Origin of the sequence: Photobacterium sp. GB-210, from assembly GCF_003026075.1 — a bacterium.
Lineage (GTDB): Bacteria > Pseudomonadota > Gammaproteobacteria > Enterobacterales > Vibrionaceae > Photobacterium.
Genome location: NZ_PYNU01000009.1, coordinates 57,672 through 115,342, shown reverse-complemented (window position 1 = coordinate 115,342; position 57,671 = coordinate 57,672). Strand labels below are relative to the sequence as shown.

Below are 57,671 nucleotides of genomic sequence, written 5' to 3'. Positions count from 1 at the left end.
AATTTGGCTTTCGTGGAAAAGGTTGAAAGTTTCCATTAATAACTGATTAAAATCTTGACGATTAAGTGCTTCTTTTTGTTTTGTTTTCCAGCCGCCACCAGTGATGATGAACATATGAGCGCCAGCATTAAATTCAATGTTGTGCTCTTTCATATAAAGCGCTAATAAATAAATAAAGTATGGAGGGCCAATTAAACAAATGCCTTTTCCTTTACGTTGAATAGCCTTTAACGACGTGATGGTTTGTTCAAAATCAATTTCATCTTCGTCTACTGTAAACGTCGTTGGGTATAACAATTCAACTAGGCTCATGACATATTTGAACCAAACATTTTTGGCGCTGAAGCGATCAGGTCCCATATTAACTAGCTCTAGTTGGTGTTCATGGAACTCACCTAGATACTTCATGCCGTAATTTACAGAGCCAAGCAGGCGTTCGATGCTTTGGCGATCACGGGCAATATGGCTTTTTATTCCACTTGTGCCGCTACTGGTGAACCAATTTTCAATATTAGCTTCATCGGCAGTATGTAGCTTAGCGTATTTGAACATCGAAGTAGGGAATACCGGAATATCATCGATTGATGTAATTTTTTCGTCTACACCTTGGGCATTACAATAATAACGGTAATCTTCATTATTTTTATAATGGTAGTGGAATGATTCCATTATAAATTTCTGCTTTAATTTTTCTTGTTCATCATAGGTTAAGTTAAGTGGTGATGATGAGAAAATAATATCATCAAGTTCTGAACTAACAATAATATCGTTAGTATCAACATTTAATAATGTAGTCATATTAAACCTTAATAAAAAAATAATGGCAGTGTAATAAATCACACTGCCATTTATAATGACAATGATTGGCGAAGTCTTAATTTAAATTAACTTAATTAGTTAAGATTGTAATCTTTTCGATAATTGATAACTTGTTTATCAAAATTAATCATTAATGATTTTTTATCCTCTTGAACTTTCATTGATTCAAAACAAAATAAGAAATCGACTTTATTATCTAAACCTTGAGCAATATCAACAACGTGAGATAAGCACGTATCGTAATTTCCTGCCGCATTACTATTGATGATTTCATCAATCGATGCCTCTGCTTGGGTGTAACAGAGGTAATTTTCTAAGTAAATGCTTAGCTCAGCTTTGGCTTGCGTTGGGTTCTCATTCACATTGATAAATAACATTAATCGATGACGAATATCGGTGATATTGATATTAAACTTAGCCGCGGTTGTCTCGTAATGTTTTAATAAATCAATGCGCTTTTTTTGGTTATCATCCCACTTAAACAGAAGTGGCACCCCATATTTAGCTGCTTTTTCAACGGTTTCGTTGCTGGTGGCTAAAATATGAACGTTATTACCAATACTAACAAGTGGAGCTAGTTTCGTTTCATCATGATAACTTTTATCTATGTGGTATTCGCTAAATGCAACAACATCATAGATGGATGTATCTTCATGAATAATACGTAATGTTTCTAACGCATTATTCATGGTTAATGATGGATCTTGCTGTCCTACATGATAAAAATTAAGGAAGAAGACGCCATAATTCCATTTTGTCATTTTATTATCCTGAGACTTATTATTATAGATTTTTCTTGATTTTGTTATTAACCATATTAATAAGGTCGATGACAGCTGCTTTATTTTTCATAGATTCAAAAGATAACAATACATTCTTTGAACCTGTTATTTCTAAAGCATATTTAGTGGAGTCATAATATTCATCTTCTGTACCTACCGCGTGTTGCTTAATTAGCTCTTCAATTTTTTCTTCTTGATCTGCATTTGGGTAAGCTTCTGCAATATAATCGCGGATATAGTCACGCATTTCTTGTTTAGCAATATCGCTATCTGTATTTAGATTAACAAGTAATGGGAATTGGTGATCAATATTAGTAATATCGACATTATTTTCAGCCGCGACAGCTAAATAATGTTGATAGTAATTTTCTTTTTCAGCTAGGGTGTCACTCCAGCGGTAAGTCAGCGGCAGGCCTTTGACCGCAGCCCACTCAACCACGCCCATACTTGTAGCTAAGATATACTGTTTTAGGTTTTCTTTACTAATACAGTGTGGGTTGATAGAGATTTTTGGGAAGTTATAAAAGTCATTATTAGCATGACAGTAGTTAGTAGTAATACCATCATTTAAAATGTCATAACAAGCTTCAAATTGCTGTTGTTGACTATCGCGTTGGCGCTTAAAGAAGTCCATCTCGAAATCATTGACACAATCACTTAATCCTAGAATAAAACGTCCATCAGACATTTGATCAAGCAAGCTTGTTTCTTCTGCAATACGTACCGGATGGTGAGTTGTGATAACTTGATTCAATGAACCAATATGAAGACGTTCGGTTAAACCGAGTAAAAAACTTGCAGCTGTTATAGGAGCACCTACGATACCGTTTTTAGAAAAATGGTGTTCGTTAATGAAAGCGGTATTGAAGTGGTACTCGTCTTTATCGACCAATGCAACAGTGTTGATCATGTTGTCGAGTACGTCTTCAGATGTCATACCTTTAAGCTGAAAGTTTAGAAAGAATAATCCAAAATTCATGTTATTTTCCTTATTTATCATTTAATTCAAGATGTTAAATCTAGTGGTTTATTTCGGATCTTTTAGGTATGGCGCCACTTGTGTCATAAAGCGTTCCATAGAAGCAATGATTTCTTGCTCTGAACCGTTTGCTTCAAAACCAAGGGTAATATTTTTGATCCCTGTTGCATCAATATCGCGTTGCATGATTTCAATACATTTTTCAGGTGTGCCAACAGGGTTAAGGTTATTACTGTAATCAAGACGACGGCGGCTATCGGTATGGCCTTGTAATACAAAGTCACGCCATTGACCTTTGTGGTAGTCATAGCCACGAGTTTGGTTACTGTCTTTAAAGATATTTGTCGCATTTGTGTAAGAGTCATACCAGTTTGATAAGAAGTCACGACATGCACTTTCTGCTTTTTCTTGATCGTCATTAACAGAACAGATGAAGGTCATACTGTGGTCGATATTCTTAATATCGTGACCATGTTCAGTTGCAATTTCATTGTACAGTTCCATCTGTGCTTTTTTCTCGCTGGTCGTGATGATCCAACTTAGCACCATAGGCAAACCACGTTCTGCTAACCAAGTTGTTGTCGCGGCAGATTCGGCTGTCATACAAGTAGGGATTTTGTCTGAGTAGGCTTCTGGATAGACATTTACATCTTGGAATTCAATATTTTTACCATCAGTGTGTAAAACACCTGATTTTGAGCCGTCCATGATCATTTTATGGAAATCTTCAGTGATCGAACGGGAATCTTCCATCGTAACACCGAATACCCGGAAATCTTTATGGTATAAACCACGGACTACGCCAAAGTTAAAACGACCTTTTGACATTTGATCCAGTAGCATTAGATCTTCCATTTGACGGGCAGGGTGAGCTGTTGGAAGTACGATACCCATTGTGCCAACGTTGAGTTTTTTGGTACGACCAAGAATATTGGCACAAGCAACATATAGGTTACCGGTTAGGCCAAATTCAGTGAAATGGTGTTCAAGCGTCCAGAAGGTATCGAAGTTTAATTCTTCTGAAGCAACGCCAAGTCGAACAAAGCGATCCATGACTTCTTTATGAGATTCACCTGGTGGCTGGTATGAGAAACAAATATTGCCAAATTTCATTATATTTTCCTTTTAATGAATAAAATATGTATTGGTTTAAGCGCTAGCGAACATTTCGTTTTCAATTTTATTTTTTAAACGACGTTCATTAACTGTAATAATGGTGAGATCTTCAAAGTTTGGTTCACTAATATCGTCCGCTAAATCGAGTACTTCACTGTCTAAGCCTATTGCGGCTTTGGTTACCGATTGGTAGAAATTACGCAGGACGATCAGGTTCTCACCTAAATCATGTGATGAACCAATTAATGAGTAAATTTTGGTTTTATCTGAGTTGATATTTCCGATTAAGTGTTTCACTTCTTCTTTGCAGACCCAATTATCGCCATTTGAAACAAAGGCAATAAAAGGAATATCTAGATCTTTAGTTTTATTTACTGTTGAATCTAAAGTATCCCAACTATTATCAAAACAGTCAGTCACAAAGACTTTTGAGCCTAAGTTATAACCTTCGAAATTTAAATCTTCAGGGATATCATTAATTTCCATTTGTAGATAATCATAATCAAGTGCTTTCTCAAGTGTGCTTCTTAAATTAACAACACCAACAGCCGTAATGAGGAATGATAATTTAATCTCAGTAGCAACATCATAGGCAATACGAGCAGAAAGACTTGAAGCAATTAGTCCAATTTCATTAATACCACGATCATTTAGCCAATCAATGACTGTTAATAAACTTTGTTTGCCAACAGACATAGAAAACTGATTAATTTCACCACTACTTAAGCCAACATGATTTAATGAATCATAACGAATAACATGAAAACCATTATTTGCTAAATATTCAGCAAGGCCAGCGAAATGGTCCATTCGACGGGCAAAACCAGCTGCAATAACAATCGTATTATTGCGCTTAACCTCTTGATTTTTAGGCAGAGTTTCCCATACACGGATGTGACGATTATCACCTAGGTTAATAACGTGATCAATAGGTGCTGAGGTTTGAGTATTGTTCATAATATTTCTCTTTTATGGTACAAAAACGAGGAATTTATCTTCTTCTAGGTAACGCGTTTGTTCTATTTTGACTGCGACATCTTTAGTGGTATAAGTCGATGGTCTTTCATGTGAAATATATTTAACAAGACGCTGAAGTGGACGCATACCGTCATGTGCGCCACCCACTCGAAATATATTATTCATACCTGATTCAATAATACGTTCCGCACCGTGTGCCGCTAATGTATCTCTATATTTAAATGATGCTTCCCATGGTGTAATTGAAACTGTTTGGGTTACATTATTTTGAAGATAGGGAGTAATCTCCGAAATATCTTTCACGTGATGAATATACGCAGAACGAGATAATGGTTGATTACCGAATGAACCCGCTGGAGATTGCGTTAATAACCAAGACTGCTCGTCACCTTTTTGCACTTTATATTTGGCAAATAAACATTCTCTTTCTGTTAAAGAAAATGCGCCCTTTTCATCGAAAGATTGATCGCCTTTGGGCAGTATGTCTTTATAGATGTTTAATTGCTGAGTTAGCTCTGCAAAAAAAGTATCGATATTGTCACCCATGTAATAGATATCTTGGGTAGAGAAACAAGCTTGTTGATCATAAAAACAGATGTCGTGAGCAACACCAATGGCAGCTGCTTTAATATCTGTTGGGTTATCAACAATCGAAATACTTTTCTTTGGACCAAATTTAAGAATATCAACGTGTGCTGGGGTATGTTTTGTTGCCCATTTGATTGCATCGTTACCCCCCCAAGCCACAACCACATCTGCACAGCTCATGATTTTTTGTGGAATAGTGATATCTTCACTATGTGACCAATACATGACTGACATAGATCGAGTTATTGGGTGGTCGGCATCGGTATCAATAAAACTTGAAGCCAGTGCGGTTGCGGTAAATGGATCAGCAGACGATGTTTTAATGATGCATTCGTTTTTAGTTAGAATAGCGCGCAGGATAGATGTCACACCAGACAGCGGAACGTTACCCGCTAATAAATGGATAGACTTGCCTTTTGGCAGCGCCTTGACATAGCAATCACCTTGGGGGAGCCATTCATCAACGATATGGCGAGAACTGAGATCATTTTCAACAATGTCATACAGCGCACTTTTGCTACATAGGATCATCGAAATCCAGTTCGCTTCTAGTTTTGCCATCTCAGGAGAGTAGCCCATGAATTTGACTAGATCGCGAATATAAGTAAGGCGACGGCTATAGTTTTCACTCTTCCATTTTTGCCCTACAGTATACAAGAAGTTAACTATCTTGTTGATATTTAAGTTATTTTCTATTTTTAGTGAGGTGATCGCCTCAGCATCAATGTCTGTAATGATAGGTACATTGACGGTGTTATTGTTAAGCGTAAGTTCGCGGACTTCATGTTCTGACGTGTCTCGAACTTCGCCTCCAATAATCAATGGGATCTTCTTAATCATGCAATCTCCGTTAACATGCTGTTAAATTCTATTCCTTTTAGGGATGCGTTGATGCCCCTTAGGAACAAAAATAAGGCTAGATGAATAATTATTACCATGTAAGTTGATTTTTATTTGTTTATAAATATTCGAGATTTTGATCACACTATAAAAACAATTATTTTTAACTCTTCATATCCACATCTATTATGTCTAGCTTTTTCGACATTTTTTCCGTCTTTTTTTTGGTCAATAATTGCTCATTTCTTGGTTTTTAATATTTTTACGGAGTGAGTTTAGGTATGTTTATTTGTGTTTTTTTATCGTTGAAATTTTATTTTTTTTTGTTTTTTTTATTTTTACTCCGATATTTATCGAATTAAAATGTATTTCATTTTTTGTTTTTTGATAGGTTTGTATTTGTGGGGATAAATATTGCTACAAGTAAATAAAAAAGCAATATTTTGCCAATAATCACTGCTTTTTATTGCTTTGATTTTTTTTAACTATATGTTTTGTTGGGGTTTATTTTTGCTTAGTGTGCATGTTGTGGGGTTGAGGGGGTTATCATGCTCTGATATTTAAATGTGTAAAAAAAGCGGTGTGATAAATGGGTGATATTGATATTTCCCATTTTAATGTTATTGGTGATTTATAATTAATACAAGTGTGTGAATTATATTTCTATATTTAAATTTTTGTGATGATATTAAAAAAAATCTTGTGCTTTATTTGTATTTTAATCTCAAATTACTAAACTCTTGATGAATCTATTGGCATACATTAAGAAAAAATATAAGAGTCTAGAAAAGGAGACATTGATGTTTAGAGGTATTGTTCAAGGTCGTGGTGTTATTAAATCCATATCAAAAAGTGAAGATAGTCAACGACATGGTATTGTATTCCCTGAGGGTATGCTTGAGCTTGTTGACATAGATACTGTAATGTTAGTAAATGGTTGCTCCTTGACTGTCGTGCGTATTTTAAACGATACGGTGTACTTTGATATTGACCAAGCATTGGGTACGACAACATTTGAGAGTTTAAAGGAAGGTGATCAGGTAAATCTTGAGATCCACCCTAAATTTGGTGAAGTGGTTGGTCGTGGCGGATTAACAGGGAACATTAAAAGCACGGCATTAGTGACTGGGGTAGAAGAGGATGAAGCGGGTTTTTCAGTATTTATTGATATTCCTAAATCGTTATCTGAAAACTTAATGGTACAAGACGACATTGGTATCGATGGCGTTTCTTCGCCGATCACTGATATGTCAAACAGTGTTATTACATTGCATTACCCTCGTGATTTACTAGCCAATACTAACCTTGCGATGTTAAAAAAAGACGTGAAAGTGAACGTTGAAATTTTAAATGAATGGTAGTGATTAAATTCTGCTATTAAATATAAGCGCATTATTTTAATGCGCTTATTTGTTTTATTTTAAAGCAGTTGGCGCAGTATATAAGTACCACATACTTTGTGGTGTACAAAAAAAGGAGGTGGTGTATGGAAAAAAAAATGCCGACATTCCATGTCGAAACGTTAGACGAATCAAAAACATACCATCATCATGATTATCCTCAGATTATTATAGGATTAATGGGGCAAAGTGAACTGTCGATAGAAGATAGTTCACTTTGTCTTTCTTCTGGTATGGGATGCCGAATTAATGCCAATGTTAACCATGGTTTTTGTGGCGGACCTAACAACCAAGTCTTAGTGATGAATTTACCACCATTGATATCAATGACTGATGTGGAACAGTTCAGTAATGGCAATTTCAGCTTAGATGCACGTACTCATCAGCTTATTTCATTGTTAGCGATTGAATTAAAAGAACATGCTCAGGATAGTGTGTTATCACAATCGATCAGTAACACCTTACAGTGCTTAATTAATCGTAGCTTAATGAGCTTTGATGAAAAAAAAGTAACACGTCTAAATATGGCGCTTATTGATAGTTATATCCAGCAGAATATTCAGAAGAAGATCTCAGTGGCTGATCTATCCAGCATTGCTTTTTTAGCACAAAGCCAATTTTATGTCTTATTTAGAAAGCAAATGGGGATAACGCCACATCAATATGTATTGCGAAAACGATTAGAGTTAGCAAAGCAATTGATTGCAGAAACTCAAAAACCGTTATCGGAAGTTGCACAATTATGCGGATTCTCAAGTCAAAGCAGCTTTAGTCAAGCTTTTCGCCGTCTATACGGGACATCTCCCATACGATATCAGTTCTTTATTCAATAAGTTATAAGTAGCACTTAGCAGTAATATCGCGCTATATGGGTTAACTATATAGCGCTTTTTTATGTGTGAGATCTCGTATTATTCATTGTTGGAGAAAAAATAAAACATCCCGTAGGAATTCATAAGACGAGATAAAATTTTATCCATACTATCTACAGGCAATAACAGATTAATAACATGACAGTGTTGTTTATTATCATCTCACTGAGATGCCATAGAGGAAACCTGATGTTTAAAGCCGTTGATGTACTCCATTCTTCCTTTATAGAGAAGCCGTTAGCTCAATTATGGGCATTAATTTCACCACTGTATGCTGTTGATGAGTCTGAGTGGTTAACACAGTTGCTACCCTTAGCAGAACCTACCGATGAAGAACGTACGTATAGTGCAGCGCAAGCCAGTGAGCTTATTGCTCGTGTCCGTGCCGATAAAAATGCGGTGCAAATGATTGACGCACTGCTATTGGAATATAGCCTAGAGACCAAAGAAGGGATCTTATTAATGTGCTTAGCTGAAGCACTGATGCGTATTCCTGATCCGGCTACTGCTGATGCCCTAATTCGCGATAAATTAAGTGTTGCTGATTGGAAATCTCACCTTAAAAACTCTGATTCATTATTTGTGAATGCCTCAACATGGGGGCTCATGCTAACAGGGAAAGTAGTAACGTTAGATGCAAAACAAGACGGTACACCTACGAATGTAATTAACCGCTTGGTTAATAAAATGTCAGAGCCAATGATCAGACAAGCTATGCACCAAGCGATGAAAATCATGGGACACCAATTTGTTCTAGGGCGAGATATTTCTGAGGCGATGAAAAACGGCAAACCTAAACGAGAGCAAGGGTTTACTTATTCATTCGACATGCTAGGTGAAGCGGCACTCACCGCTCAAGATGCCGAAAAATATTACCAAGACTACCTAACGGCGATTAAAGCGGTAGGCAAGGTCAATAGTGCCATTTCAGCTCAATCGGCTCGTCAATCATCAGATCCTACCGTATCCATTAAGCTATCTGCTTTGCATCCTCGTTACGAAGTCGCCAATGAAGCGCGTGTGTTAGAGGAAATGTACCATTCCGTACTTGAGCTATTAATTTTTGCCCGCGAGCATAACGTTGGGATCACGATAGATGCTGAAGAAGCAGACAGATTAGAATTATCATTAAAGCTATTTGAAAAACTGTATCGCGCAAAAGAAGTAAAAGGTTGGGGGCGTTTCGGTTTAGTTGTACAAGCGTATTCGAAACGTGCTCTACCTGTATTAGCGTGGCTTGCTGCCCTTTCTAAACAACAAGGTGATGTGATTCCACTTCGATTAGTAAAAGGCGCCTATTGGGATAGTGAACTGAAACTTTGTCAGCAAGCAGGCTTCAATGGCTACCCAGTTTTTACTCGTAAAGAAGCGACAGACAGCTCTTATTTAGCCTGTGCGAGATTTCTACTATCTGAGCCTTTAAAAGGGCTGATCTACCCACAATTTGCGACTCATAATGCTCACACGATCAGTGCTATTGTCGCGATGGCGAAGCATTCTTACTTTGAATTCCAACGCCTGCATGGCATGGGAGATGCGCTATATAACCATGTGATGGATATGCATAAAACACAGGTACGTATTTATGCACCAGTGGGAAGCCATAAAGACTTACTGCCATACCTTGTTCGTCGTTTATTAGAAAATGGTGCCAATAGTTCGTTTGTTCATCGCTTGGTTGATGCTAATTGTCCAATTGCCGATCTCACACAACACCCTGTTGATGTGCTTAAGCAACGTAAGACATTGCACAATAGCTTGATCCCATTACCGAAAGATATTTTTGGTTCTGAACGTAAAAACTCATCAAGTATCAATATTGATATTGAATCACAGTGGCAGCCATTTCATCAGGCAGTACGTGCCTTTGATAAGGTGAAGTGGAAAGCCTCGCCTATTTTAAATGGAAAACCAAAGGCTATTTTAGCTGCCGAGCGAGTTTGCGTGACGGCACCTTATGATCGTGAGGAAGTGGTGGGTGAACTGATCTATGCCACACCATCACAAGTGGATACCGCAATGGCATCTGCCCATGACGCTTATGCTGATTGGTCACAACGTTCAGCAAGTGAGCGTGCAAATTACTTATTGCTATTGGCCGATAAACTTGAATTACATCAAGCAGAATTAGTGGCGTTGTGTCACCGTGAAGCAGGTAAAACCATCCACGATGCCATTGATGAAATTCGTGAAGCGGTAGATTTTTGTCGTTATTACGCAGAGCAGGCACAAACTAATTTTGCTAAGCCTAAACGCATCACTAGCTTTGATGGTGTCGATCAAGAGATGACCTATCATGGGCGTGGTGTCTTTGTTTGTATTAGCCCTTGGAATTTCCCGTTGGCCATTTTCTTAGGTCAAGTGTGTGCCGCTTTAGTTGCAGGTAATACCGTCGTGGCGAAACCTGCAGAGCAAACCTCATTAATTGCTTGCCGTGCTATTGAATTACTTCTGCTTACTGGCATTCCACAAGGTGTTATTCAAGTCGTAACGGGATTGGGGCGTGAGATAGGCCATCAGTTGACGTCAGATGAGCGTGTTGCTGGTATCGCCTTTACAGGTTCCACACCCACAGCGCAATTAATTAATCGTACCTTAATGGCACGTGACTGTGCGCCAGTCCCATTCATTGCCGAAACGGGCGGTCAAAATGCAATGATCGTTGATAGTACAGCACTACCGGAACAAGTCGTACGTGATGTATTACGTTCCGCGTTTGCCTCTGCCGGTCAACGTTGCTCAGCATTACGCGTCCTCTTTATTCAGCAAGATATTGCCGAACGTGTGATCACGTTAATCAAAGGGGCGATGGCTGAACTTAAGGTTGGGGATCCGCAATTACATGCTACCGATGTGGGGCCTGTCATTGATCGTGCGGCAAAGCAAAAGCTGCTTACTCATATTGAATCGTTAAAAAACCAAGCACGATTGATTTGCCAAACGCCGCTGTCAGAAAGCTGTGCGAATGGCGATTTTGTTCCGCCGACGGCCATTGAAATTAAACATATTAACCTATTAGAGCAAGAGCACTTTGGCCCAATTCTGCATATTGTGCGTTTTAAGGCGAGCGAGATTGATCAAGTCGTTAATCAAATTAATCAAACAGGATTTGGTTTAACAATGGGAATACATAGTCGAAATGAGCGTACCTATAGTGAAATAGCGTCACGCGCAAAAGTCGGTAATTGTTATATCAATCGCGATCAAGTAGGCGCCGTTGTTGGCGTCCAGCCTTTTGGTGGTCGAGGGTTATCAGGAACAGGACCAAAAGCGGGCGGGCCTCATTATTTGTATCGTTTTATGCAGTCAACGATTGCGCCAATCAATGTTACTCGTCAATGCGAGATGGAAGGAGTAAACGATGAAAAATAATTCACAGTTAATGGCGTTATCTCCGCAATTACAAAAATCACTACAAAGTAGCATTTTTGCGTTTTCGGTATGGAATGATCTGGACTTTGAAACGCGAATCGCTATTCTACGCCGCTGGGCAAAATCGCTAGATAATCAATCTGCGATGATGGTGAATTTTCAGTGTAACAATGCACTGGAAATGGTGGCTGAAATGCAAGTAATGCCAGGGCCAACAGGTGAAAGTAACACGCTTTATTGTGTTGGACGCGGCGTATTTGTTGTCACTGCAAGCGATGACGTCGCTAACCATGTGGTGATTGCTCAAATCGCCACTGCATTGGTGTGTGGTAACAGCGTTATGTTGTGTTTATCGCCTGATCACCCTTTAAATACTGGTGCCATTCTCAGTCAGCTAGAGCCGGCAGGATGTGTCGCCAATGTACTTAGTGTTATTGAGGACATTGAGCTTGAATCGTTAATTCAAAGTGAAGAGGTTGCAGCAGTTGCTTATAGCGGTACTGCTGAACGTGCGTTGAGCTTAGCGCGTCAATTAGCGGCGAGAAGCGGACAGTTAGCGCAATTAGTGGCAGAAACCGATTTTGATCATCTACCTGTCATTGGTAGCCCAAGTTACTGTTTACGCTTTATCACTGAACGTACCAGAACCATCAATATTACAGCCGTCGGCGGTAATGCAACGTTATTAGAGCTTGGTTGTGGAGAAACCGACTGACCAGACCTTGCTTAATATGATAATAGGCCTTTGCCATGAACAAAGGCCACTTAACAGGAAGTACAATTTATGATTGAAAATAACTTCGCGATTACAGCGACCTTTGTAGCGTATCTACTAGGGATGCTAGCGATTGGTTATATCGCCTATAAACGCACATCGAGCTCCAGTGATTACTTTCTTGGTGGGCGTTCATTAGGTCCTTGGCCTTCTGCGATATCTGCAGGAGCATCGGATATGAGTGGTTGGTTATTATTAGGATTACCGGGATATGCATATATCGCTGGTTTTGAGTCATTATGGCTAGCTGGTGGCCTATTACTGGGGACGTGGTTGAACTGGCTGATCTGTGCTAAACGCCTGCGCACTTATAGTATAACAGCAGACAACTCACTGACTTTACCTGAGTTTTTATCACGTCGATTTGATGATAATTCAAAGCTTATCCAAACGATTTCCGCCTTCTTTATTTTGCTCTTTTTCCTTTTCTATACCAGTGCTGGTTTAGTGGCAGGCGGAAAACTGTTTGAAACCGTCTTCGGTTTAGATTACACGCTCGCGCTATTTATCGGTACTTTGTGTGTTGTAACGTATACCTTATTTGGGGGGTTCCTGGCGGTATCTTGGACTGATTTAGTGCAAGGCCTATTGATGTCAGCTGCATTGCTTATTGTGCCGATCGCAGCGATGAATGCCGATCCCGTTCAGTTAATAGAAACGCTTCATAACAAGAACCCTGAATTATTAACGCTCTGGCATGATATTAAAGGCCAGCCATTATCATTTATGGTTATTTTGTCACTATTAGGTTGGGGGCTCGGTTACTTTGGTCAGCCTCATATTCTTGCGCGTTTTAAAGCGACACGTTCAAATAAAGACATTGGTACGGCGCGTCGTATTGCCGTGGTGTGGACGGCTCTGTCGATGATTGGTGCGTTGTTAGTCGGCTTAACGGGTATTGTTTATGTTGATGGCAACCTTGGTGGTGAGTTAGCGGATAGTGAAAAAGTCTTCATGTTGCTAGTGAATGCGATTTTCCATCCCGTGATGGCCGGTATTTTACTAGCGGCAATCTTAGCGGCGATCATGAGTACTGCGGACTCTCAGTTGTTAGTCTCTTCATCGGCATTGGCTGAAGATTTCTATAAACAAGTATTTCGTCCACAAGCGTCAAGCAACGAAATTGTTATGGTTGGGCGTATTGCGGTTATTGCATTATCAATTGTTGCCTTCGTTTTAGCATTAAACCCTGATAGCTCCGTTTTAGGTCTTGTGTCTTATGCTTGGGCGGGGTTTGGTGCGGCATTTGGCCCTGTATTGCTATTAAGTTTGTACTGGAGTGGGATGAACCGTTATGGTGCGATTGCAGGTATCGTGACAGGTGCGGTCACCGTTGTGGTATGGAAGCAACTAACAGGTGGAATGTTTGACTTATATGAGATCATTCCTGGCTTTATTTTTGCCACTGTTGCGGTTGTGGTGGTAAGTAAAGCAACGGGTCGTCCGTCAGAAGCAGTACAACAGCAACATCAGCAATATCAAAAAAATCTGGTTGAATTCGATTAATATTATCTAATATTACGCAAGAAAAATCCCTGTATCAGCTTTGCTATACAGGGATTTTTTTTCGCTGAAAGTGCGCTGGCTATACACGTAATGTTTTAGTCAACGAGTGGATAAACACCGTTTTCATCATGTGTTTCTTTGCCTGTGATTGGCGGATTAAACACACAAGCCATCACCATTTCTTTGTCTTTATAAGCACGTAAATAATGCTCATCGTGTTTATCAAGAATGTATAGTGTACCTGGTTTAATTGGGTAAGTTTCGCCCCCAACAACTTCAATTTCACCTTCACCACTCATGCAGTAAACAGACTCTAAGTGATTTTGATAATGAATATGGGTTTCAGTGTTCTCAAAGATTGTCGTGATGTGAAAAGAAAACCCCATCTTGTCATCTTTAAGCAGCATACGAACACTTTCCCAAGTTTCAGAAGCTACACGGCGTTCACTGTCTCGACATTCATCTAATGTTCTAACAATCATTTTTCGTCCTTAAATTACGATGCTTTTCTAAAGTTTTTAGCAACAACGTGCTCAACCGCATTTTCAAAAATCGCTAAGCCTTGCTCAAGCTCTGCCGTTGTAATGGTGAGTGGGCTAAAGAACTTCACGACTTCATCATTAGGACCCGCGGTTTCAATCACTAATCCATTTTCAAAACAGGTTTTGGTGATTTGGCTAGACAGATCGCCATTATTACACTCAATACCAATCATCATGCCTCGACCCTTTCTTTGCACAAACATATCAGGATGGTCGTGTAGGCATTTATCAATGACGTTAGCAATAATGTTTGAGCATGTTGCAACGTGCTTTTCTAGTTGGTCATCAGCCCAATAGGTTTCGAGTGCTTTCGTTGCTGTAATGAATGCGTGATTGTTGCCACGGAATGTGCCGTTATGCTCACCTGGGTTCCAAATATCGAGCTCTGGTTTGAATAGCACGATTGCCATTGGTAAGCCGTAACCACCAATTGATTTAGATAGGGTAACCATATCTGGTTTAATACCTGACGGCTCAAAGCTAAAGAAGGTACCAGTACGGCCACAGCCTGCTTGAATATCATCAACAATCAATAAAATATCATTTTGTTTACAGACTTTTTCTAATCGTTGTAACCACTGGTTAGACGCAACGTTTAAGCCGCCTTCGCCCTGTACTGTTTCAATCAAGACAGCGGCTGGCTTGTCCATACCTGCTGAATTATCCGCTAGCATAGTTTCAAACAATTTAAGGCCATCAATGTCCGCATAACCTTCAAATGGAATACGAGTAACATTGTTTAAACTTGTCCCTGCACCTTGACGGTGATGTTGATTGCCTGTTGCAGCTAGCGCTCCAGCTGTACAACCATGAAAACCATTGGTGAAAGCCACAATAGAGCTACGTTTTTTCACTTTACGCGCAAGTTTTAGTGCCGCTTCTACAGCGTTAGTACCCGTTGGGCCGGTAAATTGAGTAACGTAATTAAGTTGGCGAGGAGCTAAAATATTGCGTTCTAATGCTTCAAGGAAATTAGCCTTTGCTGTCGAGTGCATATCTAAACCATGAGTGATCCCATCTTGTTCGATATAGTCGAGCAAAGCCTGTTTTAAAGTAGGGTTATTATGGCCGTAGTTCAGTGATCCAGCACCAGCTAGAAAATCTAAGTAACGATCTCCTTGTTCGGTTTCAAGCCAACTCCCTTTTGCTTTAGTAAAAACGACGGGAAAACTGTTTGAGTAAGAACGAACTTTAGATTCCTGCTTCTTAAAAATATCCATGATATGGCCGTTATAATCCTTTCTGTTTAATTTGAATTAAAGGGATGCGATACAACAATTCCGTATCGTGCTTGCCTTTAAAATGTATATTCTTGTCTAAAAATGTACTGACTTCGCCATTGTTACCATTACGTGCATCAAGTTTATTAAATAACGCCCACGAAGCATTATTCTCTTCCGTAATGGTTGTTTCTATAGCGGTAATATTATTTAGAGAGTCTCGACTTAACAGGTTATCTAACATGGTAAAGGCGAGCCCTTTTCCTCGAAATTGAGGAGCAACGGCAACTTGCCATATAAATAAAGTATTTGGCTGATTAGGTTTTGGGTAACCAGAGATAAAACCTGCTATTTCACCACCATCATCTTTTGCTATAACACACGTATTACTAAAGTGAGTTGTTTGAAGAAAATTACAATAAGATGAATTGGTATCGAGAGGGGGACTGTTTGCGATCAACGTAAAAACGTCATCGCCATCATGAGCTGTTGGTGTTGAAAAAGTCCACTTTTGTATCTGGTCTTCACCTGTATCGGAAGTCATTACCGAAGGTGTTGATATGTCCATATTAAGAGTCTATTCCTTTGAGCTCTAAATAATTTAGTGGGTATTATTACCTATCAGGATGATAATTATCTGAATAAAAGTTGAATAATCGTAATTTATTTGAGCAAGATCTCGTTTATTAATGTACATAAATGAAAGTTAAGTGATTAGAGCTCTAAATTGTTTTGGTTGTTAAAGTATTCACGAAGAACCGTTTTAAAGACTTAAAAGTAATATTATGCATCTTGTTTTCTATTATTCTGCTGTAACTAAGCTCGGCATGGTGTGACAGTTTGTGTCGTTATTTACTGATGGGGATATAAATAATAAATAGTGATTATACTTATGATGTTGATATTTATATGTCGCTGTGAGTGCATTTATATTGATATATATATATACCTTCAGGTATTTATTGAATATTTACTATTCTATTTAACGTTTATCGTTCTCTTGAATATACGATCTTTCTGAAATTTCATTTCCCTTAATTATGCTCTTTAATTACTGTCGTTTTCATTTAAAAAGCGCATAGTATTTTCATCATTTCTTGATGGATTAAGGAAACTTATAATGTTAACTATGATTAACTTAGATATTGATAATGCCGTGGCTTTTTCAATTGATGGCAAAGTGACTGAAGATGATATGAAACGTATTTTGTTTGATGCTCAGGCGAAGACAGAATTACACGGTAAAGTTGTTATCTTTGAGCAGATTGACAATTTTGATGGGATTGAATTTTCAGCATTGCTAGAAGAAGTGCGCTATTTGTTTCATGCGGGAATATCACATGTAGCAAAAGTGGCTGTTGTTGCAGAGAAAAAATGGATAGAAAAAATCGTAAAAGTGGAAGATAAGCTGTTTCGTAAAATAGACATTAAATTCTTCCTGCCAGAAGAAAAAGATCAGGCAATTACGTTTTTAAAACAGCAATAATACGATTGAAATTAACCATGCTTGAGAAGTGATAAAATGTTCAAGCATGGTTATTTATAATGGTATAGATACGGTATCGTTAGAGTATCTTAAGTTACATTCGCTTAAAGATAATGGAAGTGTTAATCCCGCCAAACGCAAAGTTGTTGCTCATAATATATTGGCAATCAAGGTTGCGACCTTCGCCACGAATGTAGTCTAAATCACCACATTCAGGATCAACGTTCTCAAGGTTAAGCGTTGGGCTGAACCAGCCGCCATGCATCATTTCTAAACTTAGCCACGCTTCAATCGCACCACAGGCCCCAAGGGTATGGCCTAAATAGCTTTTCAGAGAGCTAATTGGAGTGTTGTTGCCAAAGATACTCGCTGTTGCTTGGCTTTCTGCAATATCACCTTTTTCGGTTGCAGTACCATGTGCTGAAATGTAACTAATTTCACTTGGCGATAAATTTGCCTGTTGCAGTGCCATCTCCATACAAAGCTGCATGGTTTCTTTTTGTGGCTGTGTTACATGGGCGGCATCACAGTTACTCGCAAATCCTACCACTTCGGCATAGATCTTAGCGCCACGTGCAACGGCATGCTCGTATTCTTCTAACACTAATGTGCCAGCACCTTCACCAATTACCAAGCCATCACGATCCGTATCATAAGGTCGTGGTGTTGATTTTGGTTCATCGTTTTTAAGGCTCGTTGCAAACAGGGTATCAAATACCGCCGATTCTGTTGGGCAAAGCTCTTCTGCGCCACCTGCAACCATCACGGTTTGATAACCGTGTTTAATCGCTTCATAGGCGTAACCAATCGCTTGGCTTCCTGAAGTACATGCACTACTTGTGGGAATAACACGGCCACGTAATTCAAAAAATAAGCCGACATTGACAGCTGTTGTATGTGGCATCATTTGAACATAAGTTGTCGCGGTGATAGCACGGGTACTTTTTTCATTTAGCATTACACCAAATGCACTGATTGCAGGCGTACTACCGGTTGATGAGCCATAGGCAATACCCGTTTGACCGTTTGTCAGTACCTCATTGTTCAGTAACCCAGCTTGAGTCAGTGCATTTTCAGTCGCCAGTGTTGATAGTTTAGAAACACGCCCCATTGAACGGATTTTTTTACGGGTGTAATGCTTCGGTAATGTAAAATTTTCAATAGGAGCTGCAAGTTTGGTATTTAAGCCGTCATAAAGCTCATAATCTTGCATATAAATAGTGGCGTTTTCACAAGCACGAAGTTTAGGTTCGATATGTTCCCAATCGTTACCAAAGGCTGTTACACCCGACATACCAGTGACAACAACGCGACGACTCATACTAAACCTCCGTTTACCGAAATCACTTGGCGAGTCACATAGCCTGCAATATCAGACATTAAGTAACTCACCAGTCCTGCTACTTCTTCAGGCTCTCCCATACGACGAAGAGGCACTTGTGGGAGTGCGTGTTCTTTTACGTGCTCATCGACCATACCGGTATCAATCAGGCCGGGCGCGACACAGTTAACTGTAATTTTACGCTTAGCAAGCTCTAGCGCTAATGACTTAGTTGCGCCAATCACCCCCGCTTTTGCGGCACTGTAATTGGTTTGCCCTCGGTTACCGGTGATCCCTGAAACCGATGCTAAGGTTACAATACGGCCGCCTTTACGCTTTTGCACCATAGGCATTACACAAGGGTGTAACACGTTGTAGAAGCTATCAAGGTTCGTGTGGATCACGCCATCCCATTCTTGTTCTGTCATCGCAGGGAAGGCGGTATCTCGGGTGATCCCTGCGTTACTGACGACACCGTAATAAGTACCATGCTCGGCGATATCGGCTTCAAGCTGCTCGCGGCATTGCTGACGATCACTGATATCAAATTGAATAAGGCGACCATGGCCGCCAGCGTCAGTAATTGAGGCTAATGTTGCTTCTGCGCCTGGTTTATCACTCATGTAGTGAACGGCGATAGTGAAACCATCTTTAGCGAGCTGTATAGCAATTGCGCGACCGATCCCCTTACTGGCACCTGTTACGAGTACGTGTTGAGTCATGCGTTTTTCCTATTATTGTTATCTAGTTGCATTTGTTCTAATTGTGATTTTGAGGGAACAAAGGCATTGAGTTGACTGCTTGCGACGATTTGCTGATGACAAATGATTTTGCAGTCAAAAACAGCCATACCGTTATTTTCCATAATTTGTTCGGCATGAATGTCTAAAATTTCGTGTTCTTGAAATGCACTACATTCACTGTGGTAGCGACGGCAACCTAGCAGAAAACCAATGGGGGCATCTTCACCTTTTTTCCATGCGTGGAAACCAGACCAACCTGCGACGGTTTGCGCCATAAACTCGATCCCAACATAAGCGGGGATCGACTGTGTTTCTGAATCAAAGTAGAGGCAATGGCGACTGATCGCGACACGACAATGAATATGTTTTTCGCCCACATCGATCAGATCATCAACAAGGATCATCGGTGCTTCATGGGGTAAAAGTTGATGTAATGGAGGGCAATTAGTCATCGGTACGTCCAATAATAAGGCTGATGTTGTTACCACCAAATGCAAATGAGTTACTTAACATGACAGGTTTAGTGAATGCCGTATCTGCTGGTGCTAATTGGATTGGCAGATCGTCTGCGACAGCACCATCATTAATTTGTGTTGGTAGCGGTAAGTCGTAACGCAGTAAATGCCAGCAAATGGCCGCTTCAACTGCGCTAGCGGCACCTAGCGTGTGTCCTGTTAATGGTTTGGTTGAACTTACAGGGACTTGATTGCCAAAAACGCGTGCAATCGCTTTTGCTTCCATTGCATCATTTAACGGGGTTGCTGTTCCATGGGCGTTGATATAACCAATATCTTCAGGGGTAAGTTTGGCATCTTTAAGGGCTTTTCGCATTGCCATTTCTGCACCAGTACCTTCTGGGTGTGGTGCTGAAATATGGTGAGCATCAGAGCTATCACCGATACCGAGTAACGCAATATGAGGAGCGGGTTGGCGTTCATCAGGCGTGCGAGCTAGCAACATAAAAGCGGCACCTTCACCAATATTTATGCCGTTACGGTTATCACTAAAGGGGTTACATAAGGTGCTAGAGAGTGAATCTAAACCATGAAAACCGTTAAGCGTTAAACGACAGAGAGTATCTGCGCCACCGACAATAACAGCATCCACTACCCCAGCTTTTAACATACGCTTGGCAGATAAAAATACCCGCCCACTAGACGAGCAAGCGGTTGATAAGGTGTAACAAGGACCGGTTAACTGATAATAGTCAGCGATAAATTGCCCTGTATTAGAAGGCTCTTGCTGGTGGTAGTGATAGTCGGTTGGAAAATTTTGGGTGTTTTTTTGGCTGGTTAACGCTTGTTCACCATCGCTGATCCCTGAGGTGGTTGTTCCAACAATGACGGCAATACGATCATGACCATACTGGGTAATTGCGCCATGAATATCAGCTTCAATTTGCTGTAAGGCCGATAAAACTAAACGATTATTTTCCGTATTCTGATGCGGAAAAACGTTGTCATCAATGGTAGGTAATGGTGATGATACTTTACCTATGACAGTCTCAGAGCCGTCATTTAACCAGCCCTGAACTGGTTGCATATCAGGGCTCATTCCCTGACGTAAGCGTTGGTGGATAATGTCGTTACTACAGCCTAACGCTGAGTTAAACCCACACCCTCGAATATAGATTGGCTGTTTGTCGGCTATCTTTTGCATAGTGCTCGTATTCGGTTATTCAATGATGGCTGAGAGTTCGTTATTTTTCCGTCGATTGTAGTGTTTTAATGTCAATCGTATAGTGCTGTTGATGATGGGTGAAGATAATCTCACCTTTTAAAGGATTGGCATTTTTATACTCAATGTCCGCGATTATATCACCTTTACTATCAATTAGTTGTCGATGGTTTGGTGTTTGTTTTAATTGCCAACCTACTTGCTCTAATGGGGCTTGCCAAGCATTGATTGGCCACAGCGTGATCATGATATTAAATAATACTTGTTTGGGATCGGGTAATGTTGCTCCTAGCCCTGGCATCACGTACGTCTCAACTTTCTGATCTTGGTAATCTAAACTTAAAATACGCGTTCCCCACGAGGAAAAACCAGCTAAAGCGACACGTTTAGGATCAACTTGTAATTGGACGGGCAGTTGATGGCTTTTTTTATTCCATGTCGCAGTGATTAATTGGCTCGCCGTTAATGAGTAACCCAGTTGAGCAGGCGTCGGTAAGGTCACAAGCGTATTAGGTGCAATCTCAACTTGGTTTTGTTGCACCATTGGTTTAGTCGCACATCCCACTAACATCAGGCTAGCTATTAATAAAGTAAGCATACTGGTTGTACGTTTTCTTCTGTTTTTCATCGCTCGTTGCCTTACTTATTTGGGTGTTTGTGGTGTTCTTACTCGAGTCATTGCCAGTGGCGCGAGTAGCCAAGCGATAATGATACCTGTTAACACCGTGATACCAAAGCTGTGGATGGCTTGGGTTTCACTCAGTGCTAATAAGCCAAACGATAAGACCGTTGTTAATGCTGACAAGGTGATCGCGAGCAATGTCGTGATCCCTTGTTGGTGTCCTGTGTTAGGTTTTAGTTCAGCAAAAAAGAGGCTGTAATCAATACCGATACCCAAAATTAATATCAAGGCTAATAGGTTGAACAGGTTAAGTGGGGTGCCTGTTAAGCTAGTGATCGCAATGCCTGCTATCCCTGCAATTAATGATGGCGCGATCATTTTTACCCCTTGCTTTATGCCATAACGCCATGCAAGTAACAGATAAATGGCAAAGCTTGCCGCAATCAGTAGCCATGTGACATGTTCTCTATATTGACCAAAGAGCGATGAAATTTCATCGGCTTTATTGAGATAAGTTAACCCATTATCGTGTTGTGCTAACTCTGCTATGGTGTGCTGTTGCTTGATGTCGTGCAGTAAAATGACAGCGCTATATTTACTTACACCTTGCTGATCTTTGAGTGAACCTAACCACATGAAGCGAAGAGGGGCAGAAACAGATGAGGCGAGGAAGTGCGTCATCGTTAACGGTTCAAAGGTTGCTGAAAACGTAACAGGTTTCGCAAGGTTTAAGCGTTGACTTAGTATTGCACCTTGTTCCTGATAAAGCTGTTTGACTAGTGCGAAATTGGCTTTTTGTTGGTCAAGTGTGGGGATATATTGGCCAAGGCTTTGGTAGCTTTTTAATGCTCCTTGTTGAATTAATCCATCCAAGGTGTGATCGGTTGAGGCAATTTTATTAAGCAGCGCTTGTTCACTATCCGCTTTCACTAACAGCATTTGTTGACTACTGCTTACTCCCGTAATCGCCTTAATGGTGGCTTCTTGTTGTTGTAATGATGCTGGAAGTGCTTGTAGCTGGCGAATGTCATCGTTGTAGCTCGCTTTAGTTAAACCATAGAGGGCTAACAGTGCTAATAGGATCGGTGTTACCCAGCGAACACTCGGCTGTTGCCAAATATGTAGCCAGCGACCTAATACGCTAGCAAAGGGAATCGACCGAGGTGGGCTAGGTTTATCGGCAAGGGTTGGATACCAACACACCACAGTGGCGTAGGCGGCAGTTAAACCAATGGCTGAGAATAAAGAGAGTTGCTGCAACCCTGGGAAAGGGGCGACCAACATACTCAAATAACCAATTAGGCTCGTAATTAAACCGAGCGTTATCGCGCTAAAGATATGTTTTAAGCCTTGCTGTGAATTCCAGTGCTTACCTGCGGCTAATCTGTCGGTGAGGTAATGAAAAGCATAATCAATCGATACCCCAATTAAACTTGCGCCAAACACCAAACTAAACAGATGCACTTTGCCAAAAATAGCCACGGTTGTGACAAAGGCGGCAACTAAACCACAGGTGATAGATAACAGGGCAAGGGCTAAAGGCAAGGTGCTGCGATATACCGCGATCAATAACACGATAATGCCCAGTAGTGAGCCTAATCCAATCGTACTGATTTCATCTTCAGCACTTTTTGTCCCGTGGGCGGCATAGAAAATCACGCCAGTTTGCTGAATATCTAATGCGGAACCTGCAAGTGAATACTTACTTTCTATTTGTTTTTCTAAAGCGTGTAACGCGGGAAGTTTATCTTGTAATTCAATGTTATAGGCTGAGCCAGCGAGATTAGCGGTAATTAACGCGTAATGCTTACCTTGATACTCCGTGGTGAGAAAACCTTGTTTGAGACTGAATTTTCCTGCTTTGGCAGTGAGCTCGGTAAGGTATTCACGAAATAATAAGAATGGGTCGTTAGTAAGCTCTGTGCCTGTAATGCCAGAAAACGGGTTATACATGGCATTTAATACGTTTTGTGTTTGTTGCTCGGGATGTTCTCGCAGTCGCGTTTGTTGCTCAGGCGTAAGTAATTGAAAGCGTTTGGGGTAATACAGTTTGGCCCATGCTTGTTGCTGATCTTGACTGACTTTGGCATCAATATGGCTAAAGAGTTTTAGCGAAGGTAGTGCTTGGCTAAAATCGTTGGCAGCTTTAATCATGGTATCGCTGTTTTTACTGCCGACAACAAAGACGACTTTGTCGCTCATGCTGGTGGCGATATGATCAAACGCTTGTTGAGCAATAGGGTCTTGGCGATTTTCAGGGAGCAGTGCCAAGATGTTCGTTTCGATAGGGAGCTGTTTACGCGCGGTGAGTTGGTAGCCAAGTGCGGCTACCAAGATCAACATAATCGCGAGCCATAAGCTGGCTAACTTAGAATTGGAAAACACGTTTTTCTTCTGATGTCAGAGTCGTTGGGGTGGTGGTTTGTTGGCTAAAGGTGATGAGGGTTTTATCTCCTCGAATTTCGTCTAGCTCTAGCTTATTAATAAACTGACCACCTTCAATTGAAATTTGACTAAAGACTTTATTTAACGGGGCTGCTTTAGGCGTAAGCACTAACTGCCATTGTTCATGGGTTTTACTGTCTTTTAAGGTTTTCAGTGATAAATCAAACTGCTCTTTAAGCTGTGAAGTATCGCCTTTAAACAGTGATAAGAATACGTGGCTAAAGTAAAATACCATTGGATTTTTACTGGCAGCCAGCACTTGTGCAGGTTGATTATCAAATTGTTGGCTGAGTTTATCTTGTGTTAGCACTAAAGAAACAGGCATAGGGGCTGTTTGATGCCACCATAATCCCTTTTTGGCTGATAAGAGAAACTGACCGCTAGAGATGAGTGGTTGATCAAACATGGCCATTTCACGTTGTTGGCTAAAATCACCGCGCACTAAAGGCTCTGAAGATAACTTTGTTTGTAATTGTTCTAGCGTTATTGCATGAGCTGAAATGCTGGTCAGTGCTAACATACACATAGTAAAGGATGCTTTTACCACGCGTTTTAAATGGGCACTAAAGCGAGAATGACTACACATTGTTGGCATGATATGCCTCCACTTTGTCGGTAAATATTTTAGGCGAAACAAAACACATTTCACGTTTGTCTATACTAACAGCCACTTGCATGGTGTATCCCTTCGTCATACGTGCGCCAGTTTCACCATCATAAATGACGTAATCAACCCGCAGACGATTTTCCCATTCAGTTAATGTTGCCGTCACCCGAATGGGGTGATCATAGGGAATCGCTTTTACGTATTTCACTCGGGTATCAATGATAGGCCACACATAGCCAGATGCTTCCATTTCACGATAACTGTAGTGCAATTTGTTCATTAACTGATGACGTGCTTCTTCAAAATAGCGAAAGTAGTTACCGTGATAAATAACGCCCATTGGATCGGCATCTTGAAAGTTTGTGGTGAGTGATAGCTCTGCACTAATCAATATCGGTTTACCTACTGTCATTTATTGATTTCCCAACACACATAAAATAAGAAAATATAAGTTATCAAGATGATAGTTTAAAAAACTATACTCACTCTGTATGTAGAGTGAGTATTTGGTTAATTTTTTACACGTGATAGAGGTTAGTAATACAACGCCCAGTGCTGCTGCTGAATCATATCAATGAACAGACGTAAATCATGTTCAAGCGGGCGATCTTCAATCACAGGTTCAAAGTGCTCTAACACGGATTGATTCATCTTTGTTAATGCAGGACTGAGGTGTGAAGCGTTAAGTTCATCATCACGTTTTCTCAGTTCAATGGCTTGGGTTGCTGCCAGTAACGAAGCGGCAGTCACCTGCTCTGTTAACTGTAATACACGTAAACAGTCACGTGATGCAATGGTTCCCATACTGACTTTATCTTGGTTATGACACTCCGTTGAGCGAGAGAAAACACTGGCTGGCATGGTGTGTTTTAATGCTTCTGCGGTCCATGCTGAAATCCCAATTTGCACGGCTTTAAAGCCATGGTTGATCGGCTTACGTTCACCAACGGCACCGGTTAAGTTAAAGGGTAAGCCATTATTAAACTTATAATCCATTAACTGAGCCATTTGACGATCGAGTAGATCGGCAATATTAGCGACGGCTGTTTTTAGCGTATCCATTGCCATCGCAATATGACCGCCATAGAAGTGACCGCCATGCAGAACACGCTCGTTATCACCGTCAATAATTGGGTTATCGTTGGCACTGTTGAGTTCGTTTTCAATCATTTGGCGTAGCCAAGGTAGGCTGTCTTGTAAAACCCCAATAACATGCGGCGCACAACGGAGAGAGTAGCGATCTTGCAAGCGATCACTGTTACGAGGTGGACGTTCAGCTTGCAGATCAGAACGTAACCAACTTGCGATTTGTTGTTGCCCCGGGTGAGGTTTTACCGCAAACAGTGCTTCATCAAAGTGGAAATCATTACCTTGCATGGCGACAGAAACCATCGCGGTGATTTTGGTTGCCATTTGCGCAAGATATTCGGCGCGTTTGTAGGCGAGGCAAGCCAATGCGGTCATCACAGATGTGCCATTCATTAACGCTAACCCTTCTTTAGGGCGTAATTGGATTGGCGAGATGCCAAGCTCTGCAAACACTTCAGCGGTGGGGCGAATTTCACCTTTGTAGATAACATCACGCTCACCAATTAAGGTCGCTGCAACATAAGACAGTGGTGTTAAGTCGCCACTGGCACCCACAGAGCCTTCTTCTGGAATACGTGGCACGATGTCATGATTAATCAGCGTGACTAACTGGTTGAGCAACTCATGACTCACGCCTGAAACGCCTTGTGACAGAGAACATAAACGTGTGGCAAGGACTGCGCGAGCTTGAGGTTGCTGTAGCACTTCACCTAAACCACAACCATGAAAGCGTGTAAGGTGCAGTGGCAATTCGTCAACCAATTTAGGTGGGATCGCCACAGTACAAGAGTCACCATAGCCTGTGGTGACACCATAAATGACGCCTTCATCTTTTAATAAGCGTTCAAGAAATGCCACGCCGCGATCAATTTTTTCATTAAATGCCGTGTCGTTGTTCATTTCTGCATGAGCACCATTGGCAATCGCGCAAACATCTTCAATTGTGAGGCGTTCAGCACCAAACTTAATGGTTTGTTGAGTTGTTGTTGAATTAGTCGTTGTCATTGTTTTTTCCACTAAGCTGCCAAAAATTAAAAAAGTTATACCACTGCAATGGGGCTTTAATTGTGTAAGATTCTAGCCGTGATGCATAGTCTTGAACTGTTTGTTGTAATGCCGTTTCTCGTGTTTTACGAGGTAAGATCAAAGCATCGCTGAAGGGTTCGAAGTAAATATCAAAATGGGGATCTGCTTGGCTGTCATCACGTAAACCAAAGAGTAAATAAACGGGCGCTTTCATTACCGAAGCCAGAATAAACGGGCCTTGTGGGAACGGGGCGGGTTTACCTAAGAAATCGGCCCATACCACACGTTGCTCTTTGGTGACCGACGTTCTATCACCGACAATCACCACCCATTCGCCTTGCTCAATTTTTTGCTGCAACATGATGGCAGTACTTGCGCTGAGCTCATTGACTTGAATAAGGTTCAGATCGGAATCAGGGTTAATGGCTTTTAATACCGCATTAAAGCGCTCTGCGTGTTCGGTAAAGACCAAAGCATTAACTTTTATATCGGGATGACGAGAACTTAACGCACGACAAAGTTCTAGATTGCCAAGGTGAGAGCCTAAAATGATGGCCCCTTGTTTTCGCTTGGCGAGATCATCAAAATGTTCACTACCATGAATGGTTAAGTGTTGCTCTGAGTAATCGCCTTTCCATGCCACAAGTTTGTCGAGCATGGTATGACCAAATGATAATAAATGATCATAGCTGTTGAGTTTTTTCGGCAAGGAAAGCTGATTCTCACTGGCGTAATGTTCAAGTTGCTCTAGATAATCTTCAGATGCTTTGCGAGCCGTTTTCCCTGTTAAGTAGTAATAGCCCATCACAGCTTTTAAGATCAGATTAAATGCTTTTCGCCCGAGCAGAGAATACACCGCAAGTAATGTCTTAATCCCTACAATGGTACCGCGCTCGGCATGGGATGACCAGTGTTGTTGATCGGATGATTTGCGTTTAATTAGTTTAGGAATACGTGGCAACATGCCAAAAAATAGCTTGGTATGCATCCAACTAATTTTGACGTTATCCCACAATGCATCAAAGTGAGAGATGCCATCTTTTGGATAAATAACTTTGGTATCAATAAAACGAATATCGCCGTTATCCCAGTAAAAACGCACCATGATTTCAGTATCAAAATCCATTCTTAAACCAAGCTTGTTGTGATTAATCACATTCATCACGGCATCGATAGGGTATGAGCGAAAACCACACATACTGTCTTTGATAGCAAACGAAAGGGTTTCAATCCAGACCCAAATATGGGTGGCATAACGGCCATAGAGTCGCGATTTAGGGATTGATTCATCGTAAATCGGTTGGCCTGAAATCAGTGAATCAGGATAGTTTTTTGATTCATTGCTCAGCTTAGGTAACGCAGATAAATCGTGCTGACCATCGGCATCAATTTGAATTGCATGGGTAAAGCCAAGTGCTTGTGCCTGTTTTATGCCAGCGATAACTGCCCCCCCTTTACCTTGGTTTTGCGGCAAAGTAACAATGTTGATATTGGGGCGTTTGGCTTGTTCCGATAAAATTTCACGGGTGGCTAATTCACTACCGTCATCAACAATGACAATGGGATAACCATAATTTATCAACCCATTCACAACGGCAGGCACCGTTGCGCCATGGTTATAGCAAGGGATCAGAAAACAGGGCTTAAATTCACACATGTTGACGACCTAGCTTAATTTTACCTGATGAATGTTTATGTAGCGTGTTACTAGTATCGATTGAGGTATAGCTAAAATGCAGTTTTTGCTGATCGTCACGCCATTCAAGTGTGAGCGTAATGGTGCTATCTGGCAAGATTGGCTCTTGGAATTTAATCACATCCATACCGTTAAATAAGGTCGGCATATCAGAAAAGCATTGCTTGGCAAAATGTACTGCCCAGTCAATTTGGCTCACACCGGGTAATAACGGAAAAGTTGGGAAGTGCCCTTGAAAATCAGAGAGTTGGTTGTCAGGGCGCAAGGTGATCTCGGCCTTATAACCATCAATATGTTGAGCGAGTAATGTGGGTGTTCTATTGGTCATCATTATTATGCTTACTATGTCGAGGCGTCATCAGTAAATAACGATTCTAGATCGCTAACTAAACGCTTTCCTTGCGTATTTAAAGGAATGCTATCAACAAGGCGATAGCTGCGCGGAATACCAACCGGCTCAATCCATTGGCGAAGTTGTTGGCGCAGGAGCAACCAAAATTTCCCTTTTCCACGTTGCTGAATGTCTTTTTTTCCTTCATTTGAGAGTGTAATCACTGCGCCTAAAATAAGACGATTATTTTGCTCTAAGGGTAATACTGCGGCTTCTTCAATCCATGGTAACGAACACAGGCGCTGCTCAACATCGGTTAACGAAATACGTTTTTCTTCTATTTTAATAATGCGGTCGGTACGACCTTTTAAAATGAAATGATCGTTATCGATTTGTTCACAATGATCACTGGTTTGATACCACCGTTCTTGATCAATAAACGGCGATAAGATCTTAAGGCATTGCTCTGCATTCAGTGCGATGTCAATGACAGGGAAGCGTTGCCACGGCGTCGAAGCATCATGTTGCTGACGATAAGCAATCCCTCCGGTTTCCGTACTACCAAAGACTTCAAAAGGTAACTGGTTAAATAGTGTTTGGCATTGTTGAGCTGCCGCTAAGGGTAGCGGCCCACCAGAAGAGAAAATGGCGCGATAGTGTTGTGTTTTTTCCTCATTATCAAGGCGTTTTAGCAACGCAGGGCTGCTAATGAGCACACAATCATCACTGGCTTGTGCCATTACCTGCTCTGGGTAGATCAAATCAAAACGACTGAAACTACGATCGCAGCACAGCGGCCATAAAATACGGAACAATAAGCCATAGATATGTTGATGTGAAACGGTACTAACAATCGTGGTTTGCGCTAATTGTTGTCCCCATAGCATTTCTAACTGGGCAATTTCGTTATTTAATAATGCGAGGTTTTTAAGAATGGCTTTAGGTTTTCCGCTAGAGCCAGACGTAAATAGCGTCAGTTGAATATCAGCGAGCGTTAGTGGTTCAAATACAATAGGAACATTGAGTGAGGACTGCCAGCTTATAGTATTCAGCTTAAGGCTAATACACGATGCTGGGCATTGAATATTGTTATCGTGGAGTAAGCCATCAAAATGGTGACTAAGCTCTGCAAGTGCAGCTGGCTGGTGATTACCTGGTAACACCATGTGCTGTTTACTGTGGGCTAATGCCATAAAAGCAACAGCAAAGAAGTAGCTATCTTCACAACATATTGCCCATTGTTGTTGCTCGTAGCTGTTTAGTTTTTCACTCAGCAAAGCAACATCATTGTGAAACTGCTGCCATGATTGATGACTTGATGGATCGACAGACACCGGAGATTGGCGCTCAGACTGCTGCATTAATTGAGATAACGGAATCATTGTTGTCGGCAGTATTAATGGTTTCATGGTAATTCCGGTGTTGAAGGTAGAACAAGTAGAGAGGTGCAATAATTAGAGATTAATTTCTCACTGTGATTTACGCTGAACAAATTGTCGTACAACCCATTCAATCGCAAACAGACTGCCCGCAAGAAGGTAGCTGATCAACCCGTTGTATAACGTCCATATTTGCAGTGGAAGAAAACAGGTCGCAAGTGCGATTGAGCCATTAACAATGAAAAATACGCACCATATTTTAGTGACATTGCGGGTGTAGCGAACGCCACTTGGTGGTAAATCTGGCTCTTGCAGTCGTGCTAGTCGTTCAATGAGACTCTGTTTTTGCCATAAACTGGCACTAAACAGCCCAAACATAAGGATATTGACGATCACTGGGTAATAAAGAAACCAGCCATGTTCACGAAAAATGCTGCCAAGTAAAGCAAGGGTTAATCCCGCGCCACCGCTGAGCCATGCAATATACTTAAGTTCACGAAGTTGAGTCTGTTTCGCCGCGATAATGCGGAGTAAAAACAACACTGCCAGCAACCCAGCAACCACCCCTAACCCCCAACGGCTTAAACCATAGTAAACCGCGAGGGGATAGGCGAGTAACGCTAATGCTGACACGCCTGTCAGCAAACGCATCATCAATTATTCCTTAACAAGCTCGATCACTGCATCGACCACATCATCAACGGTACGGACAGCTTTGAAGTCTTCAGGTTTGATCTTCTGACCGGTCATGTTTTGTAAGTGAACGACTAAATCAACGGCATCAATACTGTCTAAATCAAGTTCAGTGTATAGATTGGTTTGCGGTTGAATGTCATCTGCATCAAGCTCAAACAGCTCCACAAGAACATTTTTCACTTGGTCAAAAACTTGGTTACGATTCGCTTCTGTCATTTTTTTTACGCTATTTTATGAGTTTTTATTATTAGAAATATAGTTTGCTAAGTTAGCAACTGATGCAAAATGTTCACGAGTATTAGTGTCATCTGCATCAATAACAATATTGTATTTTTTCTTAATCGCTAAACCCAATTCCAACGCATCAATAGAATCTAAACCTAGACCATCATTAAATAGCGGGGCATCTGTTTCAATATCATCAATGGTGATGTCTTCAAGGTTTAATGCATCAATGATGAGTGTTTTTAATTCGTTATGTAGTTGTTCCATAGTACCTACTTGTGATTGTTATCATGATGCTGAACAGTGTGTTGAGCAGGAAAAAGAGCATCATCAAGATAACGGTTAAGCTTACGTGCTGCTGTTGTGGCGGAATCACTACTTTCAATAAATGATCCAACCGCTATTTTATCCTTTACTTCGACTAAGAAGAAAGGCTTGCTGTCGGGAACTTGATACCACTTTTTTTCTTTGGTTAAAAAGCTAGGTTCAACCGTGATATGAATAACACGGAGATCCGACGTCGTGCGAACTGCTATCTGTGCAGCCCCACGTTGTAATTTTGATTTTTTTCCCGGCGTAGTACGGGTACCTTCAGGAAAAACTAATAAGACATTACCGCTACCTAATCGTTCACTACAGTCATCGAGCAAACTTTCTGGATCTCTATTGGGAATATAGCCAGCGGCTTTAACAATGCCTTTCATAAATGGATTATGCCAGATAGCCGCTTTCACTAAACAGTCGCACTGAGGAAGTCGAGAAGCGATAAGCACATAATCAATTAAACTGGGGTGATTGGCGACAATAAGGCAATTTCTATCGTTCTCTAATAATTCTGTGTTTTCAAAGCGGTAATCAATCGTGCCGCAAAAACGCATGGTGCGACAGAAAAAATCAAACGATTGTTGAATAATTTTCTGTATTTTAAATTCGCGCTGTTGGGTATTTTTTGCCGTTCTCGTCATTAACGGGAAAATAATAAAAGTTAAGGTGAGTGCGCCAACACCAAATAAACTAAAGCAAAATCCGGTTGCAACAATACGCCAATATTTATTCAGCTGTTGTGGCAGAGTGAGTCTTGATGCTGTCACTTGTTTCGTACCCAATGCCAGTGGTTACGCTGATCTGACAGGCTAAACGCTTCGTTCCCTAAAGCGAGATGTTTAATGACATCTAATGTTTGTGGATATCCCATAGCGACTTCCTTGTTGCTTCTGTCTGTTTCATTCCATTGGAGCGTGTAGCCATTACCTGCAGATAAGATAGCACTGAATGCGTAACCTTGATGAGGTTGGGTTTCAAATTCTTGATATTGTTCAGGTAATGGTTCATCAAAATCGACTAATAAAACCTGATGGTCTGGATTTTCGCTTAGATAACACGCCGCTTCTATGAGTGCTGAGTGAAGCGTGTGCTCTGCTGCAGATAACGATGTCACAGGGATCGGTTGTTTAGTGATGATGGTATAAAGCCCTGCAGCTGTATTGTGAACCGATTGCGAGAAGGCGATGGGAGATGCATCGTCACCATCAATGATTGATTCAACTAAATTAACAGTGCGGTGTAATTCACCATGACGGCTTGAGAAAATAATATAATCAATCTGCTGTTGCTCTGAGAGATGCAAAGCCGTTTGTAACGCCAATTTGGTTAAATTACTCATACGGCGTCGCATCATCGGCGGTATTTTATCAAACACGATAGGCTCTGGTGCTTGAGGCCAGTTTTGGGTTATTGCCCATTGCTGCCACTCAGCGAGAGATGACAAGCCGAGTGAGCGAGCTTCCCACTGGTTGATTGTAAAGTGCACAGAGTTCATGGTTAACCGTTTGCAATAAATATCGTGTTCTAATGAATGTGGCTTATGATAATAAAGTCTACCTGTGATTGAAAAACATATTTGTGTTGTTTATGGCATCTACCATGAAAAATAGTATGTAATGTTTTTAAGGTGTCATGCATTCCAAAATGGAATATCTATCTTGTTTGATGCTATCAATCTAGATGATAATCTTTATTGACGATTAATTAAAACCATGACGAGCGTTAAATGAAAAAGACCCTAGTGAGTATAATGGCGAGTTTGCTGATTGTTGGCTGTACCAGCAAACCTGTGATGAATTTAAACGATGTCTATGTGCCGAGCACTGTCACTGGGCAACAACATTCTATTGATGATGTGCAAAAAGCGATATTAACGGCAGCAGAGCAACGAGGATGGAGCGCTCGCGTAATAAAACCTGGCTTGATTGTGGCAACCCTTTCTGTTCGAACTCATACCGCAACGGTCGACATTTCGTATTCAACATTAAGTTACAGTATTGATTATAAAAATAGTCAAAATTTGGATTATGACGGCACAGATATTCACCGCAATTACAATAACTGGGTGGTGAAATTATCTCGCTCTATCCAACAACAACTTGGTGTAACTATTCAGAACTATTAATAAAATTATCGTAATAAGTGCATAGCGAATGATATTAACTAATGACTGATAATTTGTTTTAAAACAATAAGAGTGAGTAAAGGGTCGATAGAATAAGCGCCAACTGTTTAACTTATGTAGGTGTCGTGTGACCGATTATTCTCTAGATCCTTTCAATGCTCTTGATGCAAAAACAGAAGCGCAAAAACTTGCTTTCGCTCCTATCGTATTTCAAACCGCTAAGTCTCTGCGTGATCTTGGTATCTTAGCCGTATTAGATGAAGTAAAAAAAGATGGGTTGGATGCTGTTGCCATTTCAAAGCGAACAGGGATCAGTGAATATGGTGTAAAAGTGTTATTAGATATGGGGCTAAGCGCACATATTGTCACTTGGCACGCGCCAAAATACCGTTTAGCTAATCTGGGGCATTATTTACTTCACGATGGTATGACTCGAGCAAATATCGATTTTACCGCAGATGTATGTTACGCCGCGATGATGCACCTTTCTCAATCCATTAAAGAAAGCAAACCCGCAGGTCTTGTTGAACTCGGCGATTGGGAAACCATTTATCAAGGGCTATCTCAACTGCCTATAGCCGCCAAAGAAAGTTGGTTTAATTTCGATCATTTCTATTCTGATCGTTCATTTCCGTTGCTACTTGAACGTGTCTTTGCGAAAAAGCCTAAACGTATATTTGATATTGGCGGTAATACGGGGAAGTGGGCACAACAGTGCTGTGCGTATGATCCTGATGTGAACGTTACTATTATCGATTTACCACAACAAATTGAGATGGCACTTACGCAAGCCAAAGAAAAAGGGCTGGCAGATCGTATTTCGGGGGTTGGGACTAACTTACTGGATAAATCTCAAGCATTACCACAAGGAGCGGATGTATGGTGGATGAGCCAGTTTTTAGATTGTTTTTCACCGATGGAAATACTGAGTATTTTACGTCGCGTACGTGAAGCGATGTCGCCTGATGCGGTGGTGTATATTTTAGAGCTTTTCTGGGATGCACAGCGTTACGAAGCGGCGACCTATAGCTTGAATGCGACCTCGTTATATTTCACTTGTTTAGCCAACGGTAATAGCCGTTTCTATCGCAGTGATGATTTTTTAGACATCGTCAAAGAAGCGGGCTTTATTGTGACAGAGCGTGAAGATAATATTGGTTTAGGACATACCTTATTAACGTTATCAGCGGCATAAACAAACCGTATTATTCATTGTAAGCGATCATTTGCGTGGCTTGCGCTCGGTTATTTTGTCTCACGTATTGCTCGGTGCTAACTAACCACTGGGCAATGTTTTGCTGATAACGAGGGTGATCGCCTGTCATGGCTCTCGCGTGGCGACAATTATCGAAAGCCATAAATTGCTTATTGCCCTTGAGTTGTTGATAGAGGTTTTCACCAAATTCAAACGGCACAACGCGATCTTCTTCACAATGTACGACTAAGGCATGACTTTCCGGCACACGATGCAGACTTTGCTCAGCGGCATAATCATCTCGCATAATAATCAGTGCAAACCAATCATAGAGTTTACCAAAAGGGCTTTGGCTTAAAACAAACTGCGCTTCTTTGACATAACTGGTAAAGGGGGAATCGAGAATAATGCCGTCAATTTCAATCGGATTATCAGCCCAAGCCCGTAAAAAGATATTACTGCCAGTGGAAGTCGCGACAACAAATAACGGCTGGTGGTTATATTGATTGATGTAATTGAGGATAGAAATCGCATCAAGGTACGCATCTTTATCTGTGGCCGTCCCTGTTGAGTGGCCAAAGCCTGAATAGTCGAAAGTGATCACGTTAAAACCATAATCTGTCAGCCATGCGACTTTTTCTTGGGTTTGCTCCATTTGCCCGCTGTTACCATGAAAGTGAACCACAGTGCCGCGATGTTCTGATGACGGCATAGAAGAAATATGCGTGGGATGGTAATAGCGATAAGCAATTTTATTGCCAGAGAGCGAATCAAGCCAAAGGACCTCTTTACTTGGCATATCATTATTTGATGGCGAGAAAAATGCTTGGTTGGCACAACCAGATATTACAGGAAGTAATAACAGAGTCAGAAGCAAAAAAGAGTTCATGGGCATCTTCCTGATTTGTCATGACGTATTAACAGTGTGTACGTCTGAAAACGAAAATGTGATCTCTCCTGTGAGAAAATAAAACAATGTCCCTAATTGCTGTTTTTTAAGATAAAGCGATCCCCGTTGTATGGTGTGAATAAATAACTTTGTTAAACTCTGCGCTGATAATGTTTCTAAACAGATTGTTGCTTCTTATCTCACACTCGTCAGGTAAGACATTTACAGTGTTAATAAAAGGAAAAAGATGTTGAACAGTAGACAACGTACCCAAGTTGCGATTATTGGCGCAGGCCCATCAGGCTCTGTTGCAGCAGCGTTACTCAATCAAAATAATATTGATGTTGTTGTCTTAGAGAAAAACACTTTTCCTCGTTTTTCTATCGGCGAAAGCTTGTTACCTGCCTGTATGGAAGTGATTAAAAAAGCCAATATGCTCGATGCCGTAACAGGCGCTAATTTTCAATATAAAAATGGCGCGGCATTTCGCCGTCGAGATACCTACACGGCGTTTGATTTTCGCGATAAATTCACAGCTGGCGCCGGTACGACTTACCAAGTACAGCGTGGTAATTTTGATAAAGTGTTAGCCGATGAAGCAGCCAAGCAAGGGGTTGATATTCGCTATCAACACAGCGTAGAAGCCATTGAATGTGGTGACACTCACTCAGTGATTACGGTACGAGATGAGTTATCAGGGCAAAGCTATGCGCTCGAAGCAGACTTTATTCTAGATGCCAGTGGTTTTGGCCGTGTATTACCGCGTTTACTCGATTTAGAGCAGCCGTCTTGTTTACCTGTACGTCATGCGATTTTTACCCATGTAGTGGATCATATTGAAGACAGCGGTGTTGAGCACGATCGTGAAAAGATTTTAATTTCCGTTCACCCAACGAATGAAGATGTGTGGTTTTGGCTTATTCCATTTAGCAACGGGACTTGCTCATTAGGTGTGGTGGCAGAGCCTGAATTTTTAGCCCAATACGATGCTGATGAAAAAACAGCATTGCAGCAAATTGTGGCGCAAGAGCCAACATTAAATAAGCTGCTTAGCAAAGCTGAATACGCCAATCCTGCAGCGCAAATTGGCGGTTATTCTGCCAATGTAAAACACCTTGCGACGAACAACTATGCGTTATTAGGCAATGCCGGGGAGTTTTTAGACCCTGTATTTTCATCAGGCGTGACCATTGCAATGCAATCGGCAGATTTGGTTGTTAGCGCCTTATTGAAGCAATTAGCAGGCGATGACGTTAATTGGCAGCAAGAATATGCCGATAAATTAATGGTAGGGGTAAATACCTTCCGTACCTATGTCGAAGGTTGGTACTCTGGTGAATTACAAAAAGTGATTTTCTATACCGATCCCGATCCTAAAATAAAACAAATGGTGTGCTCGATACTGGCAGGTTACGCATGGGATCAGAAAAACCCGTTTGTTGCTCAATCTGAACGCCGCTTAAGAACTCTCGCTGAAATTTGTAGTTAAGTCGCCTTGCGCCTTTTTCAAGCCATATTCAATGGCTTGAAATAGTAATATTGGTTTTCATAAATAGCGCAGCAAAAACATGATTTTTGTCTTAATTTAATTAGATAGAAGGCGTATAACTAAGACATAAGCTATTTATAAGGAGAGTTCCGATGTTTCCAGAATACAAAGAGTTAATCGATTCTTTAAAAGGCAAAGAAGTTGCTTTTGATCGTCTATACAATAAACACAGCGAGCTTAACGCTGAAATTGAAAAGATGACAGCGAAAGACGGTTACGACGAAGATGTTATTGATAAGCTTAAAAAAGAAAAACTATTGCTTAAAGATGAAATCTTGGCTTATTTAAAAAGTGTAGAAGCTAAATAATCATTTATTAATCAACAATAAGTGAAAAGAAACAGAAAAGATAAGTGAGAGCTTTTCTTTTCTGTTTTTTATTTGTCTGAATATAGCAACCAATAACGAATGGCTATAGTGAACAGAGTGCGTGACTCATTAGATAATCTGTATTTATCACACTGCGATCATAGCTTCGCCTAACACACTTTTGGACAAAACCTTCTTAGGCTTTCTATTCTATTTAGGCTGATAAGCATTAGAGAAAGTATTGGTAACTTCTTCACAAAGTATCTTTAGGGAACAAAAAGACTGCCACTGTGGACGGTCATTTAACAATAAAGCTATTTATGCGTACTAATAAAGTTAAATCATCAAAAGATATAGCAGTGATATCAATAAGAAATGAATCCTATGATCTTACTCCACCATTTTTTTTTATTAATCGGTATATCATAATCACAATTCTCTGGTAAAACACCAAGATACGGCCTGTCCTTTGACGGGAATAATATATTATATTGTTCCATCCTCATAATACAAAAAGGTGTACTTTGTCCTATATAATTACCATTTTTGTCAAATAATGTTATATATCTTTTACCTTCCAATCCTTGAATTAAAGATAATGGTGTTGTCATTGTTACCGGTGATAAAACTATTTTCCATTTTTTATCTGGACTAATTATTGTATGAGAATGACTATCATCAATGAAGGAAACTGGTGACAACACAGCCCACCAAAATAAAAAAAACGGAACTATTAATATTAAAGTTAATTTTAAATAATTTGCCATTATAATTTTACCGATTTATCCTTATTTAAAGGTTCCATCCATATAATGTCAGAGAAAACAATATAATCACCACCCGAATTATGTTTTTTCTGCCATGACCTAAAATCATCATTTTCAACAGGAACATAATCTGAAAACTCTCTTGCCAATAATCCAAATAGCCCTTGTGTATAAGAACTAATATAGATTGATGCTTTAGCTTTATCTAAAGTTCCCGATTTACTCCATATACCTAGTGGTTCTGATAAACCAAATTTAGTCCATTTACTATCCGATAAAAAATCGTAAGTATCCTTTAAATAAAAACCTATTTTCTCAACGATAAAATACGGTTCATTATCAAATGTTGTTGTGAATCCTGAGACAGCTAGTTTTAAAGTGGCATTACCAATCGCACCATACCAATCATCTATGGTGTCAAGTAAACTGCCAATAGTTCTTATATTAACCTGAGAGGTTGCATCAATTTCTAAGACATCTTCACTTCTTCTTAGAAAAACATTATTTTTACCATCCCAACCGTGCATTCTTAATCTTGCTTTTAATTGATCTTTCACGCATATCATGATTGAAGCCCAAGGTGATTGTACAGCAAAGCATGCATCGCCATAAGAAAAAGCATAGGAAAAACAAAAAATAGACATTGTGGTTTTGTTAATGATGTTACTAGTTTCAAAGTATTCAATCAGGGGCGGAGTTTGCGCATGAAAACCTAAAAGTGACGTTTTACTGACAGATAAAGTTGGCCTAATAAAACTAATCCAAAATCACATTAATACGATATGAATGAGTATTAGGTCTAACTCATAAAGGGGCGTGCGACGTGATGTCGTATGAAGCGCTGTTCACCGCTCAACGAGTGAACCATCTGTATCACCAGATGAACCTAGGAGCCTGAATAAAGTAGCGGCTCTGACAATGTAACGAAGGTTGGTATTTTCCAATCGGGATTGAAGTCGTGAGAGGACGATCCTCCTGATAACCACAACATCGGGTGAGTGCTAGGTAGTCAGCATGATGAACATAAGTGAATCCGCGTAAGGTGCGTTATATTATGAAACAGCGGAAGTGGTTAATACGCTGTAGCCAAAAGGCACGAGAGTCGGAAAGAGATTGCCCCATGCTCTTTCGTGATCGTTGAACTCTCCGCACCATAGCGGGCATCTAAACTGACATTGCGCGACATACGGAACACGGTAAGCCTGTATCACTCCCACTGGGAAAGTCTCTGCGACCGATAGTGATGCAGGTAGAGGATGTTGGAAAAAGCGAAGGCTGCATTGTAACGATGCAGATACAGGTCTCTATCTGGCACGAAAGTGAGCTGACTTCTAACTGGTCTTCCGTTGCAAGATAATTTGAAGAACTTTATTCAAGGAGAAACGCAAATGATGATTTCAAAAGAGATTAGTGCCTCTCCTGACAGTGCTCAATGGCAATCCATCAATTGGAAGGCCGTTGAATCCCATGTTTTAAAGCTTCAGATGCGTATTGCAAAGGCAACACGAGAAGGTAAACACGGCAAAGCGAAAGCGGTGCAGTGGATACTGACTCACTCACGCTCAGCAAAACTTCTTGCTGTTAAGCGGGTATCACAAAATAAAGGCAGTAAAACGCCTGGAATTGACGGCGTTATCTGGAATACAGATACGCGCCGGATGAAAGCAGTCAATCAATTGAGCAGAAAAGATTATAAAGCCAAACCGCTCAAGCGTATCTACATCCCCAAGAAAAACGGCAAGCTTAGACCACTGGGTATCCCCTGTATGGTCGATAGAGCGCAGCAAGCGCTTCATCTTCTTGCACTAGAGCCAGTGTCAGAAACACTTGCCGACCCTAATAGTTACGGATTTAGACCAAACCGTAGTACTGCCGATGCAATCGCTCAGTGCTTCAAATGTCTGGCGCTAAAGAAATCTGCACAATGGGTTCTTGAGGGAGATATCAAAGCTTGTTTCGACAAGATCGGACATCAATGTTTAATGGATAACATTGCCGTCGATAAACGCATGTTGGAACAATGGCTAAAGTCTGGTTTTATGGATAAAGGGCTGTTCTATCGTACTGATGAGGGAACACCTCAAGGAGGGATTATATCCCCAACCTTGATGCTAATGACTCTTGCGGGGCTGGAGCAGCACATAAAGCCTACCGCACTTAAAAAGGGTGCTAGAGCCAACTTTATTGGATACGCCGACGACTTCGTCGTCACCTGTGCTTCAAAGGAAGTGCTGGAGAACGATATCAAACCGTTGATTGCTGATTTCTTAGCAGAAAGAGGCCTAACACTCTCCGAAGAGAAAACGCACATGACTCATATCAGTCGTGGTTTTGATTTTCTAGGTTTTAACCATAGGAAATACAAAGGGAAATTACTCATTAAACCGAGCAAATCCAATACACTACTGTTCTTGACCAACTTGCGCGAACTCATCAAAAAGCACGCAACTATCCCCGTTAACGATTTAATTAAGTTAATAAATCCGAAACTAAGGGGCTGGTCGAATTACTATCGACACTGCGTGGCTAAACAGGTATTCGGATATGTAGGTCACAAGCTATTCCATACGTTATGGCACTGGGCAAAAAGGCGTCATCCAACAAAATCCAGAACTTGGATCGCCCTTAAGTACTTCATCAACCGTCAAGGCCAATGGCAATTTCACGGTTGGCAGAAGATCATGAATATGGACTGTCAGTTCAATCTGTTTCAAATAGCCAAGGTGCCAATAGAGAGACATGTGAAAATCAGGAGCGCTGCTACGCCTTTTGATCCTCAATACCAAGAATACTTGGCAAAGAGAAAATCAAAGAAGCAATGCCGTAACTCTTGGCATGAGCCTGCTCTCGCTGCTTTATAAGTTGCTGGGTGCCAATCGGTGCCTTCGTGAAGGCTTGAGCCTAGTGCGGTGAAAGTTGCACGCTGGGTTCTTAGAGGGACGACACTTGGTAACAGGTGTCGTCTACTCGACAGAAGTGCGCTAGAACAACTAACCACATTTAATGACATCGATATCATTATTCGGATTGGTTAAACAATATAGTAAGACTGTTGATTGTGATGGTTATTTAAAGAAAGGGAGAGGTGAGCAGCGAAGAAGAAATGGCATACCTTACTTATGTATTAGTTAAAGTGCGTATGCCAATCGGGTTACTTACAAAAAGTCTCAATATATAAGGCTTCTACTTTGTCTCTTGCCCATTGAGTTTTGCGTAAAAACTTTAAAGACGACTTAATAGAAGGATCGCTGTAAAAACAGTTAATTTTAATTCTTGCATCTAGCCCTTCCCATCCGTAGTGCTCTTGTAAACGCACAAGGATCTTTTCTAACGTCAAACCGTGTAATGGGTTGTTGATTTGTTCTTGGCTCATGATTGAGTGTTCCTACCATCGCGAAATCTGTCGACGGAGTTTAGCAGAATGCGCTGGTCTGGTTTAAGGTTTTCACTAAAATTAAGCCTATCTCGTTAGCTTATCTCTCACAATTAGCTGCCTATTTAGCAGCTAATCGAACAATAGTGGGGTAACGAGTCTTAAATGAGTTCCCAATGTGAAACCACACGCGGTGCTATTGTTTGGTTTTTACTGGTTAACTGAGACGGACACAGTCCCGTCCAGCGTTTAAACGCGCGTGAAAAAGTACTGAGATCAGAAAAACCTAATTGCTGTGCAATATCAGCTAAGCCTAACTCTGAATTATCTAACAGTGATAACGCCATTTCTAATTTATAGTTCTCTAACACCCCTCGATAACTTGTTGATAAACATGCTAAACGTCTATTTAAGGTACGAAAGCTTATATCCATTAAACTTGCGATATGGTTGCCAGATGCCGCCTCTAAATCAGGTAGGCTTCTAAGCGCACGATAAACTTGATGAATCACATTGTTCTGCTGATAGTTTACGAGCTGATGTTTTAACTGCCATAAGCTGTTTTGATTGATCACCGGGTCAGAATCGGTTAACGGTAAGGATAACGACTTTTTACTAAAGCTAAGGCGGATCAACGGAAAGCTATAGTGGCACTTTATATTCAGTGCAGATGACGCAATCAGGTTATCAAATAACTGTTGTTCTATACGTAAATTGGTCAGCGAGGGTAAATACGCATCACCTTTAAGTGTTTGTGTGCCCCATGTTTGCTTGATGACATTCAATAATAGCGCAAAGTGTAAAGCCAATAACGATAGGCTTTCTGTTGAATGTTTTGCGATCGGTTCATTACTTAATAACCACAGGTTGATGTTGTCACCTTTATTTTCATCTAAATGAAAACGAATAGAGCTATTGAGTAATGCGCTGTAGTTGCACAGCGTATGTAATTGCGTGTAGCGATCAGGGCTCGTCCATAGCGCTAAACTATAGAAGTTAAAGGTTAAGGGATTTACTGACTGGGCTATTTTTGTAATTTGGGTGGATAAAGCATGATACTCAGGCGTGATTGTTGAGAGGTATTGTTTTAGCCATAGACCTTCAAAATGTGTCATGTCAAAGGTGTGATTCTCTTCAATATTGAAGTTTGCAAAAGGAATGACACTTTTCCAACCTGAAGAGATTGTATTTTTTAATGATGAGAGTTGAGATTTGACTTCCATTGTTACTTATATACCTCATAAAAGTTACATCTCAGAAACATACCAGCGTATTAAAAGACAAGATTAAATAGAGGGTACAAATTAATGTCACTAAATGCAGTTATCAGTTAGTTGATAATGTGTCTTTAAAGTAACAGCTATGTGTCTTTGTCTTTATTTTTTTATCAGTAAATATGTATCATCGTTGTTTGGTTTATTTACATTAGCAATATTTGTAGCACATTAATATTGTTTATTTTGTGCTAATTCTACGTATGGAAAAATTGTTAATCTATAATTATAGATCAAACAGTCGATAAATTTTGTCGGATAGCTCTATTTTTATTACGTTTCATTTTTATTATATATAACCTAATTGGTAAATATAATGGCTGAATTTAGCAATTCTTAACGTCTCTATTTTATATATAGCATTGGATGCATATATTGACTTTTATATTTTAATTTCAATGTATTATTTATGTTCTTTTCTTAGGGCATATTATCGCTCGTAGTGATCGATATTTTAAATATAATGTTGTCTATTTTTTATGACTTCATATTGTCATTTACAACGTTGAAAATAGCTTTCAATGAGCGTTTGTTTATATTTATTGAACTTAGAGGTGAACGTTTTTGGGTGCCGTTAAAGGCTTTTATTACCTTTGTTAATCAGCATCTTATTATTTCATTCTGTGATATCGGAATTTTATTAATAACGCTGTACCGATACCTTCTTTTAAAAAATAATTTGGCTATATATACAGTCAACTATTTTTATTCCCTTTTCTTCTTTTTTCGCCACAGAGAGCGTCCTGCCAGTGCTGATTGTTATGTTTTTTCTTCCTTGAACTCGCAGTGAAAGAGCAAGAAGACAAGCTTAAATCGCATGATTTTGCCGTTTTAAAATTGAAATTTATTGCAAAAAAAGACAATAAATAGCAAATAACCGTCAACTTTTATGGTTGATAATAATTATTAATACGCCGTGAGTTTTGTATTTCGCTCATTTTGATTATCGATGTTAATACATAATTATTCGCTTTGCTTACAATATAATCCATTCGGGCTGCAATCATTTACTTACTCAAAAATGAAAAACATTGATTTCATTTTTTTTAATAGCGTTAGTGATAACGATCACGTAAATTTTAATCATCAAGAGGTGGCGTCAAAGTTATTGATTTTAAATGTGTTGCAAGTTGCATTGATATAAATAACACTTTTCTGCTTCGGTATTTAATATTTATTTAACATTTTAGTTGATGAGATATTTGCTCTTGGTGAGGGAGTTTTCTCTTGCGATATTATTCATTCCTTATGTTTGTGTAAATTTAATCACAAGTTGAAATAACCCGTAACAAGTTGAAATGGAGGGGGTTAGCAGGTTATTGCATAAATAAAGAGGATTAGAAATGAATACGAAATCTGGTTCTAGCGATATTTTATCTGCAGCAAAAGTAATAGTGATTGGGCAAATAATATTAGGTTTACTTTTTATTTTTTTTGCTTCTATTACGACTAATTGGTTTGGCGTTAAATCTTCAATTATTGGGGTGGCTATTGCAGTTATTCCTTCATTGTTAGGATTAAGTGCCGCTGCTTTTAAAATAAAAACAAATAAAGACATTAGTATTCGATATTTAGCCAAACTTAATAGTTTTATTAAGTGGGTATATACCGCGGTAATGATTTTAGCTGTTGTTCGTTTTATTCCAGTAAATCATGTAGCTATGTTATTAGCTTATAGCGTGACATTTTTAGGATGCTTTTTAACCCCGATACTTAACAAACCTCAATTTAGGATGACGTAAGGTGGAAGCAGTAACTACCGCTCACGAATATATTGAGCACCACTTAACATTCCTTACTGTAGGCCACGGTTTTTGGAGCCTAAATATAGACTCCATGTTTATGGTATGGGTGTTAGGTTTACTCTTCATCGGTGTCTTTAAATATGTTGTTAGCCACGGAACCTCTGGGGTTCCAGGTCGATTGCAATGTTTTATTGAGATCACTTATGAATTTGTAAACAACCTTGTTAAGGAAATTTTTCAGACGAGAAGCAAGATAGTCGGCCCTTTAGCGTTAACTATCTTCGTGTGGGTTTTCTTAATGAATATGATCGACTTAATTCCGGTCGACTTCGTTCCTGCATTAGCACGAGCACTGGGCTTTGAACATTTCCGTGATTTGCCTTCTGCTGATGTGAACGTACCGATGTCGATGGCGTTAGGTGTGTTTATTTTAATCATTGGTTACACCTTAAAAACTAAGGGACTTGTTGGCTTTATTAAAGAGTTAACAACACAACCATTTGAACACCCATTGTTGTATCCGGTGAACTTCGTTTTGGAGTTGGTGACATTAATTTCAAAACCAATTTCTCTTGGACTTCGACTCTTCGGAAATATGTATGCAGGTGAAATGATTTTTATCCTGATTGCATTAATGCCGTGGTGGATGCAGTGGGCGTTAAGCGTGCCGTGGGCATTGTTCCACATTTTAATTGTGTTCCTTCAAGCCTTCATCTTTATGGTATTAACTGTTGTGTACCTAGCGATGGCAACTGAAGAACATTAATAAATTAAGTTCGATTTAAGTTTTATCTATTAAATAAATTTTTGGAGTCATTCATGGATATTGTAAGTGCAGTTCTTTACGTTGCTGGTGCGCTTCTCATTGGTTTAGGCGCGGCAGGTGCGGCTTCTGGTATCGGTAATCTTGCGGGTAAATACCTTGAAGGTGTTGCACGTCAGCCAGATTTAACCCCTATGTTACGTACTCAGTTTTTTATCATGATGGGTCTTGTGGATGCGGTACCTATGATTGGTGTAGGTATCGGTCTTTACATCATCTTTGCTGTGGCTTAATAGCCAGAACTACCGTTATAAATCATAACGTTATTTAAATAGTGAGGATGGTATGAATTTAAATGCAACCATGCTTGGTCAGGCAATCTCATTCGTGATTTTTGTTTGGCTATGTATGAAATATGTTTGGCCACCGCTATCTGCGTTAATTGACCAACGTCAGCGCGAAATCGCTGAAGGACTGATTCATACCGAAAACGCGTCAAAAGAACTTGAATTAGCAAAAGCTAATGGTGAAAAGCTTCTGGATGATGCGAAGAAAAGTGCAAATGAATTAGTCGAGCAAGGTAATAAGCGTCGCGCTCAAATTATCGAAGAAGCCCAAGCGGAAGGTGAGAAAGAAAAAGCTCGCATTATTGCTCAGGGCAATGCTGAAGTGGAAAGTGATCGTAATCGCCTTCGCCAAGAACTCCGTGCAGAAATGTCTGACATGGTGATTGAAACGGCGCAGAAACTGATTAATCGTAACTTAGACACAGATGCTAACCGCGATCTTGTTAATAAACTCATCAAGGATATGTAAGCGGAGAGCACATTATGTCAGATCCACTAACTATTGCTCAGCCCTATGCCAAAGCAGCGTTTGATTTCGCTCTTGCCAATGATGCATTGGAACAATGGGAGCAAATGTTAATTATCGCAGCAACGGTTGCTAGCCAACCCGTTATTGCTCAGCAAATTGAAGATAGCGAGCAGTTTGGCGAGCATGACTCATCAGCGTTTACTGACATGTTCTTGGGCGTTTGTGAGGGGCTGCTGGATGAACATGGCCAGAACCTGATCAGAGTAATGGCTGAAAATGGACGTCTAAATGTGATTGCGCAAGTTGCTGAATTGTTCCATGAGCTGAAAGAAGATCATGAGCGCATGGTAACAGCGACAGTAACAACAACCGAGCCGTTAACAGATGAGCAGAAAGCGAACCTGATACAGGCGCTGCAAAAGAAATTAAATCGCAGTGTTGAGCTTGATTGTCACATTGATGAGTCGCTAGTTGGCGGAATGCTAATCAAAGCCGGTGAAATGGTGATTGATGGCTCGCTAAAAAGCTCTATCAACCGACTTGCTACAAGCCTTCAGGCGTAATAGGTAATTAGATATGCAACTGAATTCCAACGAAATTAGCGATTTAATTAGACAACGAATCGCCACCTTTAACGTGACCAGTCAGGCACGTAATGAAGGTACTATCGTCTCTGTAAGCGACGGTATTATTGTTATCAATGGTCTTGCTGATGTTATGCAAGGTGAGATGATTGAACTTCCAGACAACCGTTATGCATTGGCACTTAACTTAGAGCGTCACTCTGTAGGTGCGGTAGTGATGGGTCCTTACGCTGATCTTGCTGAAGGCATGAAAGTAACAGGTACCGGTCGTATCCTCCAAGTGCCAGTAGGTAAAGGTTTATTGGGTCGTGTTGTTAACACCCTTGGTCAGCCTATTGATGGTAAAGGCGCGATTGACAACGATGGCTTTGCGCCTGTTGAAATTATCGCACCCGGTGTCATCGATCGTAAATCGGTTGATCAGCCAATCCAGACTGGTTACAAAGCGGTTGACTCTATGGTGCCAATCGGTCGAGGTCAGCGTGAGTTGATCATCGGTGACCGCCAGACAGGTAAAACGGCGATGGCGATTGATGCCATCATTAACCAGAAAGATTCTGGTATTTACTCTGTGTATGTGGCTATTGGTCAAAAAGCATCAACAATTGCTAACGTTGTGCGTAAGTTAGAAGAAAACGGCGCGCTTAAAAATACCATTGTTGTTGTAGCATCTGCGTCTGAAGCGGCCGCCCTTCAATACCTAGCCCCGTATGCGGGTTGTACGATGGGTGAATACTTCCGTGACCGTGGTGAAGATGCTCTGATTGTTTATGATGACCTGTCTAAGCAGGCTGTTGCTTACCGTCAAATCTCACTATTGCTTAAGCGTCCACCGGGCCGTGAAGCCTTCCCTGGTGATGTCTTCTACCTTCACTCACGTCTACTAGAGCGTGCATCACGTGTAAATGCTAACTATGTTGAGCGTTTTACTAACGGTGAAGTGAAAGGCAAAACAGGTTCATTAACCGCGTTACCTATCATCGAAACCCAAGCGGGTGACGTATCCGCATTCGTACCAACCAACGTAATTTCGATTACTGATGGTCAGATCTTCTTGCAGACTAACTTGTTCAACGCAGGTTTACGTCCAGCGGTTGACCCGGGTATTTCGGTCTCTCGTGTTGGTGGTGCCGCGCAGACTAAGATCATCAAGAAACTGTCTGGTGGTATTCGTACCGCACTCGCACAGTACCGTGAATTAGCAGCCTTTGCCCAGTTCTCATCAGATCTTGATGATGCAACACGTAAACAGCTAGACCATGGTGAAAAAGTCACTGAGCTAATGAAGCAAAAGCAGTACGCACCTATGTCTGTCGCTGAGCAAGCACTGGCTATTTTCTCTGCCGAGAAAGGTTATTTGAATAACGTTGAGTTATCTCAAATCGGTGCATTTGAAGAAGCATTAATGGCATTTGCTAAGAGTCAGTCAGCTGAATTACTAGCAAAAATTAATGAGTCTGGTGATTACAACGATGACATCGAAGCAAGCTTGCACCAGCTTCTAAAAACATTCGTTGATACCCAGTCGTACTAAGCGACGAGAACATTTCCGTCCAAGTACGATGCAGTATGAATGTAGATAGGAGCTAACCATGTCAAATGCAAAAGAGATCCGCACTAAGATCGCCAGCGTGCAAAATACGCAAAAGATCACGAGTGCTATGCAGATGGTTGCCGCAAGTAAGATGCGCAAAGTTCAACAGAACATGGAAGCGACCCGACCTTACGCAGAGAACATGCGTAAAGTGATCGGACACGTGACTTCGGGTTCGTTGGAGTACAAGCATCCCTATCTTGAAGAGCGTGAAGTAAAACGTGTCGCTTACATCATTATTTCCTCAGACCGAGGATTATGTGGTGGCTTGAACATTAATTTGTTTAAGAAAGCACTGGCAGATATGCGTCAGTGGAAAGATCAAGGGGTGGAGGTTGATACCACCTTGATCGGTTCAAAAGCGATTTCGTTTTTCCATCGTTTCGGCAACGTGATTGCACAAACATCCGGTATTGGTGATGAACCAAAACTTGAAGATATTTTAGGCCCAGTTAACGCCATGTTGGAGTATTTCGACGAAGGCAAGATTGACCGCTTGTTCCTGGTTTACAACGAGTTTGTAAATACCATGGTGCAAAAGCCGAAGGTGGCACAATTGCTACCTAATCCTCAGCTTGAAGAAGAAGAGTTAGCCGATGCTAATGAATCAAGCCGCTGGGACTATATCTACGAGCCAGATCCAAAACCCATTCTCAACGAACTGATGCTTCGCTATATCGAATCACAGGTCTACCAAGGCACTGTTGAGAGTATCGCTTGTGAACAAGCAGCGCGAATGGTTGCGATGAAAGCAGCAACCGATAATGCGGGCGAGCTGATTAATGATTTACAGCTGGTTTATAACAAAGCCCGTCAAGCTGCTATTACCCAAGAGCTAAGTGAAATTGTCGCTGGGGCACAAGCCGTTTAAATAGAATTTTGAGGACATCAAATGAGTACTGGTAAGATTGTCAAAGTCATCGGCGCTGTCGTTGACGTGGAATTTGACCAAGATAGCGTACCACGTGTATATGATGCGCTTACCCTTAGTGATAGTGAGCATGCTGAATTAGTATTAGAAGTACAGCAGCAAATTGGTAGCGGTGTTGTTCGCTGTATCGCAATGGGTTCATCAGACGGTCTTCGTCGTGGCCTAGAAGTGGTAAATACCAAAGCACCGATCACTGTCCCTGTGGGTGAAGAAACCCTTGGTCGTATCATGAACGTGTTAGGCTCACCGATTGATGAATGTGGTGAAATTGGCGAAAAAACCAAATATGCCATTCACCGTGAAGCACCGTCTTATGAAGAACAATCTAACAGCTCTGAACTGTTAGAAACGGGTGTGAAAGTTATCGACCTTATCTGCCCATTTGCTAAGGGTGGTAAAATTGGTCTGTTCGGTGGTGCGGGTGTAGGTAAGACCGTTAACATGATGGAGCTTATCAACAACATCGCGAAAGCACACTCGGGCTTATCAGTATTTACTGGTGTCGGTGAGCGTACTCGTGAAGGTAACGACTTCTACTACGAAATGAAAGAAGCTGGGGTACTTGATAAAGTAGCCATGGTTTACGGTCAGATGAACGAGCCACCGGGTAACCGTCTTCGTGTTGCACTTACTGGTCTAACTATCGCTGAAAGTTTCCGTGATGAAGGCCGTGATGTACTTCTGTTTATCGATAACATTTATCGTTACACATTGGCTGGTACTGAAGTATCAGCACTGCTTGGCCGTATGCCATCAGCGGTAGGTTATCAGCCAACACTAGCGGAAGAAATGGGTGTACTACAAGAGCGTATTACCTCAACGAAGACAGGTTCTATCACCTCTATTCAGGCGGTATATGTACCAGCCGATGACTTGACTGACCCATCGCCAGCAACGACGTTCGCTCACCTTGATGCGACGGTTGTACTGTCTCGTAACATTGCCGCGCTTGGTTTATACCCTGCGATTGACCCACTAGATTCAACTTCTCGTCAGCTTGATCCACTGGTTGTTGGTCAAGATCACTACGATGTTGCGCGTGGTGTACAAACCGTACTGCAGCGTTACAAAGAGCTTAAAGATATTATTGCTATCCTAGGTATGGATGAATTATCTGAAGAAGATAAGCAGACAGTATCTCGTGCTCGTAAGATTGAACGTTTCTTGACTCAGCCTTACCACGTAGCGGAAGTGTTTACCGGTCAACCAGGTGTATTTGTATCACTTAAAGAAACTATCGCAGGCTTTAAAGGCTTACTCAGCGGTGAGTATGATGACGTACCAGAGCAAGCATTCTTGTACTGTGGCGCAATCGAAGAAGTGCTTGAAAAAGCGAAAAATCTTTAAGGCGTAAGGAGGCATCATGGCTATTGGCGTAACCGAAAACACGTTCCAACTCAACATTGTGAGTGCAGAAGGTCCATTGTTTTCTGGCCCAGCTCATGCGCTGGCAATTTCTGGCTCTGATGGGGAATTGGGTATACGCCCTGGTCACTCTCCTTTATTGAGCCGACTAAAACCTGGTGTGGCGAGTTTTGTCACTGATCTAAAGGATCCTGAAGAAATCCTTTATATCTCAGGCGGGATTGTTGAAGTCCAACCCTCTGTAGTAACTGTACTTGCCGATACGGCAATGCATGGGAAGGACATTGATAAGGCTCGCGCTGATGAAGCTCGACGCGCCGCAGAAGAAAATATCAACAAGCATGCTGATGATATTAACTTCGCTATGGCGGAAATGGATCTGGCGAAAGCAATGGCACAATTACGTGCAGTTGAATTAACCCAGAAACAAATGCGCCGCTAACCTTGATGGAATAAATACAGTGACCGTTTGTTGGACTAAATCACCATAGAAAGATAAGCGGATATTGTTTTATACCATCAAGGAGGCACTCCTTTTGCATAACCATCATGGTGTGAAAGGAAAAGTAATAGATAGAATGGATGTTATTTATTGCTGATGGTATCTCCAGTAAACCCATCACAATTAAAGCCCTTACTTTGTACCGAGAGTAAGGGCTTTTTCATACCGTTTTAATAGTATGTATTCATTTGTGCTCGTACTTTTTCAAGTTCTTGTTTTAACTTGTTAAGTTGATGCTGCTTTCGTTTCAGATCGTTGGGTCTATTATTTATTTCATCAATCTGATCAAGCTTTTCACGGCGCTCACGTGGGGTGAGTTGGTCATAAATTAAACTGTTTTTTAACTCGTTTAATTTCTCTTTTTGGTTATCAATTTCATGTTGCTCATAGCTCAATTCTCGTTCTGCACGAGAAACATTTTCTTGCGCTGTGTAGAGTTGCTGGCCATGGTTATAGCCTTTTACAAACGCTTTGGCGGTATTTTGCGGGCAGACACCTTGGTAAGACTTGCCATGAGATCCGACAAAAAAGCCATGGCTTTCAGTACAGTAGCTGATTAGGCCTTTTTGATAACCGGCTTGATACTGAGAAAAGTCAGCGCGAACATTGTATTCCGAACAGGCAGAGCTACGTTCGTTAAATTGGGTTGAAGAGGCACCTTGAGAGCCATCCATGTAACCCAGTGCTTGCCAGTTAGCTGTTTGGCACTCTTGTTGATTCATGACAGAACATGCGCTCAATGTTGAACACAGCATGAGTGTTATTGTTAAATTCTTTATCGTCATAGCTAACTTGTTACAAAAATATAAAGATGGATACTCTAAAGGTATCGTTAATAAAGATAAAGGTGTATCTCGTCTAAAATAGTTAAAAACGTGGTGATCTGGATGGTTAAAGTAAACTTTATTTGTAAATAAGTGAGCGGAAATGATATTGGAAAAAAAAGGGGGGAGGACAGCAAAGATAGCCTTTACGATTGTCTTTCGAAAAGGCTTAACAGCGATGAATTATAAGCTGACGGCTAGGCGACAATAGGCTGTTTAAAGACGAAATAGCTCAATACGTAAATGGTTTTCATCTTCATAAGCAATGACAGATTGGAAGCCTGTGCTCTTATCGACAATTGAAGAAAATTGATCTTTCAACTTTTCGTCGCCAATAAAGAGTATTTGCGTTGCTTTGGTCATTAAACCATCTTCATCAAAGCTTGATGTTAGATCTTCATCGACAACACAGACCAAGACTTTGCCATAACGCGCATTAAGATCAATGGCATGTGCCAATGAATACTGCGCTTTCGTGTCCAGCTCTGTTTCGATCTCTTGAATCAGGGCAATAAACTGGTAGAGATCGGTTGAGCTCATTTGCTGCAAACGTTCGCGTTCTTGATTTAATGTTGCTTCGAAATCGGTATTTAGCCTTCTACCCATTTGTAGCCAGCTTTTCGTCGTCTTCTTTACTCGTCGATACTGGTGAGATTTGACGATTGGCTTTAGGTATTGAACCAATATATTATTTTTTTCTGCAAGGCTTAGTCGTTTATCTAGTTTTTTGAATTCTAGGTGTAGTAAAGCGTGAGTACTAACGTCTAATAATAGTTCTGATTGGTTCATTCGAGTACCGAGTTGAAACAGGTATTAACAATAATATCATACTATTACTGAGGTAATAGTAGCGTCATATAGTAGACTTTTTTTCAATGACGATATACTAGCATGTTTGTTATAAGCGTGTCATAAACAAACAGTTACTGATAAAAAGTTTATATTTATAAGCGTCACGTAGGGCTTACAGAGGATAAATGACATGAGTAAATAGCGTAAGGTTAAGGTTTTAAGTGTCGCAATAATGCCTATTATCGGTATTGAGCAATAGGCACTTACAATACGATGATTAATGCGCGAACATCGTTTTTTCCATGGGATTGAATGCGGTTAAATCACCCGTCGGATTTAGCAAATGCGGTAGAATTTTGGGTAGATTTAGCTCGATATCTTTATCTGTAACAGGATTAATTATTTTGTTATACCAGCCAAGTAAGCCTAATACGGCATAACCGATAGCGTCATCATTATCACGGTGTTCAAGAATGATTTGAAGAAAGCGCAGTATAGCCTTATCTGGTGTTTTTGCCTGTTCTAATGTTTCGTTATACACCGCAGTTGCTTCTGCGACTAGGCCTTCGTACTCAGTATCAATTGCGACCTTAAATGAGCCGCCATCCACAGTTATTTTCATTATAAACATACCTGTTAGTGCTAATCGCAGCATGGTATCGAATTTACGGCAGGCTTTTATTACGCTAACGCAAAAAACGTCTATTTATTCGCTTAGTCTTCGTTAGGATCTGAAAATGTAATATAAGCCACTTGTGCGGGAATTCTATGTTGATCAAAAAAAGCGAGCCAACGTAATTGGTGGTCTTGTAGTTTATCACCGGGTCCTTTGACTTCTACCCACTGATAACCCGTGTCATTAAACATGATCAGATCAGGCATTCCTGAGCGGTGGTGGCGTAAGTCTTTAAGTAATCGACGAAACATTACCGCTAATTGAGCTGGTGGTATATGGCTTAAAGCCAATGTAAGTGCTTGCTGACTAAATAGCTCCCAATGTACCCAGTAGTTAGAGATCCCTTGTTTTGTCTCAAAGTGTGTTTGCAAGCCATCATAGTGACCTTGTTCAATCGCTTGTAAGCGTTCATCAATTATGTCTTTTCGCTTGAGGTAAAACTCTGAATTGAACATATCCAGTGGCGCTAATTGGTAAGGATTAATAAAGCTGCCTTTGATGGGGGCAAAGATAATATCCCACATTGCTAACCCAAAAAGGCTGTTGAGAAATTGGTTCTCAAGATAGAACACCGTCCAACCTTGAGACTCAAAATAGCCAGCAGTGCAGTGTTCAACCCTTTGGTGTTCAGGATTCGCAAGTTGCAGTTGTATCGCTTTTGGAGCAAACGTTTTTGGAGCTGTAAAAATGTGATTGACTGACTTTGCGAGCTTTTTCTCTAACCTCAGACTTACGCCGTATTCATCTTCATTTTTCGCATCATACTGAATATTTTTCACGACATCGTAGGCTGCTTGGTATTGCTGCTGCGCCATGAGTATTCGTGCTTGTCGCTCACGGCTTGGCGTACGTTCAGTTTGACGAAAGAGAGCAAGTGCTATGTCATATTGATGATTTCGCTCTAAATCTCGCGCCATATGATTGATCAGTTTTTGGCGTTTATTTTCGAGAGGCAACCATGAAGTAGCCTTTGGCAATAGTGGTACAAGGGAAGAAATAGTATCGTAGTCTTTCGTTTCATGGGCACGCCAATATAAGTCGGATAATTGGGTTAGTGTCAGCCATTGGTCGACTTGTTTTGTGGTGTGGAACAGTTGCGTGCTGGCATCAATCCGGTAATTTTCAAATTTATGGAGCCCTAAATCACTTAATACAAATTGGCTAAGATCTTGATGGCTATTACCAAAAAACAGCAATAGAAACTTTGCGAGCAGGGTTTGTTGTTGCACCATGACAAGTGGCTCGCGAATGAAACCAAGCAAGTATTCACTATCATCATGGCTCTCTAATTTAAATAGTATTTCAGCTTTCTTATCTGTTTTTTCAATAAGGGTTGGGAATAAACGCTGTAGTTCAGGTTTGGTATAGAGTGAGAAAATATCACTGATGCTGATAACTTGCTGCTGGTGAAGAGTGGTGATTTCTTGACTAATAAAATGAGCATGAATCAGCGCATCTTTGGCTAAGTCGATATTTGTAATTTCGTCATAATTAAGTTTGTTAAAACGAAATAAGATCCCTTTACGTGATAATAAGCGGATCAGCAACATTTGCGCATCGGTTGAAAGCTGGTGGAAAGATTGCAGCCAGTGCTTTTCATCAGTACTTAATAATGAAGCATGATACTGCTCTACGGTTTTAAGTAACGCCTTAAAGTTGTGAAGGTAGTAGTCTTGTTCGAGTTCGATGGTTGCCATATAACTGCACTGTGTGATTGGACGGCTATGTTTATCTGAAAATCGAGTCAGTATAAACATAGCTGCCTTTATACCCAAGTGACTTCGATATCCGAAACCATTAGAAAAGGTTAAGCCCAAATGCGCTTTTCACATCATGTAATACGAGCTGAGTTTCTTGATTGGCTTTTTCGGTGCCTTTTTTCAATACTTCAACTAAATAGGCTTTATCATTTAAGTATTCTTCACGGCGTTGACGAATAGGCGTAATTAAGTCTTGTAAGCACGCCTCTAAGATTTTCTTTGTTGTACCATCACCTAAACCACCACGTTGGTAATGCTCTTTTAGTTCAGCGACATAGCTTTGATCTGGATGAAAAGCATCAAGATAGGTAAACACCACATTCCCTTCAATATTCCCCGGATCTTCAACCCGTAGGTGGTTTGGATCTGTGTACATTGATTTCACCGCTTGGCTAATTTGCTTACTGTCTGCGCCTAATGTGATGGCATTTCCCATTGATTTCGACATTTTATTTTTACCGTCAGTACTCGGTAGGCGTGCCACATTACTCAATAGTGCTTGGCATTCGACTAAGATCTCTTTACCAGCGATATGGTTAATTTTTCTTACGATTTCGTTGGTTTGCTCTAGCATGGGTAATTGATCATCACCGACAGGGATCAAATTAGCCTTGAATGCCGTGATATCAGCCGCTTGAGAAATGGGATAAGTTAAAAACCCGGCAGGAATGGAACGACCAAATGCTTTAGATTGAATTTCATTTTTAACGGTTGGATTACGTTCAAGTCGAGAAATCGATACTAGGTTTGAGTAGTACATTGTTAGTTCGGCTAACGCTGGCAGTGATGATTGTAAACAAATCGTGGTTAAGTTGGGATCGATACCAACGGCGAGATAATCGGCTACCACGTTTAAAATATTCGATGCGACTTTCTGTGGGTTATGCCCATTATCAGTCAGTCCCTGCATATCAGCGACAAGAATGGTTTGTTGGTACTGATGTTGTAGTTGAATGCGTTGTTCAAGGGAACCCACATAGTGGCCAAGGTGAAGTGGACCTGTTGCTCGATCGCCAGTAAGAATCACGTTAGTGCTTTGTGCTGATGTTGTCATAGTCTTCTCCAGAAAATAATTGTTGCTACCGGAGAGGACTGAAACAAGATCATAATTGTTCATGGCAAACCTTCCGGCAGCGTATGAACATAAAAATAAGGTGTGTTAGTTCAGCGCCGCTCTAGTAAGAGCGCCACCAACAAAGAAAGAGGTGAGGTGAACTTAATCGTAATTCCATAGAGGAAACAATATCCCTCTAATCTTTTTCTAGCAAGCATTTTATGCTTTATCTTGTTTACTAAAATTGAAAACTAACGACTGATTTTTTGAACATACGAGAATAACTAAAAGGTATAAAATGCAGTACATAAAGATTAAATCGAGGTCTGAATCATGTCATTTAAGTCTACTTATTTCTTTTTCTTCATTTTTGCATCCGTACTTTGGATCGGTATTCCGCTACTTGCTGTTTCCGTTTAATAAGTTTTATTTAATCTTTATTTTGGATGATTATTCTGATTTCAAAGGGGGCTGGCCGGTAAAATAAAGAATATTATTTCATGGTAAATAATCGCTCTAGCAAGGCTACCTAGGTGATTGTGTTGATATTATATTCACTAATATTGATTTTTTATTCTTTATTTTGTGCTAGTACTCTTTTCTTTATCCGATAGTCATCTCATTTATGCAGATAAAAATACTAATCTGTGTAAGATATTCTCCATAATTCGCGATTTTTTTGTAAGAAATATGCGATTTATATGATGATTATTCTCACCTGCTTGTTTGACTCCCATTCTAAAAATAGCGTCATATCCTTCCTTATTGTTTTTTATCTTGTTGTTTATTTTGTGTTTTTTATTTTCTTGTTCTTTGTTGGCAAGTAAGTTGATTGTTATTTTTGCGATATGCAATGCTTGTTTCATACTCTTATGATTGGGGCTTTATTCAAATTTAGGATGTTGCTATGTTAAAAGTGTAAACAAAATGTAAAACTACAAATATGAATTTTGTATATTCAAACAAGGATGTTGTATGAATAAAATTTTAATGACGGCAGCCATGCTTGGCGCATCAGGTAGCACCTTTGCTAGCTCTCTTGATGAGAAGATTAATGAGGTTGTTGCCCCGATTGTTAACCCTTTTGTTGGAATGATTTTCTCTTCCATTCCGCTTCCTTTTACGGATGTTAAAGCGCCATGGATTGTACTTTGGCTTGTTGTCGCTGCTGTATTTTTTACCGCTTACATGGGCTTTATCAATATTCGTGGTTTTAAACACGCCGTTAAAATTGTTAAAGGGGATTATGCTGATCCTAAAGACAGTGGTGATGTCACCCCATTTCAGGCTTTATCGACAGCGCTTTCTGGTACTGTTGGTTTAGGTAAT

At 40.6% G+C, this 57,671-nt stretch carries 58 protein-coding genes (2 of these 58 cut by a window edge); 21 read left to right on the top strand and 37 right to left on the bottom strand.

Annotated features, from left to right (window positions below; translation table 11 throughout):
- From C9J38_RS12670 to C9J38_RS12645, 6 genes are all read right to left on the bottom strand, one after another.
- Positions 1–798: the 5' portion of a long-chain fatty acid--CoA ligase gene (locus C9J38_RS12670; protein ID WP_107207416.1), read on the bottom strand. The gene continues 324 nt to the left of window position 1, outside the view; only the first 798 of its 1,122 coding nucleotides appear in the window; the start codon lies at positions 796–798; its stop codon lies beyond the left edge, outside the window.
- 95 nt (positions 799–893) lie between these two features.
- Positions 894–1,580 carry an LLM class flavin-dependent oxidoreductase gene (locus tag C9J38_RS12665; RefSeq protein ID WP_107207415.1) on the bottom strand — a complete coding sequence of 229 codons (687 nt, stop codon included), beginning with the start codon at positions 1,578–1,580 and terminating at the stop codon, positions 894–896.
- 22 nt (positions 1,581–1,602) lie between these two features.
- Positions 1,603–2,580, bottom strand: coding sequence for an alkanal monooxygenase (locus tag C9J38_RS12660; RefSeq protein WP_107207414.1), 978 nt, complete (start codon positions 2,578–2,580; stop codon positions 1,603–1,605).
- 48 nt (positions 2,581–2,628) lie between these two features.
- Positions 2,629–3,693, bottom strand: a complete 1,065-nt coding sequence (locus C9J38_RS12655) for an alkanal monooxygenase (protein WP_107207413.1) — start codon at positions 3,691–3,693, stop codon at positions 2,629–2,631.
- A gap of 36 nt (positions 3,694–3,729) precedes the next feature.
- Positions 3,730–4,653, bottom strand: a complete 924-nt coding sequence (locus C9J38_RS12650; protein ID WP_107207412.1) for an acyl transferase — start codon at positions 4,651–4,653, stop codon at positions 3,730–3,732.
- Between the two features lie 12 nt (positions 4,654–4,665).
- Positions 4,666–6,102, bottom strand: a complete 1,437-nt coding sequence (locus C9J38_RS12645) for an aldehyde dehydrogenase family protein (protein WP_107207411.1) — start codon at positions 6,100–6,102, stop codon at positions 4,666–4,668.
- 800 nt (positions 6,103–6,902) lie between these two features.
- Here C9J38_RS12645 and C9J38_RS12640 point away from each other — a divergent pair.
- The 5 genes from C9J38_RS12640 to putP all read left to right on the top strand — a co-directional run bounded on the left by C9J38_RS12640 (position 6,903) and on the right by putP (position 14,027).
- Positions 6,903–7,463, top strand: coding sequence for a hypothetical protein (locus C9J38_RS12640; protein ID WP_158259298.1), 561 nt, complete (start codon positions 6,903–6,905; stop codon positions 7,461–7,463).
- Positions 7,464–7,588: 125 nt separating this feature from the next.
- Entirely contained in the window at positions 7,589–8,335 is a 747-nt protein-coding gene (locus C9J38_RS12635) for an AraC family transcriptional regulator (RefSeq protein WP_107207409.1), read from the top strand.
- A gap of 228 nt (positions 8,336–8,563) precedes the next feature.
- The gene (gene putA / locus C9J38_RS12630) at positions 8,564–11,746 is read left to right on the top strand and encodes a bifunctional proline dehydrogenase/L-glutamate gamma-semialdehyde dehydrogenase PutA (protein WP_107207408.1); all 3,183 of its coding nucleotides are present in this window, start codon (positions 8,564–8,566) and stop codon (positions 11,744–11,746) included.
- Positions 11,736–12,461: an aldehyde dehydrogenase family protein gene (locus C9J38_RS12625; protein WP_107207407.1), complete on the top strand. Its 726-nt coding sequence runs from the start codon at positions 11,736–11,738 to the stop codon at positions 12,459–12,461. The genes putA and C9J38_RS12625 overlap by 11 nt, the downstream gene beginning before the upstream one ends.
- A gap of 69 nt (positions 12,462–12,530) precedes the next feature.
- Positions 12,531–14,027, top strand: coding sequence for a sodium/proline symporter PutP (gene putP, locus C9J38_RS12620; RefSeq protein ID WP_107207406.1), 1,497 nt, complete (start codon positions 12,531–12,533; stop codon positions 14,025–14,027).
- A gap of 95 nt (positions 14,028–14,122) precedes the next feature.
- On the opposite strand, the gene C9J38_RS12615 is transcribed toward putP, so the two are convergent.
- Genes C9J38_RS12615 through ectA form a run of 3 tightly spaced genes read right to left on the bottom strand, consistent with a single transcriptional unit; the run spans position 14,123 to position 16,357 of the window.
- Positions 14,123–14,509, bottom strand: coding sequence for an ectoine synthase (locus C9J38_RS12615; RefSeq protein WP_005366605.1), 387 nt, complete (start codon positions 14,507–14,509; stop codon positions 14,123–14,125).
- Positions 14,510–14,523: 14 nt separating this feature from the next.
- Complete coding sequence (gene ectB, locus C9J38_RS12610; protein WP_107207405.1) at positions 14,524–15,789, bottom strand: diaminobutyrate--2-oxoglutarate transaminase; 1,266 nt, start codon at positions 15,787–15,789, stop codon at positions 14,524–14,526.
- A gap of 10 nt (positions 15,790–15,799) precedes the next feature.
- A complete protein-coding gene (gene ectA / locus C9J38_RS12605; protein WP_107207404.1) occupies positions 15,800–16,357 on the bottom strand; it encodes a diaminobutyrate acetyltransferase in 558 nt (185 codons plus the stop codon).
- Between the two features lie 552 nt (positions 16,358–16,909).
- Between ectA and C9J38_RS12600 the strand changes: the two genes are divergently transcribed.
- Positions 16,910–17,275 carry an STAS/SEC14 domain-containing protein gene (locus tag C9J38_RS12600; RefSeq protein WP_107207403.1) on the top strand — a complete coding sequence of 122 codons (366 nt, stop codon included), beginning with the start codon at positions 16,910–16,912 and terminating at the stop codon, positions 17,273–17,275.
- Between the two features lie 94 nt (positions 17,276–17,369).
- Here the strand turns inward: C9J38_RS12600 and C9J38_RS12595 are convergent, their stop codons facing one another.
- From C9J38_RS12595 to C9J38_RS12515, 17 genes are all read right to left on the bottom strand, one after another.
- Positions 17,370–18,596 (bottom strand): beta-ketoacyl-ACP synthase, encoded by a 1,227-nt coding sequence (locus tag C9J38_RS12595; RefSeq protein ID WP_107207402.1) that lies wholly within the window; start codon positions 18,594–18,596, stop codon positions 17,370–17,372.
- Positions 18,593–19,318 carry a 3-ketoacyl-ACP reductase FabG2 gene (locus tag C9J38_RS12590; RefSeq protein WP_107207401.1) on the bottom strand — a complete coding sequence of 242 codons (726 nt, stop codon included), beginning with the start codon at positions 19,316–19,318 and terminating at the stop codon, positions 18,593–18,595. The genes C9J38_RS12595 and C9J38_RS12590 overlap by 4 nt, the downstream gene beginning before the upstream one ends.
- Positions 19,315–19,791, bottom strand: coding sequence for a hotdog family protein (locus C9J38_RS12585; RefSeq protein WP_107207400.1), 477 nt, complete (start codon positions 19,789–19,791; stop codon positions 19,315–19,317). The genes C9J38_RS12590 and C9J38_RS12585 overlap by 4 nt, the downstream gene beginning before the upstream one ends.
- Positions 19,784–20,998, bottom strand: coding sequence for a beta-ketoacyl-[acyl-carrier-protein] synthase family protein (locus tag C9J38_RS12580; protein WP_107207399.1), 1,215 nt, complete (start codon positions 20,996–20,998; stop codon positions 19,784–19,786). The genes C9J38_RS12585 and C9J38_RS12580 overlap by 8 nt, the downstream gene beginning before the upstream one ends.
- 40 nt (positions 20,999–21,038) lie before the next feature.
- Positions 21,039–21,644 carry a DUF3261 domain-containing protein gene (locus tag C9J38_RS12575; RefSeq protein WP_107207398.1) on the bottom strand — a complete coding sequence of 202 codons (606 nt, stop codon included), beginning with the start codon at positions 21,642–21,644 and terminating at the stop codon, positions 21,039–21,041.
- 15 nt (positions 21,645–21,659) lie between these two features.
- Positions 21,660–24,023: an MMPL family transporter gene (locus tag C9J38_RS12570; protein ID WP_107207397.1), complete on the bottom strand. Its 2,364-nt coding sequence runs from the start codon at positions 24,021–24,023 to the stop codon at positions 21,660–21,662.
- Positions 24,007–24,678 (bottom strand): outer membrane lipoprotein carrier protein LolA, encoded by a 672-nt coding sequence (locus tag C9J38_RS12565; RefSeq protein WP_107207396.1) that lies wholly within the window; start codon positions 24,676–24,678, stop codon positions 24,007–24,009. The genes C9J38_RS12570 and C9J38_RS12565 overlap by 17 nt, the downstream gene beginning before the upstream one ends.
- Entirely contained in the window at positions 24,662–25,102 is a 441-nt protein-coding gene (locus C9J38_RS12560; protein ID WP_107207395.1) for a thioesterase family protein, read from the bottom strand. Before C9J38_RS12560 ends, C9J38_RS12565 begins: the two co-directional genes overlap by 17 nt.
- Positions 25,103–25,224: 122 nt before the next feature.
- Positions 25,225–26,784, bottom strand: coding sequence for a histidine ammonia-lyase (hutH, locus tag C9J38_RS12555; RefSeq protein WP_107207394.1), 1,560 nt, complete (start codon positions 26,782–26,784; stop codon positions 25,225–25,227).
- Complete coding sequence (locus C9J38_RS12550) at positions 26,771–28,462, bottom strand: glycosyltransferase (protein ID WP_107207393.1); 1,692 nt, start codon at positions 28,460–28,462, stop codon at positions 26,771–26,773. Before C9J38_RS12550 ends, hutH begins: the two co-directional genes overlap by 14 nt.
- Positions 28,455–28,829, bottom strand: coding sequence for a 3-hydroxyacyl-ACP dehydratase (locus C9J38_RS12545; RefSeq protein WP_107207435.1), 375 nt, complete (start codon positions 28,827–28,829; stop codon positions 28,455–28,457). The genes C9J38_RS12550 and C9J38_RS12545 overlap by 8 nt, the downstream gene beginning before the upstream one ends.
- Positions 28,830–28,843: 14 nt before the next feature.
- Positions 28,844–30,241 (bottom strand): AMP-binding protein, encoded by a 1,398-nt coding sequence (locus C9J38_RS12540; protein WP_107207392.1) that lies wholly within the window; start codon positions 30,239–30,241, stop codon positions 28,844–28,846.
- A 60-nt stretch (positions 30,242–30,301) separates the two neighbouring features.
- Positions 30,302–30,865, bottom strand: coding sequence for a hypothetical protein (locus tag C9J38_RS12535; RefSeq protein ID WP_107207391.1), 564 nt, complete (start codon positions 30,863–30,865; stop codon positions 30,302–30,304).
- Between the two features lie 3 nt (positions 30,866–30,868).
- Positions 30,869–31,123, bottom strand: a complete 255-nt coding sequence (locus tag C9J38_RS12530) for an acyl carrier protein (RefSeq protein ID WP_107207390.1) — start codon at positions 31,121–31,123, stop codon at positions 30,869–30,871.
- A 15-nt stretch (positions 31,124–31,138) separates the two neighbouring features.
- Complete coding sequence (locus tag C9J38_RS12525) at positions 31,139–31,399, bottom strand: phosphopantetheine-binding protein (protein WP_045148502.1); 261 nt, start codon at positions 31,397–31,399, stop codon at positions 31,139–31,141.
- Positions 31,400–31,404: 5 nt separating this feature from the next.
- Positions 31,405–32,223: a 1-acyl-sn-glycerol-3-phosphate acyltransferase gene (locus C9J38_RS12520; protein WP_107207389.1), complete on the bottom strand. Its 819-nt coding sequence runs from the start codon at positions 32,221–32,223 to the stop codon at positions 31,405–31,407.
- Positions 32,220–32,951, bottom strand: a complete 732-nt coding sequence (locus C9J38_RS12515; protein ID WP_107207388.1) for a beta-ketoacyl synthase chain length factor — start codon at positions 32,949–32,951, stop codon at positions 32,220–32,222. Before C9J38_RS12515 ends, C9J38_RS12520 begins: the two co-directional genes overlap by 4 nt.
- A 231-nt stretch (positions 32,952–33,182) precedes the next feature.
- Here C9J38_RS12515 and C9J38_RS12510 point away from each other — a divergent pair, with 231 nt between their 5' ends.
- Entirely contained in the window at positions 33,183–33,581 is a 399-nt protein-coding gene (locus C9J38_RS12510) for a hypothetical protein (protein ID WP_107207387.1), read from the top strand.
- Positions 33,582–33,708: 127 nt separating this feature from the next.
- Positions 33,709–34,776: a methyltransferase gene (locus C9J38_RS12505; protein WP_107207386.1), complete on the top strand. Its 1,068-nt coding sequence runs from the start codon at positions 33,709–33,711 to the stop codon at positions 34,774–34,776.
- A gap of 10 nt (positions 34,777–34,786) precedes the next feature.
- Here the strand turns inward: C9J38_RS12505 and C9J38_RS12500 are convergent, their stop codons facing one another.
- Positions 34,787–35,665 (bottom strand): alpha/beta hydrolase, encoded by an 879-nt coding sequence (locus C9J38_RS12500; RefSeq protein WP_107207385.1) that lies wholly within the window; start codon positions 35,663–35,665, stop codon positions 34,787–34,789.
- Positions 35,666–35,912: 247 nt separating this feature from the next.
- On the opposite strand from C9J38_RS12500, the gene C9J38_RS12495 reads away from it, so the two are divergent.
- Together C9J38_RS12495 and C9J38_RS12490 are read left to right on the top strand one after the other, a co-directional pair.
- Positions 35,913–37,154, top strand: a complete 1,242-nt coding sequence (locus tag C9J38_RS12495; RefSeq protein ID WP_107207384.1) for an NAD(P)/FAD-dependent oxidoreductase — start codon at positions 35,913–35,915, stop codon at positions 37,152–37,154.
- Between the two features lie 152 nt (positions 37,155–37,306).
- Entirely contained in the window at positions 37,307–37,522 is a 216-nt protein-coding gene (locus tag C9J38_RS12490) for a DUF465 domain-containing protein (protein WP_107207383.1), read from the top strand.
- A gap of 365 nt (positions 37,523–37,887) precedes the next feature.
- Here the strand turns inward: C9J38_RS12490 and C9J38_RS12485 are convergent, their stop codons facing one another.
- Positions 37,888–38,289 (bottom strand): DUF6201 family protein, encoded by a 402-nt coding sequence (locus tag C9J38_RS12485; RefSeq protein WP_107207382.1) that lies wholly within the window; start codon positions 38,287–38,289, stop codon positions 37,888–37,890.
- Positions 38,289–38,846, bottom strand: a complete 558-nt coding sequence (locus tag C9J38_RS12480; RefSeq protein ID WP_146144066.1) for a DUF6402 family protein — start codon at positions 38,844–38,846, stop codon at positions 38,289–38,291. The genes C9J38_RS12485 and C9J38_RS12480 overlap by 1 nt, the downstream gene beginning before the upstream one ends.
- Positions 38,847–39,677: 831 nt before the next feature.
- On the opposite strand from C9J38_RS12480, the gene ltrA reads away from it, so the two are divergent.
- On the top strand, positions 39,678–41,150 hold the full coding sequence (gene ltrA, locus C9J38_RS12475) for a group II intron reverse transcriptase/maturase (RefSeq protein ID WP_107207380.1): 1,473 nt from the start codon (positions 39,678–39,680) through the stop codon (positions 41,148–41,150).
- A gap of 290 nt (positions 41,151–41,440) precedes the next feature.
- On the opposite strand, the gene C9J38_RS12465 is transcribed toward ltrA, so the two are convergent.
- Positions 41,441–41,662: a VF530 family DNA-binding protein gene (locus tag C9J38_RS12465; protein ID WP_005366553.1), complete on the bottom strand. Its 222-nt coding sequence runs from the start codon at positions 41,660–41,662 to the stop codon at positions 41,441–41,443.
- 161 nt (positions 41,663–41,823) lie between these two features.
- Complete coding sequence (locus C9J38_RS12460) at positions 41,824–42,885, bottom strand: helix-turn-helix domain-containing protein (RefSeq protein WP_107207379.1); 1,062 nt, start codon at positions 42,883–42,885, stop codon at positions 41,824–41,826.
- Between the two features lie 1,394 nt (positions 42,886–44,279).
- Here C9J38_RS12460 and C9J38_RS12455 point away from each other — a divergent pair.
- The 9 genes from C9J38_RS12455 to C9J38_RS12415 are packed head-to-tail and all read left to right on the top strand — an operon-like array spanning position 44,280 to position 51,176.
- Positions 44,280–44,678 (top strand): ATP synthase subunit I, encoded by a 399-nt coding sequence (locus C9J38_RS12455; protein ID WP_107207378.1) that lies wholly within the window; start codon positions 44,280–44,282, stop codon positions 44,676–44,678.
- Position 44,679: 1 nt separating this feature from the next.
- On the top strand, positions 44,680–45,447 hold the full coding sequence (gene atpB / locus C9J38_RS12450; protein ID WP_107207377.1) for a F0F1 ATP synthase subunit A: 768 nt from the start codon (positions 44,680–44,682) through the stop codon (positions 45,445–45,447).
- A gap of 53 nt (positions 45,448–45,500) precedes the next feature.
- On the top strand, positions 45,501–45,737 hold the full coding sequence (gene atpE, locus C9J38_RS12445; protein ID WP_004730405.1) for a F0F1 ATP synthase subunit C: 237 nt from the start codon (positions 45,501–45,503) through the stop codon (positions 45,735–45,737).
- 52 nt (positions 45,738–45,789) lie between these two features.
- On the top strand, positions 45,790–46,260 hold the full coding sequence (gene atpF / locus C9J38_RS12440) for a F0F1 ATP synthase subunit B (protein WP_107207376.1): 471 nt from the start codon (positions 45,790–45,792) through the stop codon (positions 46,258–46,260).
- Between the two features lie 14 nt (positions 46,261–46,274).
- Positions 46,275–46,823, top strand: a complete 549-nt coding sequence (locus tag C9J38_RS12435) for a F0F1 ATP synthase subunit delta (protein ID WP_107207375.1) — start codon at positions 46,275–46,277, stop codon at positions 46,821–46,823.
- 13 nt (positions 46,824–46,836) lie between these two features.
- Positions 46,837–48,378, top strand: a complete 1,542-nt coding sequence (atpA, locus tag C9J38_RS12430; protein ID WP_005366518.1) for a F0F1 ATP synthase subunit alpha — start codon at positions 46,837–46,839, stop codon at positions 48,376–48,378.
- A 58-nt stretch (positions 48,379–48,436) separates the two neighbouring features.
- Positions 48,437–49,309, top strand: coding sequence for a F0F1 ATP synthase subunit gamma (gene atpG, locus C9J38_RS12425; protein WP_107207374.1), 873 nt, complete (start codon positions 48,437–48,439; stop codon positions 49,307–49,309).
- 21 nt (positions 49,310–49,330) lie between these two features.
- Positions 49,331–50,716 carry a F0F1 ATP synthase subunit beta gene (gene atpD, locus C9J38_RS12420; RefSeq protein WP_107207373.1) on the top strand — a complete coding sequence of 462 codons (1,386 nt, stop codon included), beginning with the start codon at positions 49,331–49,333 and terminating at the stop codon, positions 50,714–50,716.
- Between the two features lie 16 nt (positions 50,717–50,732).
- Positions 50,733–51,176 (top strand): F0F1 ATP synthase subunit epsilon, encoded by a 444-nt coding sequence (locus tag C9J38_RS12415; protein ID WP_005366515.1) that lies wholly within the window; start codon positions 50,733–50,735, stop codon positions 51,174–51,176.
- A gap of 230 nt (positions 51,177–51,406) precedes the next feature.
- On the opposite strand, the gene C9J38_RS12410 is transcribed toward C9J38_RS12415, so the two are convergent.
- The 6 genes from C9J38_RS12410 to C9J38_RS12385 form a co-directional block, all read right to left on the bottom strand.
- Positions 51,407–51,958 (bottom strand): DUF2799 domain-containing protein, encoded by a 552-nt coding sequence (locus tag C9J38_RS12410; protein WP_107207372.1) that lies wholly within the window; start codon positions 51,956–51,958, stop codon positions 51,407–51,409.
- 318 nt (positions 51,959–52,276) lie between these two features.
- Positions 52,277–52,849, bottom strand: coding sequence for a DUF2913 family protein (locus C9J38_RS12405; protein ID WP_107207371.1), 573 nt, complete (start codon positions 52,847–52,849; stop codon positions 52,277–52,279).
- 280 nt (positions 52,850–53,129) lie between these two features.
- Complete coding sequence (locus tag C9J38_RS12400; RefSeq protein ID WP_107207370.1) at positions 53,130–53,474, bottom strand: hypothetical protein; 345 nt, start codon at positions 53,472–53,474, stop codon at positions 53,130–53,132.
- Between the two features lie 92 nt (positions 53,475–53,566).
- Positions 53,567–55,285 (bottom strand): VRR-NUC domain-containing protein, encoded by a 1,719-nt coding sequence (locus C9J38_RS12395; protein WP_233218504.1) that lies wholly within the window; start codon positions 55,283–55,285, stop codon positions 53,567–53,569.
- 40 nt (positions 55,286–55,325) lie between these two features.
- Positions 55,326–56,342: a tryptophan--tRNA ligase gene (trpS, locus tag C9J38_RS12390; protein WP_107207368.1), complete on the bottom strand. Its 1,017-nt coding sequence runs from the start codon at positions 56,340–56,342 to the stop codon at positions 55,326–55,328.
- Positions 56,343–56,965: 623 nt separating this feature from the next.
- A complete protein-coding gene (locus C9J38_RS12385; RefSeq protein WP_107207367.1) occupies positions 56,966–57,208 on the bottom strand; it encodes a hypothetical protein in 243 nt (80 codons plus the stop codon).
- Between the two features lie 109 nt (positions 57,209–57,317).
- Here C9J38_RS12385 and C9J38_RS12380 point away from each other — a divergent pair, with 109 nt between their 5' ends.
- On the top strand, positions 57,318–57,671 hold the beginning of the coding sequence (locus C9J38_RS12380; protein ID WP_107207366.1) for a sodium:alanine symporter family protein. Its footprint extends 1,176 nt past the window's final position; the window shows 354 of its 1,530 coding nt (coding positions 1–354); it begins with the start codon at positions 57,318–57,320; its stop codon lies beyond the right edge, outside the window.

What these genes read in the sequence shown, in the direction of transcription:
- atpE (WP_004730405.1), top strand. Translation starts at nt 45,501, where the DNA reads ATGGATATTGTAAGTGCAGTTCTTTACGTTGCTGGTGCGCTTCTCATT.
- C9J38_RS12595 (WP_107207402.1), bottom strand. Translation starts at nt 18,596, where the DNA reads ATGAGTCGTCGCGTTGTTGTCACTGGTATGTCGGGTGTAACAGCCTTT.
- C9J38_RS12460 (WP_107207379.1), bottom strand. Translation starts at nt 42,885, where the DNA reads ATGGAAGTCAAATCTCAACTCTCATCATTAAAAAATACAATCTCTTCA.
- C9J38_RS12580 (WP_107207399.1), bottom strand. Translation starts at nt 20,998, where the DNA reads ATGCAAAAGATAGCCGACAAACAGCCAATCTATATTCGAGGGTGTGGG.
- C9J38_RS12525 (WP_045148502.1), bottom strand. Translation starts at nt 31,399, where the DNA reads ATGGAACAACTACATAACGAATTAAAAACACTCATCATTGATGCATTA.
- C9J38_RS12540 (WP_107207392.1), bottom strand. Translation starts at nt 30,241, where the DNA reads ATGAAACCATTAATACTGCCGACAACAATGATTCCGTTATCTCAATTA.
- ltrA (WP_107207380.1), top strand. Translation starts at nt 39,678, where the DNA reads ATGATGATTTCAAAAGAGATTAGTGCCTCTCCTGACAGTGCTCAATGG.
- C9J38_RS12615 (WP_005366605.1), bottom strand. Translation starts at nt 14,509, where the DNA reads ATGATTGTTAGAACATTAGATGAATGTCGAGACAGTGAACGCCGTGTA.
- C9J38_RS12650 (WP_107207412.1), bottom strand. Translation starts at nt 4,653, where the DNA reads ATGAACAATACTCAAACCTCAGCACCTATTGATCACGTTATTAACCTA.
- C9J38_RS12530 (WP_107207390.1), bottom strand. Translation starts at nt 31,123, where the DNA reads ATGACAGAAGCGAATCGTAACCAAGTTTTTGACCAAGTGAAAAATGTT.
- C9J38_RS12490 (WP_107207383.1), top strand. Translation starts at nt 37,307, where the DNA reads ATGTTTCCAGAATACAAAGAGTTAATCGATTCTTTAAAAGGCAAAGAA.
- C9J38_RS12510 (WP_107207387.1), top strand. Translation starts at nt 33,183, where the DNA reads ATGAAAAAGACCCTAGTGAGTATAATGGCGAGTTTGCTGATTGTTGGC.
- C9J38_RS12515 (WP_107207388.1), bottom strand. Translation starts at nt 32,951, where the DNA reads ATGAACTCTGTGCACTTTACAATCAACCAGTGGGAAGCTCGCTCACTC.
- C9J38_RS12550 (WP_107207393.1), bottom strand. Translation starts at nt 28,462, where the DNA reads ATGTGTGAATTTAAGCCCTGTTTTCTGATCCCTTGCTATAACCATGGC.
- ectB (WP_107207405.1), bottom strand. Translation starts at nt 15,789, where the DNA reads ATGGATATTTTTAAGAAGCAGGAATCTAAAGTTCGTTCTTACTCAAAC.
- C9J38_RS12575 (WP_107207398.1), bottom strand. Translation starts at nt 21,644, where the DNA reads ATGAAAAACAGAAGAAAACGTACAACCAGTATGCTTACTTTATTAATA.
- C9J38_RS12545 (WP_107207435.1), bottom strand. Translation starts at nt 28,829, where the DNA reads ATGACCAATAGAACACCCACATTACTCGCTCAACATATTGATGGTTAT.
- C9J38_RS12625 (WP_107207407.1), top strand. Translation starts at nt 11,736, where the DNA reads ATGAAAAATAATTCACAGTTAATGGCGTTATCTCCGCAATTACAAAAA.
- ectA (WP_107207404.1), bottom strand. Translation starts at nt 16,357, where the DNA reads ATGGACATATCAACACCTTCGGTAATGACTTCCGATACAGGTGAAGAC.
- C9J38_RS12410 (WP_107207372.1), bottom strand. Translation starts at nt 51,958, where the DNA reads ATGAATCAACAAGAGTGCCAAACAGCTAACTGGCAAGCACTGGGTTAC.
- C9J38_RS12465 (WP_005366553.1), bottom strand. Translation starts at nt 41,662, where the DNA reads ATGAGCCAAGAACAAATCAACAACCCATTACACGGTTTGACGTTAGAA.
- C9J38_RS12600 (WP_107207403.1), top strand. Translation starts at nt 16,910, where the DNA reads ATGTTAACTATGATTAACTTAGATATTGATAATGCCGTGGCTTTTTCA.
- atpF (WP_107207376.1), top strand. Translation starts at nt 45,790, where the DNA reads ATGAATTTAAATGCAACCATGCTTGGTCAGGCAATCTCATTCGTGATT.
- C9J38_RS12585 (WP_107207400.1), bottom strand. Translation starts at nt 19,791, where the DNA reads ATGACTAATTGCCCTCCATTACATCAACTTTTACCCCATGAAGCACCG.
- C9J38_RS12385 (WP_107207367.1), bottom strand. Translation starts at nt 57,208, where the DNA reads ATGAAACAAGCATTGCATATCGCAAAAATAACAATCAACTTACTTGCC.
- atpD (WP_107207373.1), top strand. Translation starts at nt 49,331, where the DNA reads ATGAGTACTGGTAAGATTGTCAAAGTCATCGGCGCTGTCGTTGACGTG.
- C9J38_RS12485 (WP_107207382.1), bottom strand. Translation starts at nt 38,289, where the DNA reads ATGGCAAATTATTTAAAATTAACTTTAATATTAATAGTTCCGTTTTTT.
- C9J38_RS12660 (WP_107207414.1), bottom strand. Translation starts at nt 2,580, where the DNA reads ATGAATTTTGGATTATTCTTTCTAAACTTTCAGCTTAAAGGTATGACA.
- C9J38_RS12500 (WP_107207385.1), bottom strand. Translation starts at nt 35,665, where the DNA reads ATGAACTCTTTTTTGCTTCTGACTCTGTTATTACTTCCTGTAATATCT.
- C9J38_RS12455 (WP_107207378.1), top strand. Translation starts at nt 44,280, where the DNA reads ATGAATACGAAATCTGGTTCTAGCGATATTTTATCTGCAGCAAAAGTA.
- C9J38_RS12560 (WP_107207395.1), bottom strand. Translation starts at nt 25,102, where the DNA reads ATGACAGTAGGTAAACCGATATTGATTAGTGCAGAGCTATCACTCACC.
- C9J38_RS12640 (WP_158259298.1), top strand. Translation starts at nt 6,903, where the DNA reads ATGTTTAGAGGTATTGTTCAAGGTCGTGGTGTTATTAAATCCATATCA.
- putP (WP_107207406.1), top strand. Translation starts at nt 12,531, where the DNA reads ATGATTGAAAATAACTTCGCGATTACAGCGACCTTTGTAGCGTATCTA.
- C9J38_RS12435 (WP_107207375.1), top strand. Translation starts at nt 46,275, where the DNA reads ATGTCAGATCCACTAACTATTGCTCAGCCCTATGCCAAAGCAGCGTTT.
- C9J38_RS12645 (WP_107207411.1), bottom strand. Translation starts at nt 6,102, where the DNA reads ATGATTAAGAAGATCCCATTGATTATTGGAGGCGAAGTTCGAGACACG.
- trpS (WP_107207368.1), bottom strand. Translation starts at nt 56,342, where the DNA reads ATGACAACATCAGCACAAAGCACTAACGTGATTCTTACTGGCGATCGA.
- C9J38_RS12415 (WP_005366515.1), top strand. Translation starts at nt 50,733, where the DNA reads ATGGCTATTGGCGTAACCGAAAACACGTTCCAACTCAACATTGTGAGT.
- C9J38_RS12495 (WP_107207384.1), top strand. Translation starts at nt 35,913, where the DNA reads ATGTTGAACAGTAGACAACGTACCCAAGTTGCGATTATTGGCGCAGGC.
- C9J38_RS12590 (WP_107207401.1), bottom strand. Translation starts at nt 19,318, where the DNA reads ATGACTCAACACGTACTCGTAACAGGTGCCAGTAAGGGGATCGGTCGC.
- C9J38_RS12655 (WP_107207413.1), bottom strand. Translation starts at nt 3,693, where the DNA reads ATGAAATTTGGCAATATTTGTTTCTCATACCAGCCACCAGGTGAATCT.
- atpG (WP_107207374.1), top strand. Translation starts at nt 48,437, where the DNA reads ATGTCAAATGCAAAAGAGATCCGCACTAAGATCGCCAGCGTGCAAAAT.
- C9J38_RS12665 (WP_107207415.1), bottom strand. Translation starts at nt 1,580, where the DNA reads ATGACAAAATGGAATTATGGCGTCTTCTTCCTTAATTTTTATCATGTA.
- C9J38_RS12565 (WP_107207396.1), bottom strand. Translation starts at nt 24,678, where the DNA reads ATGCCAACAATGTGTAGTCATTCTCGCTTTAGTGCCCATTTAAAACGC.
- C9J38_RS12395 (WP_233218504.1), bottom strand. Translation starts at nt 55,285, where the DNA reads ATGTTTATACTGACTCGATTTTCAGATAAACATAGCCGTCCAATCACA.
- C9J38_RS12405 (WP_107207371.1), bottom strand. Translation starts at nt 52,849, where the DNA reads ATGAACCAATCAGAACTATTATTAGACGTTAGTACTCACGCTTTACTA.
- C9J38_RS12635 (WP_107207409.1), top strand. Translation starts at nt 7,589, where the DNA reads ATGGAAAAAAAAATGCCGACATTCCATGTCGAAACGTTAGACGAATCA.
- C9J38_RS12400 (WP_107207370.1), bottom strand. Translation starts at nt 53,474, where the DNA reads ATGAAAATAACTGTGGATGGCGGCTCATTTAAGGTCGCAATTGATACT.
- atpA (WP_005366518.1), top strand. Translation starts at nt 46,837, where the DNA reads ATGCAACTGAATTCCAACGAAATTAGCGATTTAATTAGACAACGAATC.
- putA (WP_107207408.1), top strand. Translation starts at nt 8,564, where the DNA reads ATGTTTAAAGCCGTTGATGTACTCCATTCTTCCTTTATAGAGAAGCCG.
- hutH (WP_107207394.1), bottom strand. Translation starts at nt 26,784, where the DNA reads ATGACAACGACTAATTCAACAACAACTCAACAAACCATTAAGTTTGGT.
- C9J38_RS12535 (WP_107207391.1), bottom strand. Translation starts at nt 30,865, where the DNA reads ATGATGCGTTTGCTGACAGGCGTGTCAGCATTAGCGTTACTCGCCTAT.